Source organism: Isoptericola sp. Y581, assembly GCF_059445475.1.
Genome location: NZ_JCAIUK010000001.1, coordinates 417,104 through 472,581, shown reverse-complemented (window position 1 = coordinate 472,581; position 55,478 = coordinate 417,104). Strand labels below are relative to the sequence as shown.

At 73.6% G+C, this 55,478-nt stretch carries 54 protein-coding genes and 1 tRNA gene (1 of these 55 cut by a window edge); 25 read left to right on the top strand and 30 right to left on the bottom strand.

Annotated elements, in window-relative coordinates; genetic code table 11:
- The first annotated feature begins 18 nt into the window (after positions 1-18).
- Positions 19-699, top strand: coding sequence for a peptide-methionine (S)-S-oxide reductase MsrA (gene msrA / locus AC1C2W_RS02195; protein ID WP_495388004.1), 681 nt, complete (start codon positions 19-21; stop codon positions 697-699).
- Positions 700-738: 39 nt separating this feature from the next.
- On the opposite strand, the gene AC1C2W_RS02190 is transcribed toward msrA, so the two are convergent.
- From AC1C2W_RS02190 to AC1C2W_RS02175, 4 genes are all read right to left on the bottom strand, one after another.
- Positions 739-2,475: a tannase/feruloyl esterase family alpha/beta hydrolase gene (locus AC1C2W_RS02190; RefSeq protein ID WP_495412248.1), complete on the bottom strand. Its 1,737-nt coding sequence runs from the start codon at positions 2,473-2,475 to the stop codon at positions 739-741.
- A 284-nt stretch (positions 2,476-2,759) separates the two neighbouring features.
- Positions 2,760-2,921: a hypothetical protein gene (locus tag AC1C2W_RS02185; protein WP_495388006.1), complete on the bottom strand. Its 162-nt coding sequence runs from the start codon at positions 2,919-2,921 to the stop codon at positions 2,760-2,762.
- A 266-nt stretch (positions 2,922-3,187) separates the two neighbouring features.
- The gene (locus tag AC1C2W_RS02180; protein WP_495412342.1) at positions 3,188-3,826 is read right to left on the bottom strand and encodes a response regulator transcription factor; all 639 of its coding nucleotides are present in this window, start codon (positions 3,824-3,826) and stop codon (positions 3,188-3,190) included.
- Entirely contained in the window at positions 3,826-4,986 is a 1,161-nt protein-coding gene (locus AC1C2W_RS02175; RefSeq protein ID WP_495412247.1) for a sensor histidine kinase, read from the bottom strand. The genes AC1C2W_RS02180 and AC1C2W_RS02175 overlap by 1 nt, the downstream gene beginning before the upstream one ends.
- A gap of 131 nt (positions 4,987-5,117) precedes the next feature.
- Between AC1C2W_RS02175 and AC1C2W_RS02170 the strand changes: the two genes are divergently transcribed.
- Positions 5,118-5,810: a DedA family protein gene (locus AC1C2W_RS02170; protein ID WP_495412246.1), complete on the top strand. Its 693-nt coding sequence runs from the start codon at positions 5,118-5,120 to the stop codon at positions 5,808-5,810.
- 19 nt (positions 5,811-5,829) lie between these two features.
- Here the strand turns inward: AC1C2W_RS02170 and AC1C2W_RS02165 are convergent, their stop codons facing one another.
- A complete protein-coding gene (locus tag AC1C2W_RS02165) occupies positions 5,830-6,714 on the bottom strand; it encodes an aminoglycoside phosphotransferase family protein (RefSeq protein WP_495412245.1) in 885 nt (294 codons plus the stop codon).
- Positions 6,715-6,787: 73 nt separating this feature from the next.
- Between AC1C2W_RS02165 and AC1C2W_RS02160 the strand changes: the two genes are divergently transcribed.
- Complete coding sequence (locus AC1C2W_RS02160; protein WP_495388010.1) at positions 6,788-7,645, top strand: aldo/keto reductase; 858 nt, start codon at positions 6,788-6,790, stop codon at positions 7,643-7,645.
- On the opposite strand, the gene AC1C2W_RS02155 is transcribed toward AC1C2W_RS02160, so the two are convergent.
- The gene (locus AC1C2W_RS02155; protein WP_495412244.1) at positions 7,630-8,472 is read right to left on the bottom strand and encodes a metallophosphoesterase family protein; all 843 of its coding nucleotides are present in this window, start codon (positions 8,470-8,472) and stop codon (positions 7,630-7,632) included. The two genes, AC1C2W_RS02160 and AC1C2W_RS02155, sit on opposite strands and share 16 nt — an antisense overlap.
- A gap of 167 nt (positions 8,473-8,639) precedes the next feature.
- Here AC1C2W_RS02155 and AC1C2W_RS02150 point away from each other — a divergent pair, with 167 nt between their 5' ends.
- Entirely contained in the window at positions 8,640-10,175 is a 1,536-nt protein-coding gene (locus AC1C2W_RS02150) for an ATP-dependent DNA ligase (protein ID WP_495412243.1), read from the top strand.
- Positions 10,176-10,197: 22 nt separating this feature from the next.
- On the opposite strand, the gene AC1C2W_RS02145 is transcribed toward AC1C2W_RS02150, so the two are convergent.
- Positions 10,198-11,160 (bottom strand): LysR substrate-binding domain-containing protein, encoded by a 963-nt coding sequence (locus AC1C2W_RS02145; protein ID WP_495412242.1) that lies wholly within the window; start codon positions 11,158-11,160, stop codon positions 10,198-10,200.
- Between the two features lie 54 nt (positions 11,161-11,214).
- Here AC1C2W_RS02145 and AC1C2W_RS02140 point away from each other — a divergent pair, with 54 nt between their 5' ends.
- Positions 11,215-11,628 (top strand): DUF5997 family protein, encoded by a 414-nt coding sequence (locus AC1C2W_RS02140; RefSeq protein ID WP_495388014.1) that lies wholly within the window; start codon positions 11,215-11,217, stop codon positions 11,626-11,628.
- Positions 11,629-11,715: 87 nt separating this feature from the next.
- Here AC1C2W_RS02140 and AC1C2W_RS02135 read toward each other — a convergent pair whose 3' ends face one another.
- The gene (locus AC1C2W_RS02135; protein WP_495412241.1) at positions 11,716-12,045 is read right to left on the bottom strand and encodes an Rdx family protein; all 330 of its coding nucleotides are present in this window, start codon (positions 12,043-12,045) and stop codon (positions 11,716-11,718) included.
- Between AC1C2W_RS02135 and AC1C2W_RS02130 the strand changes: the two genes are divergently transcribed.
- Complete coding sequence (locus tag AC1C2W_RS02130; protein WP_495388015.1) at positions 12,038-13,282, top strand: class I SAM-dependent methyltransferase; 1,245 nt, start codon at positions 12,038-12,040, stop codon at positions 13,280-13,282. The genes AC1C2W_RS02135 and AC1C2W_RS02130 overlap by 8 nt on opposite strands.
- A gap of 84 nt (positions 13,283-13,366) precedes the next feature.
- Here the strand turns inward: AC1C2W_RS02130 and AC1C2W_RS02125 are convergent, their stop codons facing one another.
- Positions 13,367-13,768, bottom strand: a complete 402-nt coding sequence (locus AC1C2W_RS02125; RefSeq protein ID WP_495412240.1) for an FKBP-type peptidyl-prolyl cis-trans isomerase — start codon at positions 13,766-13,768, stop codon at positions 13,367-13,369.
- Positions 13,769-13,826: 58 nt separating this feature from the next.
- Positions 13,827-14,756 carry a LysR family transcriptional regulator gene (locus AC1C2W_RS02120; RefSeq protein ID WP_495412239.1) on the bottom strand — a complete coding sequence of 310 codons (930 nt, stop codon included), beginning with the start codon at positions 14,754-14,756 and terminating at the stop codon, positions 13,827-13,829.
- 84 nt (positions 14,757-14,840) lie between these two features.
- Here AC1C2W_RS02120 and AC1C2W_RS02115 point away from each other — a divergent pair, with 84 nt between their 5' ends.
- Positions 14,841-15,785 (top strand): DMT family transporter, encoded by a 945-nt coding sequence (locus AC1C2W_RS02115; protein ID WP_495412238.1) that lies wholly within the window; start codon positions 14,841-14,843, stop codon positions 15,783-15,785.
- Between the two features lie 84 nt (positions 15,786-15,869).
- Here the strand turns inward: AC1C2W_RS02115 and AC1C2W_RS02110 are convergent, their stop codons facing one another.
- Entirely contained in the window at positions 15,870-17,222 is a 1,353-nt protein-coding gene (locus AC1C2W_RS02110; RefSeq protein WP_495388019.1) for an RNA polymerase sigma factor, read from the bottom strand.
- Positions 17,189-17,617 carry a YciI family protein gene (locus AC1C2W_RS02105; RefSeq protein WP_495388020.1) on the bottom strand — a complete coding sequence of 143 codons (429 nt, stop codon included), beginning with the start codon at positions 17,615-17,617 and terminating at the stop codon, positions 17,189-17,191. Before AC1C2W_RS02105 ends, AC1C2W_RS02110 begins: the two co-directional genes overlap by 34 nt.
- Before the next feature lie 147 nt (positions 17,618-17,764).
- On the opposite strand from AC1C2W_RS02105, the gene AC1C2W_RS02100 reads away from it, so the two are divergent.
- Genes AC1C2W_RS02100 through AC1C2W_RS02090 form a run of 3 tightly spaced genes read left to right on the top strand, consistent with a single transcriptional unit; the run spans position 17,765 to position 20,011 of the window.
- Positions 17,765-18,661, top strand: coding sequence for an alpha/beta fold hydrolase (locus AC1C2W_RS02100; protein WP_495412237.1), 897 nt, complete (start codon positions 17,765-17,767; stop codon positions 18,659-18,661).
- Positions 18,654-19,268, top strand: a complete 615-nt coding sequence (locus AC1C2W_RS02095) for a TetR/AcrR family transcriptional regulator (RefSeq protein WP_495388022.1) — start codon at positions 18,654-18,656, stop codon at positions 19,266-19,268. Before AC1C2W_RS02100 ends, AC1C2W_RS02095 begins: the two co-directional genes overlap by 8 nt.
- Positions 19,265-20,011 carry a hypothetical protein gene (locus AC1C2W_RS02090; protein ID WP_495388023.1) on the top strand — a complete coding sequence of 249 codons (747 nt, stop codon included), beginning with the start codon at positions 19,265-19,267 and terminating at the stop codon, positions 20,009-20,011. Before AC1C2W_RS02095 ends, AC1C2W_RS02090 begins: the two co-directional genes overlap by 4 nt.
- A gap of 31 nt (positions 20,012-20,042) precedes the next feature.
- Here AC1C2W_RS02090 and AC1C2W_RS02085 read toward each other — a convergent pair whose 3' ends face one another.
- Positions 20,043-20,918 carry a Bax inhibitor-1/YccA family protein gene (locus tag AC1C2W_RS02085; RefSeq protein WP_495412236.1) on the bottom strand — a complete coding sequence of 292 codons (876 nt, stop codon included), beginning with the start codon at positions 20,916-20,918 and terminating at the stop codon, positions 20,043-20,045.
- A 299-nt stretch (positions 20,919-21,217) separates the two neighbouring features.
- Here AC1C2W_RS02085 and AC1C2W_RS02080 point away from each other — a divergent pair, with 299 nt between their 5' ends.
- Together AC1C2W_RS02080 and AC1C2W_RS02075 are read left to right on the top strand one after the other, a co-directional pair.
- Positions 21,218-22,213 carry an ABC transporter ATP-binding protein gene (locus AC1C2W_RS02080; protein ID WP_495412235.1) on the top strand — a complete coding sequence of 332 codons (996 nt, stop codon included), beginning with the start codon at positions 21,218-21,220 and terminating at the stop codon, positions 22,211-22,213.
- Entirely contained in the window at positions 22,210-23,091 is an 882-nt protein-coding gene (locus AC1C2W_RS02075; RefSeq protein ID WP_495388026.1) for a DUF2705 family protein, read from the top strand. Before AC1C2W_RS02080 ends, AC1C2W_RS02075 begins: the two co-directional genes overlap by 4 nt.
- Before the next feature lie 94 nt (positions 23,092-23,185).
- Here the strand turns inward: AC1C2W_RS02075 and AC1C2W_RS02070 are convergent, their stop codons facing one another.
- Entirely contained in the window at positions 23,186-26,494 is a 3,309-nt protein-coding gene (locus AC1C2W_RS02070) for an efflux RND transporter permease subunit (RefSeq protein WP_495412234.1), read from the bottom strand.
- Between the two features lie 161 nt (positions 26,495-26,655).
- Positions 26,656-27,888: an MFS transporter gene (locus tag AC1C2W_RS02065; RefSeq protein ID WP_495412233.1), complete on the bottom strand. Its 1,233-nt coding sequence runs from the start codon at positions 27,886-27,888 to the stop codon at positions 26,656-26,658.
- 87 nt (positions 27,889-27,975) lie between these two features.
- Here AC1C2W_RS02065 and AC1C2W_RS02060 point away from each other — a divergent pair, with 87 nt between their 5' ends.
- From AC1C2W_RS02060 to AC1C2W_RS02035, 6 genes are all read left to right on the top strand, one after another.
- Positions 27,976-28,461 carry a MarR family winged helix-turn-helix transcriptional regulator gene (locus tag AC1C2W_RS02060; protein ID WP_495412232.1) on the top strand — a complete coding sequence of 162 codons (486 nt, stop codon included), beginning with the start codon at positions 27,976-27,978 and terminating at the stop codon, positions 28,459-28,461.
- Positions 28,462-28,625: 164 nt separating this feature from the next.
- Complete coding sequence (locus tag AC1C2W_RS02055) at positions 28,626-31,037, top strand: hypothetical protein (protein ID WP_495412231.1); 2,412 nt, start codon at positions 28,626-28,628, stop codon at positions 31,035-31,037.
- A gap of 102 nt (positions 31,038-31,139) precedes the next feature.
- Entirely contained in the window at positions 31,140-31,751 is a 612-nt protein-coding gene (locus AC1C2W_RS02050; RefSeq protein WP_495388032.1) for a ClpP family protease, read from the top strand.
- An 11-nt stretch (positions 31,752-31,762) separates the two neighbouring features.
- Positions 31,763-32,371: a ClpP family protease gene (locus AC1C2W_RS02045; RefSeq protein ID WP_495388033.1), complete on the top strand. Its 609-nt coding sequence runs from the start codon at positions 31,763-31,765 to the stop codon at positions 32,369-32,371.
- Between the two features lie 95 nt (positions 32,372-32,466).
- Entirely contained in the window at positions 32,467-33,537 is a 1,071-nt protein-coding gene (locus AC1C2W_RS02040) for an ABC transporter ATP-binding protein (RefSeq protein ID WP_495388034.1), read from the top strand.
- Positions 33,534-34,433: a DUF2705 family protein gene (locus AC1C2W_RS02035; protein ID WP_495412230.1), complete on the top strand. Its 900-nt coding sequence runs from the start codon at positions 33,534-33,536 to the stop codon at positions 34,431-34,433. The genes AC1C2W_RS02040 and AC1C2W_RS02035 overlap by 4 nt, the downstream gene beginning before the upstream one ends.
- 159 nt (positions 34,434-34,592) lie before the next feature.
- Here the strand turns inward: AC1C2W_RS02035 and AC1C2W_RS02030 are convergent, their stop codons facing one another.
- Together AC1C2W_RS02030 and AC1C2W_RS02025 are read right to left on the bottom strand one after the other, a co-directional pair.
- On the bottom strand, positions 34,593-34,994 hold the full coding sequence (locus AC1C2W_RS02030) for a helix-turn-helix domain-containing protein (protein WP_495388036.1): 402 nt from the start codon (positions 34,992-34,994) through the stop codon (positions 34,593-34,595).
- A complete protein-coding gene (locus tag AC1C2W_RS02025; protein WP_495388037.1) occupies positions 34,991-35,947 on the bottom strand; it encodes an EamA family transporter in 957 nt (318 codons plus the stop codon). The genes AC1C2W_RS02030 and AC1C2W_RS02025 overlap by 4 nt, the downstream gene beginning before the upstream one ends.
- 71 nt (positions 35,948-36,018) lie before the next feature.
- Here AC1C2W_RS02025 and AC1C2W_RS02020 point away from each other — a divergent pair, with 71 nt between their 5' ends.
- Positions 36,019-36,951 carry a LysR family transcriptional regulator gene (locus AC1C2W_RS02020; RefSeq protein WP_495388038.1) on the top strand — a complete coding sequence of 311 codons (933 nt, stop codon included), beginning with the start codon at positions 36,019-36,021 and terminating at the stop codon, positions 36,949-36,951.
- Positions 36,952-36,971: 20 nt separating this feature from the next.
- Here AC1C2W_RS02020 and AC1C2W_RS02015 read toward each other — a convergent pair whose 3' ends face one another.
- Positions 36,972-37,448, bottom strand: coding sequence for a hypothetical protein (locus tag AC1C2W_RS02015; RefSeq protein WP_495412229.1), 477 nt, complete (start codon positions 37,446-37,448; stop codon positions 36,972-36,974).
- On the bottom strand, positions 37,432-37,875 hold the full coding sequence (locus tag AC1C2W_RS02010) for a VOC family protein (RefSeq protein WP_495388040.1): 444 nt from the start codon (positions 37,873-37,875) through the stop codon (positions 37,432-37,434). Before AC1C2W_RS02010 ends, AC1C2W_RS02015 begins: the two co-directional genes overlap by 17 nt.
- Before the next feature lie 147 nt (positions 37,876-38,022).
- Between AC1C2W_RS02010 and AC1C2W_RS02005 the strand changes: the two genes are divergently transcribed.
- Entirely contained in the window at positions 38,023-38,571 is a 549-nt protein-coding gene (locus AC1C2W_RS02005; protein ID WP_495412341.1) for a CGNR zinc finger domain-containing protein, read from the top strand.
- Between the two features lie 2 nt (positions 38,572-38,573).
- Here AC1C2W_RS02005 and AC1C2W_RS02000 read toward each other — a convergent pair.
- From AC1C2W_RS02000 to AC1C2W_RS01975, 6 genes are all read right to left on the bottom strand, one after another.
- Positions 38,574-38,647, bottom strand: a tRNA-Leu gene (locus AC1C2W_RS02000).
- 76 nt (positions 38,648-38,723) lie between these two features.
- Positions 38,724-40,175: an NAD(P)/FAD-dependent oxidoreductase gene (locus tag AC1C2W_RS01995; protein ID WP_495388041.1), complete on the bottom strand. Its 1,452-nt coding sequence runs from the start codon at positions 40,173-40,175 to the stop codon at positions 38,724-38,726.
- Between the two features lie 81 nt (positions 40,176-40,256).
- A complete protein-coding gene (locus AC1C2W_RS01990) occupies positions 40,257-41,639 on the bottom strand; it encodes a hypothetical protein (RefSeq protein ID WP_495412228.1) in 1,383 nt (460 codons plus the stop codon).
- Entirely contained in the window at positions 41,636-41,968 is a 333-nt protein-coding gene (locus AC1C2W_RS01985) for a PadR family transcriptional regulator (RefSeq protein ID WP_495412227.1), read from the bottom strand. Before AC1C2W_RS01985 ends, AC1C2W_RS01990 begins: the two co-directional genes overlap by 4 nt.
- Before the next feature lie 96 nt (positions 41,969-42,064).
- Positions 42,065-43,039: a Ppx/GppA phosphatase family protein gene (locus tag AC1C2W_RS01980; RefSeq protein ID WP_495388044.1), complete on the bottom strand. Its 975-nt coding sequence runs from the start codon at positions 43,037-43,039 to the stop codon at positions 42,065-42,067.
- 63 nt (positions 43,040-43,102) lie between these two features.
- Positions 43,103-43,618, bottom strand: coding sequence for a DUF501 domain-containing protein (locus AC1C2W_RS01975; RefSeq protein ID WP_495388045.1), 516 nt, complete (start codon positions 43,616-43,618; stop codon positions 43,103-43,105).
- Positions 43,619-43,760: 142 nt separating this feature from the next.
- On the opposite strand from AC1C2W_RS01975, the gene AC1C2W_RS01970 reads away from it, so the two are divergent.
- A complete protein-coding gene (locus tag AC1C2W_RS01970; protein ID WP_495388046.1) occupies positions 43,761-44,840 on the top strand; it encodes a PIG-L deacetylase family protein in 1,080 nt (359 codons plus the stop codon).
- Complete coding sequence (locus AC1C2W_RS01965) at positions 44,837-46,576, top strand: sensor histidine kinase (protein ID WP_495412226.1); 1,740 nt, start codon at positions 44,837-44,839, stop codon at positions 46,574-46,576. The genes AC1C2W_RS01970 and AC1C2W_RS01965 overlap by 4 nt, the downstream gene beginning before the upstream one ends.
- A gap of 63 nt (positions 46,577-46,639) precedes the next feature.
- Here AC1C2W_RS01965 and AC1C2W_RS01960 read toward each other — a convergent pair whose 3' ends face one another.
- The 4 genes from AC1C2W_RS01960 to eno all read right to left on the bottom strand — a co-directional run bounded on the left by AC1C2W_RS01960 (position 46,640) and on the right by eno (position 51,214).
- Positions 46,640-47,914: a glycosyltransferase family 2 protein gene (locus AC1C2W_RS01960; protein WP_495412225.1), complete on the bottom strand. Its 1,275-nt coding sequence runs from the start codon at positions 47,912-47,914 to the stop codon at positions 46,640-46,642.
- Positions 47,915-47,918: 4 nt separating this feature from the next.
- A complete protein-coding gene (locus tag AC1C2W_RS01955; protein ID WP_495412224.1) occupies positions 47,919-48,827 on the bottom strand; it encodes an ATP-grasp domain-containing protein in 909 nt (302 codons plus the stop codon).
- Positions 48,828-48,880: 53 nt separating this feature from the next.
- Complete coding sequence (locus AC1C2W_RS01950; RefSeq protein ID WP_495388050.1) at positions 48,881-49,609, bottom strand: FtsB family cell division protein; 729 nt, start codon at positions 49,607-49,609, stop codon at positions 48,881-48,883.
- A gap of 324 nt (positions 49,610-49,933) precedes the next feature.
- Entirely contained in the window at positions 49,934-51,214 is a 1,281-nt protein-coding gene (gene eno / locus AC1C2W_RS01945) for a phosphopyruvate hydratase (protein WP_495388051.1), read from the bottom strand.
- 174 nt (positions 51,215-51,388) lie between these two features.
- On the opposite strand from eno, the gene AC1C2W_RS01940 reads away from it, so the two are divergent.
- The 3 genes from AC1C2W_RS01940 to AC1C2W_RS01930 all read left to right on the top strand — a co-directional run bounded on the left by AC1C2W_RS01940 (position 51,389) and on the right by AC1C2W_RS01930 (position 54,658).
- On the top strand, positions 51,389-52,105 hold the full coding sequence (locus AC1C2W_RS01940; RefSeq protein ID WP_495388052.1) for a hypothetical protein: 717 nt from the start codon (positions 51,389-51,391) through the stop codon (positions 52,103-52,105).
- Between the two features lie 320 nt (positions 52,106-52,425).
- Positions 52,426-53,934, top strand: coding sequence for an FtsX-like permease family protein (locus AC1C2W_RS01935; protein ID WP_495412223.1), 1,509 nt, complete (start codon positions 52,426-52,428; stop codon positions 53,932-53,934).
- A gap of 58 nt (positions 53,935-53,992) precedes the next feature.
- Positions 53,993-54,658 (top strand): ABC transporter ATP-binding protein, encoded by a 666-nt coding sequence (locus AC1C2W_RS01930; protein ID WP_495412222.1) that lies wholly within the window; start codon positions 53,993-53,995, stop codon positions 54,656-54,658.
- 61 nt (positions 54,659-54,719) lie between these two features.
- Here AC1C2W_RS01930 and AC1C2W_RS01925 read toward each other — a convergent pair whose 3' ends face one another.
- Positions 54,720-55,478, bottom strand: the 3' portion of a protein-coding gene (locus AC1C2W_RS01925) for an HNH endonuclease signature motif containing protein (protein WP_495412221.1). The gene runs 750 nt beyond the window's last position; the window shows 759 of its 1,509 coding nt (coding positions 751-1,509); its start codon lies beyond the right edge, outside the window; it ends in the stop codon at positions 54,720-54,722.

The window sequence follows — 55,478 nt, the reverse complement described above, 5'->3', positions numbered from 1 at the left end:
CGTCAAGGAGGTAACACGATGAACTCGATCTTCGACCAGCTGCTCGGCCGCTCCGGCAAGACCACGATGGTGGCGCCGGAGGAGGCGTTGCCCGGGCGCGAGTCGCCGGTGCTCCCGGCGCCGCGGCCGCATACGGTGCTCGGCACGTCGATCACGGGCCCGTGGCCGGAGGGCACGCGAGTGCTCTACCTGGCGATGGGCTGCTTCTGGGGCGCCGAGGAGATCTACTGGCAGGTGCCCGGCGTCGTGAGCACCGCCGTCGGCTACATGGGCGGCACCACGCCGAACCCCACGTACGAGGAGGTGTGCTCGGCACGCACCGGGCACGCCGAGACGGCGCTCGTGGCGTACGACCCGACCAAGGTCTCCGAGGCCGAGCTGCTCAAGATCTTCTGGGAGCGGCACGACCCGACGCAGGGCTTCCGCCAGGGCAACGACGTGGGCACGCAGTACCGGTCCGCCGTCTACTGGACCACACCGGAGCAGGAGCAGGCGATCCGCGAGACCGCCGAACGGTACGGCGAGGTCCTGGCCGCCAAGGGCTACGACCCCATCACCACCGACCTGCGCCCGGCCGCCGAGGCGGGCCCGTTCTACTACGCGGAGGACTACCACCAGGAGTACCTGTCCGACGCGAAGAACCCGCACGGCTACCGCTGCCACGCGACGACGGGCGTCCCCTACCCCGACGCCGCCTGATCCCCGCCCGGGCCGGGCCGAAGCCGGCCCGGGAGATCGTCACGTGTGCTTGTGGTGTCGCCTGTCCCTGCCGTCCCCGTCCGAGCAGACGAAGCTCGAGGCACTCTCGGGTGCGCCCGACCGGTAGCGCGCGACGGCCGGGTAGACGCAGAGCGGGCGGCTGCGGTCCGCGGACCAGCCGGCCGGAAGGGCCGGGTTCGACGGGTTCACCGTCGCGACCAGGGAGTCGGGGGCGTCGCCACGCTCGACCCAGTCGACCAGGGCGGCCAAGGCGGCATAGCGGTCGGTCGCCGGTCCCCCGCTCACGTGGCCCATGCCGGGCACCTCGAAGTAGCGGGCGAACCTCTCGGCGTGTCCGCGGTTCCCGGCGTCGAGGGCCCGGTACCAGTCGGCGGTGTCGTCGGGCGAGAAGACAGCGTCGGCCGCGCCGTGGATCACCATGAGCTTGCCGCCCCGGTCGCGCAGGGTGTCGAGCTCGGCCGGGTCCGGCGGCGTCATGAACGACATCGCGCTCTCGGCGTAGGCCCCGCTCGTGGCGTCGATCGATGCGGCCGCCGCGTCGATGTCAAGCCCGAGCGCGTACCCCCGCAGGTCGGCCAGGATGCTCGGGTCGGACGGCGGCGTCGAGAACACGAACCCGAACGCGCCCGGGTCGAGCGTCACCGACGCATCGAACTCCCAACCGGCCCAGCCGGGCTGGGTGAGCCCCGGGTCGTACGGGAAGGAGCTGTAGACCTCCTCCCCGTCGCTCGTGGTCGCACCCGCGAAGACGCCGCCCACCACGGCCTTCTGCTCGGTCGTGAGGCAGGTGCCGTCACGACTCTCCGCGCACGTGGGCACGTGGCGGTCGATCGAGAACTTCTGCTGGCACCGCGCGCTCGCCTGCACCATGCCGTCCTCGAGGCCATCGAGACGGTCACAGCGATCGAGGATCGCCTCGGCGACGACGGCGCGCTCGGCGGCCGTGAACGCGGTCGACAGGTCGGTGGTCGTGGTGGCGAGCGTCGCGTACTGCTGGGCGCCCCATAGCTGGGCGACCGCGGCCTGCGGCAGGTTGAAGCCCGGCGCGACGGCAAGGAAGCCGTCGTAGTCCTCGGCGTAGCGCGCCGCGCCGACCATGGTGTGCCGGCCGCCGTTCGAGCCTCCGGTCATGTAGGAGCGGTCGGGGCCGCGCCCGTAGGCGGCGGTGACGAGCGCCTTCGCCATCGGCGTCAGGGTGCCGACGGCCTGGTAGCCGTAGTCGAGCCGGGCCTGCGGGTCGAGGCCGAACGTCGGGTTCTGGCCCGGGCCGTGCCCGGCGTCCGAGCTGATCACCGCCATCCCCTGCTGCAGGCCGCTCTCCCCGCCGCCGACGCCACCGATCGCCGTCGCCACGTTGCCGTCGATGCCGCCGTTGGCCTGGTAGAGGTACCGCCCGCTCCAGTCGGTCGGCAGGCGCATCTCGAAGCCGATCGCGTACGTCTGCCCGTCGACCTCGCTCACCCGCTCATTCATGCGGCCGGTCACGAGGCAGTGCTCGCCGATCGACTCGCCGCCGTTGCTCAGGGTGCCTGCCGCCACCAGCGAGGCCCCGGTGACGACGGTGTCCCCGTACCGGAAGCCCTCGAGCGACTCGCACTCGAGGAGGGTGCCGGGGGTTGCGGCGCTCAGGTGCGGGGGCCTGTGCCGGTCGCCGTGCTGCACCGCCGCGGCCGGCGAGATCGCCGCGCCGACGAGGAGGGCGGCGGTCGCGGCGGTGGACAGCACGGCCGTGAGCCGTCGCGCTGCCGTCCTCATCGGTCAGCTCCCGTCGAGGTGCCTCTCGGCCCGAACGGACACGTTGTCGTGTGCATGTCGATCCCTCCGTGCGCCGTCCGGAGAGTCCACCTCGCCGAACGAGTGCGGGACGGGGTGCGTCGTCGCGCCCCATTGGCCATACGATAGGGGGAATCGTTGATATCTTCAACGATTTTTCGTTGTGAATATCAACGATTCTTGTGGCGCCTGCCGAACGCCCACCGCGTGACACTCCAGCGCAGCACCCTCGGCAGCACCGCGACGACCAGCGCCAGGAGCCGCGACTACCCGAGCAGCAGCACCACGAACCACAGGTGCCCCGACTCGAAGTGCTCGCCCTGCACGACGAACGGCGCCTCGGCCGGCTCGAGCCGCGCGTCGAAGAACCGCGGGTAGAGCTCCGCGTAAGAAAGGTCGGAGCCTCGCGGGTGCGCTCGCGCACCCACACCGGGAACGGGAGCAACAGCACGGTGGCCACGACCAGCGGCACGCCGAGCCGCAGCAGCCGCTCGCCGGCGTAGCGGGCGGGGGTGCGCCGCGTCAGCGAGCGCCGCGACGCCCAGCCCGAGACGGCGAACAGCGCCGGCATCGCCCACACGACGGCGACGGCGTCGCCGGGCACCGCACCGTGCGGGGGCCGCACTCCCCGATCGTCGCACCCGGGGCGCCTCCGGTCGAGGCCGGTGCCCCGCCCCGTGCGGACCGTCCGCTCTCAGCCCTGCAGGAGGTGCAGCACCGCGAGGACGCGGCGGCTGTACCCCCCGGTGGCGTCGAGGCCGAGCTTGGTGAAGATGGCGTTGCCGTGCTTCTCGACGGCGGACAGCGACAGGTGCAGGGCGGACGCGATCCCTGCGTTCGTCCTGCCCTCCGCCATGAGGCCGAGGACGTCCCGCTCGCGCGCGGTGAGACGAGCAAGGGGGTCGGCCCGCCCGGTGCCGGCGAAGAGCTGGCGCACCACCTCGGGATCGACGACGAAGTCGCCGCGCGCGACCCGGTGCAGCGCGTCGAGCAGCTCGGAGACCCGCATGACGCGGTCCTTCAGCAGGTAGCCGACGCCGGACCCGGCCCCCGTGACGAGCTCGCGTGTCGGCCCGGTCTCCACGTACTGGGAGAGCACGAGCACCGCGACCGACGGCCACCGGCGCCGGATCTCGACGGCCGCCCGGATGCCCTCGTCCGTGTGCGTGGGCGGCATGCGCACATCCACGAGCACGACGTCCGGCGGCGTCCGGCGCGCCAGCAGCGCGAGCAGCTCGTCGGCGTCGCCGACGGCGGCGTCCACCGCGACGCCCTCGTCCTCGAGGAGGGCGCGCAGCCCTTCGCGCAGCAGCGCGGAGTCCTCGGCGATCATCACGCGCACGGCAGCACCGCTCGCACGGCCGTCGGCCCGCCGGCCGGGCTGTGCACGCCGAGCGACCCCCCGAGGGCGGCGGCACGGGCGGTGAGCCCGGCGAGGCCACGGCCGGGGTGCACGCCCGCGCCGCCGACACCGTCGTCCTCGACCGTCACGGACACCGCGCCGTCGGCCGGCGCGACGACCACGTCGACGCGCGTCGCCCGGGCGTGCTTCGAGACGTTCGTCAGGGCCTCGGCGACCACGTAGTACACGCAGGCCTCGACCTCGGGCGGCACCCGGCCCGCGAGCCGGAAGTCGAGCCCGGCCGACGGGGTGGCACGCGCCGCCAGCCGACCGAGGACCGGGCGCAGGCCCTGGGTGTCAAGGGCCGCCGGGTGCACACTCCACGCGACGTCGCGCACAGCGGTGAGCAGGCGACCGGTCTCGTCCGCCGCCTGGGCGAGCAGGGCGTCGCGCGTCCCGTCGTCGGCGGCGCGGCGGCTCCGGTCGACGAGCATCCCCAGCGCGACGACGTGCTGCTGGGCGCCGTCGTGCAGGTCCCGCTCGATCCGGCGGCGCTCCGCCTCGACCGCCGCGACGATGTCTGCGCGCGACGCGACGAGCGACTCGATGCGGGAGACCAGCTCAGCACGGTCGTCGGAGCCGAGGTACCGGCCGGCGGTTGCCCGCTCGAGCGCTGCCGCCCCGATCAGCCCCATCACGGCCAGGTAGAGCAGCAGCACGCCCGGGACCGCCGCGGAGAGGATCGTGAGTCCGGTCGTGGGCTCGCCCTCGTCGTTCGAGAGCGCCGGGACCCGCACGTCGAATCCCCAGGACGCGAGCATCAGGGCCGCGGCGAGCACGCCGTAGGCGAGCAACGCCACGACGCCGAGGCCTGTGAGCCCGACCACGAGGCGCACGGCGAGGTAGCGCGCGTGACGGTCCGGCGCGACGGCGACGTCCACCGGCCGCCCGAGCCATCGTTCGAGACGCCGCACGTGGACCTGCACCACGGATGAGAGCACCCGGTCGCGCCAGGCACATGCGCTCGGCAGGACACCGCCGACGGCCGACGCGCCGGCTGCCACGACGAGCGCGGCCCCGTCGAGAGGTGCGAGACATGCCCCCAGCACGACCCCGTACGTCGCCCGGGCGGCGGAACTAGGGATGGCCACCCGCCGACCCTAGCCACGCGGCGCGCGCACCGTACTGCGGTGAACCGCACCCCTGACCTGCGGTTGTCCCGCGAGTTCCATGCGCGAAGCCCCGATGCGGCGCCGACCCCACGGTTCCTAGTGTCGACGGCATGAGCACACCACTCCTCACGACGGCCGCGAGCGCCGCCGCAGACGACCCCGGGATCCTTACCCGCCTCACCGACTGGGCCGTGAGCCTCATGGAGACGCTCGGCGCACCGGGTGCCGGTCTCGCCGTCGCCCTCGAGAACCTCATCCCGCCCATCCCGAGCGAGGTGATCCTGCCGCTCGCCGGGTTCACGGCCAGCCAGGGCACCCTCGGTCTGCTGCCCGTGATCCTGTGGACCACCGCCGGCTCCGTCATCGGTGCGCTCGCCCTCTACCTCGTCGGCGGGGCGATCGGACGGCAACGACTCCGCCGCCTCGTCGAACGCATGCCCCTCGTCCGCGTCGAAGACCTCGACACGGCGGAGGCCTGGTTCGCGCGGCACGGCGAGCGCGCCGTGCTGCTCGGCCGCTTGATCCCGATCGTCCGGAGCCTGATCTCCGTCCCCGCCGGCCTGGAACGGATGCGGCTCGGCCGGTTCCTGGCGCTGACGGCCATCGGCAGCGGCATCTGGAACACCGCCCTCGTGCTGGTCGGGTACGTGCTGGGCGAGCAGTGGCACGCCGTCGAGGACCTCATGGGCCGGTACCAGTCCGTCGTCATCGTCCTGGCCGTCGTGGCACTCGGGTGGTACGTGGTGCACGCCGTCATCACCCGACGCGCGGTGGCCGGTCGCCGGCACGCCCGCTCGCGCTGACCTGCCGGCCGTCCTGGCCTCAGCAGAACGTGTCGAGCAGGCGACGGCAGCGCACCGGGTCCTCGGTGAGCCCGTGCTCGAGCCCCCACAGCAGGTACGACGTCGCGCGCAGCACCACCCAGGCGCGCGCCCGGTCGCGGGGCACCCCGGCCGTGCGGACGAAGGCGTCGAAGGCCGCGAGCACGCCGGCCTCGGTGGGCAGCTCGTCGAGCCGGGTCCACAGCACGCGCGCGAGGTCGGCCTCCGGGTCGCCGCGCCACAACACCGGGTCGACGACGAGCCAGGGCGCGCGCGTGCCGGCCAACACCTGGTCGTGGTGCAGGTCGCCGTCGACGGCCCGGCCCGACGTCGGCGCCGCGGCGCGCTCGGCGGCCAGGGCGAGCGCCACGTCGAGCTGATCCGACGGCACCGGCTCCGCGAGCCGTGCCCAGTCGGCGGCGAACGATCCCGCCATGCCCGCCGCGATCCCGGCGGTGGACGGCACGTCGTCGGGCGCGGGGACGGCGAGCGTGCGCGTGAGCTCGGCGAGCACGTCGATCGCGTCAGCGAGCGGCTCGTCCGCGAGCGACCGCCCGGCGTCGAGGCGCTCCAGCAGCATCGCGCGGTCCGCCTCGTCGGCGTCGACCAGCAGCACGGTGCCGCGCCCCGCCCACACACGCAGGGCGCGGGCCTCCTCGGCCACGTCGTCGCCGGGCGGGGCGAGGCGCAGCGCGAGGCGCTCGTTCCCCCTCCGCACCGGGACGACCAGGGCGTTGGACCCGTGCGCGGGCTCCCCGTCGACGGCGAGCCCCCAAGACGCGCACCGCGCGGCCGCGCGGGCGGGCAGGGCATCCAGCCAGCCCCGCCCGGCGACGTCGTGCCACCATCGCGGCATCGCGCGGAACGAGGGCGGCACGGTGATCACGTGCGCCACGGTAGCCGCCCGCCGCGATGCAGGACCCGAGGCCCGGTGCGCCGACCGGGTGTGGAATAGGAGCATGAGCGAGCAGAGCACCGCCCCCGACGTCCCGACCCTCGCCGCCGCGGACGGCACCGCGATCCCCGCCGTCGGCTTCGGCACCTACCAGCTGAAGGGAGCTGCCGGCGCCGACGCGATCTCACGGGCGATCGACACCGGCTACCGCCTGATCGACTCCGCGTTCAGCTACGAGAACGAGGGCACCGTGGGCCGCGCGGTCCGGGCCTCGTCCGTACCGCGCGAGCAGCTCCTGGTGACGTCCAAGCTGCCCGGCCGCCGCCAGGCCTACGACGACGCCGTGGCCGCCGTCGAGGAGTCGGTGTACCGCACCGGGCTCGACTACCTCGACCTGTACCTCATCCACTGGCCCAACCCGCGGATCGGCACGTACGTCGAGGCGTTCCAGGCGCTCGTCGACTGCCGCGAACGGGGGCTGATCCGCCACGTCGGGGTGTCGAACTTCCTGCCCGAGCACCTGGACGCCGTCACCGAAGCCACCGGCGTGACGCCCGTCGTCAACCAGATCGAGCTGCACCCGTACTTCCCGCAGGCCGAGCAGCGCGCCGCCGACGCCGAGCGCGGCATCGTCACCGAGGCGTGGAGCCCGATCGGCCGCGCCAGCGCGATGCTGGGCGACCCGGTGATCGCGGAGGTGGCCGCCGCCCACGGGGTCTCCCCCGTCCAGGCGATCCTGCGCTGGCACGTGCAGCTCGGCGTCGTGCCCCTGCCCAAGGCGTCCAGCCCCCAGCGGCAGGCGGAGAACCTCGAACTGTTCTCGTTCGAGCTCACCGACGACGAGATGGCGCGCCTCACCGGCCTGGGGCGCCCCGACGGGCGCACCGCCGACCAGGACCCGGCGGTCTACGAGGAGCTCTGAGCCCCGCCCGCGGGACGGGTGGCGCGCCCGTCCCGCGGCCCGAAGGTGCGCAGCGCCTCCGCGTCGCTCGCCGCCGACCGCAGGAAGTACTCCGCCCACTCCGCCGCGTCGGGGTACGCCGACCCGGCGACCACCGCCGCCACCGCGGCGTCGACGTCGACCGGCGTGTGCCGCAGGGCGACCTGCCCGTCGCGCAGCAGCGCCCATGACCCGCCCGGGCGGCCGTAGGGCATCCCGACGCTGCCCGGGTTGACGACGAGGCGCCGGTCGACGAGGCGCACGAACGGCATGTGCGTGTGCCCGCAAAGCACCGTGGTCACGTCGCCGTCGAGGCCGCCCAGCACGTCGGCCCACCGCTCGAGCGAGGAGTCGACGAGCACCACCTCCTCGTCGTCGCGCGGGGTCCCGTGGCACGCCACCACGCGCCCGAACCCCCGCACCCGCAGCTCGACGGGGTGCGGCAGCCCGACCAGGAGCTCCACGTCCGCGGGCCGGAGCTGGGCCGCCGCCCACGGGGTGATCGGGTCGGGCACGACGCCGGAACCGTCGCGGGCGTGCGCGACGAGCTCGCGGTCGGCGTTGCCCCGCACCAGCACGGCCCGGTCGCCGAGCCCACGCAGCCGGTCGAGCACCTCCACCGGCTGCGGGCCCGCGGCGTGGTCGCCGGTCACGACGACGACGTCCGCCGCGCGCACGTCCGGCTCCGCCAGCACGGCGTCCAGTACCGGCAGCACCCCGTGCACGTCGGAGAGCACCGCGACGGTGCCGATCTCGTCCGAGTCCTGACGCATGTCCTGACGAATGTCCTGACGAATGTCCTCGCGCATGGCCCCACGGTCGCAGGCGCGAGGCCGGGCCGCACGGCCTTCTGCTCCTGGCAGCACGACCGCAGCACGACCGCAGCACGACCGCAGCACGACCGCAGCACGACCGCAGCACGACCGCAGCACGACGGCACCGCGACAGCGTCGGGGTCGGGTGGGACGATCGACGCGTGCTGCTCGCCGAGCTGGTCACCACGCACGCCGCCGTCGCCGCGACGCGCTCGCGGCTGCGCAAGCGCGAGCTGCTCGCGGGCGCCCTGCGCGCCGCGGACCCGGGCGACGAGGTCGAGATCGTCGCTGCGTTCCTGTCGGGGCGTCCGCGCCAGCGCCGCACCGGCCTCGGCTGGCGCACGCTCGGGTCGTTGCCGTTGCCGGCCGACGAGCCGTCGCTGAGCCCCCAGGACGTCGACGCCGCCCTCGCGCACCTGGAGCGGCTGGCGGGGGCGGGCTCCCAGGCCGCCCGCCGCGCCGCCGTCGACGAACTGTTCGCGCGCGCCACGGCCGACGAGCAGGACTTCGTCCGCCGCCTCGTGCTGGGCGAGCTGCGCCAGGGGGCGCTCGACTCGCTGCTGCTCGACGCGATCGCCTCCGCGGCGGACGTACCGCTACCGGTCGTACGCCGCGCCGCCATGTTCAGCGCGCTCACCGGCCCGATCGCGCGCGCCGCGCTCTCCGGGGGCGCGCCCGCCCTGGAGGCGTTCCGGCTCGAGCCCGGGCGGCCCGTGCGCCCGATGCTCGCGTCGTCGGCGCCCGACGTCGCCACGGCCCTCGAGCGCTTCGGGGGCGCCGAGGTCGCGGCCGACACCAAGCTCGACGGGATCCGCGTGCAGGTGCACCGCACCGGTGACGAGGTCGTCGTGTTCACGCGCTCCCTCGACGACGTCACGGAGCGGCTGCCGGAGGTCGTCGCCGTCGCCCGCTCCCTCGACGTGCGGACCGTGGTACTCGACGGCGAGGCGATCGCGCTCGACGCCGCCGGCCGCGCGCGCCCGTTCCAGGAGACCGCGGCACGCACGGGCAGCCACGACGCCGAGGCGGGCAGCGCCGCCGTGCCGCTGAGCGTGCGCTTCTTCGACGTGCTGCACCACGACGGCACCGACCTCATCGACGCGCCCGCGGCCGAGCGCCTCGCGGTGCTGGACCGGGTGCTTCCGCCCGAGGTCGTGGTGCCGCGCCTGGTGTCGGCCGACGTCGGCGAGGTCGAGCGGTTCTTCGCCGACACCGTCGCCGCCGGCCAGGAGGGGCTGGTCCTCAAGGCGCTCGACGCGCCGTACGCCGCCGGGCGCCGCGGCGCCGGCTGGGTGAAGGTCAAGCCGCGGCACACGCTCGACCTCGTGGTGCTGGCCGTCGAGTGGGGCTCCGGGCGCCGCGAGGGCCTGCTCTCCAACATCCACCTGGGCGCCCGCGACCCCGCCACCGGCGGGTTCGTCATGCTCGGCAAGACGTTCAAGGGCATGACCGACGCGATGCTCGCCTGGCAGACGCAGCGGTTCACCGAGCTTGCGACGTCCCCCGCGGACGGGTCGTCGTACGTCGTCACGGTGCGGCCCGAGCAGGTGGTAGAGATCGCCTTCGACGGCGTGCAGCGCTCCACGCGCTACCCCGGCGGGATGGCGCTGCGCTTCGCCCGCGTGGTGCGCTATCGCGACGACAAGACGGCCGCGGAGGCCGACACCGTCGAGACGGTGCGCACCCTCGGCACCTAGCCGTCTGTACTAGCTGCCCGTTCTAGCGGCCGCCGCGGCGCCCGGGCCTCCCGCTGCTGCCCGGCCGGCCCGGGCGACCCGCCGGCCGCCCCCCGGGGCGGCCGGCGGCGCGACCGCGGCCGGCGCCATCCGTGCCGCGACCCCCGCCCTCGGACGCCTTGGCCTCCCGCTGCGCCTCGCGCCGCCGGGCCCGGCGGTCCTCGCGGCTGCCGCCGCCATCGTCCGGGGCGCCGCGCCCCCGCGAGCTGTTCGCCGTCCGCCCGCGGACGATGCCCACCATCTCCTCGACCAGGTCAGAGCCCCCGTCGACGGGCCAGGCGAGCCCGACGGGTGCCTCCGGACCGCCGTCGAGCACGCGATAGGTGACGTCCTTGCGGTGGTGCAGCCGCGCCAGCGACATCGGCACGATCGTCACACCGACACCTGAGGCGGCGAGCGCGATCGCGTCCGCGGCCGTGGCCGGCCGCTCGGGCTCCACGAGCCCGCCCGCGCCGTCGTCGTACGCCTCGGGCGCCCGCCCCGGTACCTCGGCGCCACCCTGGTAGAGGACGTCGTCTGCGGGCAGCCAGACCACGTCGTCCTCCAGGTCGGCGGCCGGCACGACCTCCTCCTCGGTGGCCGCCGCGAGCAGGTGGTCACGCGAGACCACCACCACGGGCAGCTCGGCGTAGAGCGGGATCGCGTGCAGCACGTCCTTGTCGACCGGCAGGCGCAGGATCGCCGCGTCGGCCCGCCCGTCGGTGAGCGCGGGGACCGCGTCGCCGGCCTCGACCTGCACCAGCTCCAGCCGGACGTCCGGCAGGCGGTCGCGCCACGTGCGCGCCCACCGGCCGGGGGTCACGCCGGTGACGTACGCGAGGCGGAAGGTCGCGGCGGCGCCAACGTCACCCACGTCGCCAACGCCACCCAGGTCACCCACGTCGCCCGCGTCGTCGGGGGTCGCCTCGGGGGCGTCGTCGGGGCCATCGGCCGGCTGCTCGCTCACGGGACCAGGCTACGTGGGCGTCGCGGGCGGCCCGCCGCGACTACCCTGGTACCCATGGCCGGAACCCCCTTCTCTCAGCAGGTCCTCAAGCCGACGAACGCGGCGAAGAAGCTCGGGGTGTACCTGCCCGCCACGCCGCCCGAGTTCCAGGAGCACGGCGTCACGCGAGCCGAGCTCGAGGAGCTCGAGACCAACCCGCCGGAGTGGCTCGCCGAGCTGCGCCGCAACGGCCCCCACCCGAGGCCCGTGGTCGCGGGGCGCCTGGGCGTCTCTATCGCCGGGCTTGCGCGCGGCGGCGTCAGCGAGGCGCTGACCACCGAGCAGATCAACGAGCTGCGCGACGACCCGCCGCAGTGGCTCCTCGACGAGCGCGCGACGGCGGCGAAGGTGCGCGAGGAAGAGGACCGCGTCAAGGCCCACGCTGCGGAGCAGGCCGAGCGCGAGGCGCGGCGGCGCACCAAGCACTGATCCGCCGACAGGACGCGAGTTCGGTCAGATGGTGCGAGTTCGGTCCGTACGCCGGCCGAACTGGAACCGAGTGACCGAACTCGCACGTCAGTCTCGCGCAGCCACCCGGTCCGTGTGCCCGAGGGCGAGGTCGGGCGCGACGGCGTCGCGGATCGCCTTCTTGAGCGCCGGGATCTCGGGGAACCCGCCCTGGGCGGCCCGGTCCCACAGCGGCACGGCGTCCCGACCGTCGCCCGGGCGGAGCTCTACCCGGAACACCCCGCCGGTGGCGGGCACCAGCGCGACCTCCCCGAGCCGGGTGCGGAAGGCCTGCAGCAACTCCTGCGCCACCCACGCGGCCCGCGTCAGCCACGGGCACTGCGCGCAGCAGGTGATCGCGACGCCGGCGGTCGTCAGGGAGACTGGTCGGGTGCACACCCCCGACCCTGGCCTCACCCCGGACCCCGCCACGCCGTCCGGCGACCTCGACGTCGTCCTCGACGCACTGATCCCGTGGCCGGACGACGGACACCGCGCCGACGGGCCCGTCGCCGTCGACGCCACGGACCGGCTGCTCCTCGACGAGGCCGGCCCCCTGCTCGCCGCAGCCGGGCCCGGCGACGTCGTCGTGCTCGGCGACCGGTTCGGCGCCCTCACCCTCGGTGCCCTCGCGCTGGGCGCGCCGGACGTGCGCACGCACGCGGACCTGGCGACCACGCAGGCCGCGATCGAGCACCAGCTGGCGGACGCCGAACTGCCGGACGTCGTCGACGCCCGGCGAGCCGGCGTCACCGTCAGCGACGCCCTGGGCGAGCAGCTGCTCTCCGGCGCCCGGCTCGTCCTGCTTCAGCTCCCGAAGTCCCTGGCGGAGCTCACGGAGATCGCGGAGCTCGTCGCGCGGTACGCAGCCGACGACGTCGTCGTCCTCGCGGGCGGACGCGTGAAGCACATGACGCGCGGGATGAACGACGTGCTCGCCGCGTCGTTCACCGACGTGCGCGCCACGCTGGCCCGGCAGAAGTCCCGGGCGCTGGTGGCGACGGGCGTGCGGCCCGGGCGACGCGACGCCCCGCTCACCTACCCCGCCACCGCCCGGCTCGCCGACCCCGAGCTCGCCGCCGCGGCGGGCGTGCCGCACCTGGACGTCGTCGCCCACGGCGGGGTCTTCGCCGGCACGGCGCTCGACCTGGGCACCCGCTTCCTGCTCACGACGGCGGACAAGTGGCCCGCCACGGACCGGGTCCGCGACGCCGTCGACCTGGGCTCCGGCTCCGGCCTGCTCGCCGTGGTGCTCGCCCACCGCTACCCGGCCGCCCGGGTGGTCGCCGTCGACAGCTCGGCCGCCGCCGTCGCCTCGACGCTCGCGACGGCGGCAGCGAACCGTGTCGGCGACCGGGTGGTCGCGCTGCGCGACGACGCCGGCGCCTCCCTCCCGGAGACCAGCGCCGACCTGATCCTGCTCAACCCGCCGTTCCACGACCGGGCCGCCGTGCGCTCCGACGCCGCGCACCGGATGTTCCGCGCGGCGGGCCGCGCCCTGCGCCCGGGCGGGGAGCTGTGGTGCGTCTTCAACACGGCCCGGCAGTACCGGCCCGCGCTCGCCCGCTCCGTCGGGCCCACCGTGCAGATCGCCCAGAACCCGAAGTTCACGGTGACCCGGTCCCGCCGGCGCTGAACGCTGGTTGAGCCTGTCGAAACCACGGGCCGGGTCTCGACAGGCTCAACCAGCGGCGGGTTCGACAGGCTCAACCAGCGGGAATCAGCGCACGTCGACGACGTCCACGACGAAGACGAGCGTGGCGCCGCCGGGGATGCCGGCCTGCGGCACGCCGCGCTGGCCGTAGCCGTGCTCGGACGGGATGGACAGCAGCACGCGGTCGCCCACGTTGCGACCCACGAGGCCCTTGTCCCAGCCGCCGATGACGGCGCCCACGCCGATCGGGAAGTCGATCGTCTCGCCACGGTCGTAGGAGTTGTCGAAGACGCCGCCGGCCCAGGTCTGGCCGAGGTAGTTGACGACGATGGTGCGGCCGGAGTCGACCACCGGGCCGGTGCCCTCCTCGAGCACCTGCACCTGCAGGCCGGCGGGCGCGTCGCCCTCCGGGAACGTGATCTCGGGCTTGTCGCCGAAGCTGCCGGTGGCGGCGGGAAGCGTGCTCACAGAGGTACCTCGAATTCGTCGGGAGCCGCCGGAGCTCCCGGCGGAGTGCGCGACAAGCCTACGCGGGCTGCCGAACGGTCTCCCGCACCGACTGCCGCACCGACGCCGCTGCCACGGCCCGCAGCGCCTCGAGCACCGAGACGACCGGCGGCGCGTCGGCGACGGCGTCCTGCACCAGCGCGTAGATCGACCGCACGGGAACGGGGCGCACCACCGGCACCGCGACCGTGCCGGGCGCCGGGTGCGCCGAACCGAGGGCCGGCAGCACCGTGATCCCGATGCCGGCCGCGACGAAGGCCACCGCGGTCCGGTAGTCGTGGGCTTCGACGGCGAACGTCGGCGCGAAGCCCGCTGCACGGCATGCCTCGAGGAGGTTGCGGCGGCACCAGCCGCGGGCGAAGTCGTTGTCGATCCACCGCTCGCCCACCAGCTCGACGAGCTCGATCTCCTCCCGACCTGCCAGCGGGTGCGACTCGGGGATCACGGCGACGTACGGGTCCTCCAGCAGGTGGTGGGCGGTGGTCCCCGCGCCCGGCGTGAAGTTCGGTTGCGCGACCGCCAGCTGCAGGTCGGCGCGACGGGACGGGTCCGTCGGGATCTCCTCGGTCAGCACGAGGTCGAGACGCACCCCGGGATAGAGGGTCGTGAACGTGCTGACCACCGACGGCAGCCAGGCCGCGCCGACGGACGCGAAGTAGGCGATGGAAAGGCTGCCCGAGCGCCCGGAACGCAGATCGGCGACGAACGTCTCCACCTCCCCCAGCCGCGCGAGCAGCCCGTCGGCCTGCGCGGCGAGCGCCTGGCCGGCGGCGGTGGGCCGCACGCCCCGGCCGTGCCGGGCGAGCAGCTGCAGGCCCGTCTCGCGCTGCAGCGCCGAGACGTGCTGGCTCACGGCGGAGGGTGTGTAGCCGAGGTTGGCGGCCGCGGCGGCGACGGAGCCGCTGGCCACGACCGAACGGAAGATGCGGAGGCGGTGGACGTCGAGCATGGACACGACACTACAGTGGGACTGAATGGTTCGGTAGGTATGTGAACTGGTGCTGACGATACCTCTCGGGAGACGATCGTCGTCATGACGACGACCACCCCCCTTGCGCCCGGCCGGCCCCGCAGCACCGGCGGGGCCCTGACCGTGGCCGCGATGGCCGTCACCGTGGTGCTCTGGGCCTCGGCCTTCGTCGGCGTGCGCGCCGTCGGGCACGACTTCGACGCCGGCGCGCTCACCCTCGGCCGCGTCGCGGTCGGCACCGTGGCGCTCACCCTCATGGTCCTGGCGGCGCGGGCCTACCGCCGCACGCCGGTGCGGCTGCCGCGGGGCCGGGTCCTGGTGCTCGTGCTCGTCTGGGGCGTCGCGTGGTTCGGCGGCTACAACCTCACGCTGAACGCCGCCGAGCAGCACCTCGACGCCGGCACCACCGCCCTGATCGTCAACATCTCGCCCATGCTGGTCGCGGTCCTCGCGGGGATCCTGCTCGGCGAGGGCTTCCCGCGCCGGCTGCTCGTGGGGATCGGTGTGGCGTTCACCGGTGTCCTCGTCATCGCGATCGCGACGCCGACCGGCCGCTTCGACGCCGTCGGCGTGGTGCTCGCCCTGGCCTCGGCGGTCCTGTACGCGGGCGCCGCCACCCTGCAGAAGCGCCTGCTGCCGCACCTCGACGCCCTCACCATGACCTGGATCGGCTGCCTCGCCGGCACCGTGGCGGCGCTGCCCTTCCTCCCCGCGCTGGTGACGCAGGTCGCCGTCGCGCCGACGTCGTCGATCCTGGGCATCGTCTACCTCGGGATCTTCCCGACGGCGATCGCCTTCTGCACCTGGGGCTACGCCCTGAGCCGCACGAGCGCCGGCCGCACGGCGTCCGCGACGTACGCCGCCCCGCCGCTCGTGGTCCTCATGTCCTGGGTGCTGCTCGACGAGGTCCCGACCGCGATCGTGCTCCTGGGCGGCGCGCTCGCGCTCGCAGGGGTCGCGGTCGCGACCCTTCCCCGACTTGTCAGGACCAGGACCACGATCCCCTGAACGTGGTCCTGACAACTCTCACCGCCCGCGAGTTGTCAGGTTCTAGAGCATGAATCCATGGTCCTGGTCCTGACAGCTCGCGGGTCAGAGGGCGGCGGCCTTGCGCTCCAGCACCCCGCGCTCGCGGGCGTTCCCGCACAGGCGAGCGGCCAGCTCCAGCTCGGCCCTCGCCTCCGAAGCCCGCCCGAGCCGCGCCAGCAGCTCCCCCCGCACGGACGGCAGCAGGTAGGAGCCGCGCAGCGCGTCGGTGGCGACCAGCTCGTCGACGAGCGGCAGGGCAGCGGCCGGGCCGTGCGCCATCGAGACCGCGACGGCGCGGTTGAGCTCGACGACAGGCGACGGCGCGACCCGGCCGAGCGCCTCGTAGAGCAGCACGATCCGGTCCCAGTCGGTCGCGGGGACGGACGACGCCATGTCGTGCTGCTCGGCGATCGCGGCCTGCAGCCCGTACGGCCCGAGGCCGCGCCCGACGGCGACCGCCCGCGCCAGGGCGGCCCGCCCGCGCGTGATGGCCGACCGGTCCCAGCGCCGGCGGTCCTGGTCCTCGAGAAGCACCGGCTCACCGTCCGGCCCGGTGCGGGCCGGGAAGCGGGCCGCCGTGAGCTCGAGCAGGGCCAACAGCCCCTGCGCCTCAGGCTCGTCGGGCATCAGCCGGCTCAGCACGCGCGCCAGCCGCACGGCCTCGGCCGCGAGGTCGGTGCGCATCCAGTCGTCGCCGCCCGACGCCGACGACCCCTCGGAGAAGATCACATAGAGGACGTTGAGCACGGAGCCGAGCCGCTCGGCCCGGTCCTCTGCCGCCGGCACCTCGAACGGGACGCGCGCGGCGGCGAGCGTCTTCTTGGCCCGCGTGATGCGCGCCTGCACGGTCGGCACCGGGATCAGGAACGCCTGCGCGACCTCCTCGCTCGTCAGGCCGCCCACGACCCGCAGGGTCAGCGCGACGCGCGCCTCCTTCGCCAGGACGGGGTGGCAGGCGACGAACAGCAGCGCGAGCCGGTCGTCGGGGATGCGGTCCGGGTCCCACAGCAGGTCGGGGCGCTCCTCGGCCGCCGCGCCCGAGACTCCCGGCCCGCCGGTGACCACGCCGCCCTCGTCCAGGTCCCGGGCGAGGGCGGCGTACCGCTCGTCGCGCCCGGCCCGGCGCCGGAACGCGTCGATCGCCCGGCGGCGGCCGGTCGCGAGCAGCCACGCGGTGGGGTCGCGCGGGATGCCGTCGCGCGGCCACGCGACCAGGGCCTCCGCGAGCGCCTCGGACGCGACGTCCTCGGCGAGGGCGAAGTCGTTCGTGTAGCGGGCGAGCGCGCCGACGATCCGGCTGGACTCGATGCGCCACACGGCCTCGACGGCACGACGCGAGGCCGCGCCGTCGGCGCGGCCTCCGTCGTCGGGGGTGGACCCGGTCACTCGGCGCGCTGCGCCTGCTGCTCGCGCCATCCCTCTTCCTTCTGGATCCACTCGTTGTCCTGCGGGAAGTCCTCGGCCCCGTGCACGCGGCGCACCTCGAGCTTGGTGCCCGGGCCGCTGAGCGGCGCCCGCTTGGCCCACTCGATGGCCTCCTCCTTGGACGCGACGTCGAGGATCCAGAAGCCGTTGAACAGCTCCTTCGTCTCGCCGTAGGGGCCGTCCGTGACGACCGGGTTCTCGGAGGAGAAGTCGACCACCGACCCCTCGGAGGCGTCCGACAGACCCTCGCCCGCCGCCAGCACGCCGGCGTTCATCATCGACTCGTTGTACTTGCCCATGTCCTCGATGACCTTGGTGAAGTCGATCTGCTCGTAGGCAGCCTGACCCTCGTCGGTGCCTCGCATGATCAGCATGTACTTGGCCATGGTCCTGCTCCTGTCGTGATCGCGGTCACCCTCGTGGTGACTTTCTCATCCCCAGGTCGAACGGGGAACCGCAGGATCGACACCCGTCCCGAACTTTGTTTGCGCCACCCCTTGACGCATCTAGCTAATGGGCTTAGCTTTGCGGCTATGGCTACTCAGCAGAGAACCTCGGTCCAGTACCTCCGCCTACCCGAGGGGCGCATCGCCTACACCGACTCGGGCGCCGGCCCACTCATCGTCGCCGTGCCCGGGATGGGGGATCTCCGCACCACCTTCGACGACCTCGTCCCGGAGCTCACCGGCGCCGGCTACCGCGTGGTCGTCACCGACCTGCGCGGCCACGGTGACTCCGACACCACGTTCTCCACTCACGGCGACGACGTCACGGGCACCGACCTCGTCGCGCTCGTCGAGCACCTGGACTCCGGCCCCGCCGTGCTGATGGGTAGCTCCGTGGGCGGTTCCGCCGCCGTGTGGGCCGCCGCCGAGCGGCCCGACCTGGTGCGCGGACTGGCGCTGCTCGCCCCGCACCTGCGCGAGCCCAACTCCCCCGCCCTGCTGCAGGTCTACCGCCTGCTGTACCGGGCGGCGTTCGCCCGGCCCTGGGGCGGCGCCGTCTGGGCCTGGCTCTACACGTCGATGTTCTCCAAGGGCCGTCGCTCGCCGCGCCACGCGCAACACGTCGCGGAGATCCGCCGCAGCATGGCCGACCCGGCGCACCTGCGCTCGTTCCGCCACCTCGCCGTCTCCCTCGACCATTCCGTCGTCGAACCGCAGGTGCCCCGCGTCCAGGCTCCCGCGCTCGTCGTCGTCGGCGAGCTCGACCCGGACTACAAGGACGCGGGCGCCGAGCTCGAACGCATGCGCGCCGCGCTCGACGCACGCTCCCTCTTCGTGCCCGGCGTCGGGCACTACACGCAGCACCAGGCGCCGGACGTCGTCGCGCCGGCGCTGCTCGACTTCCTCACGGGTCTCGACCCTTCGACAGACTCAGGGCGGCGCGCGCACGAGAACGGCACCGGCGAGGAGGAAACCCGTGCCTAGGGTCGGCCTTTCCCGCGATGCCGTGGTCCGCATCGCGCTGGGCCTGGTGGACGACGGCGGGCCGACCGGGCTCACCGACCTCACGCTCGCGAAGGTCGCCGCCACGGCCGGCGTCGCCACCCCGAGCCTCTACAAGCACGTGGGCTCGCTGGCGGCCCTGCGCCGGCACATCGCGGTGGTCGCCCTCGAGGAGATGGCGACCGCGACCGCCGCCGCGACGATCGGCCGCGCCGGCCCTGACGCCCTGCGCGGCCTCAGCCGGGCCTGGCGCGCCTACGCCCTCGAGCACCCCGGGCGGTACGCCGCCACGCAGATGGCCCCCGACCCGGACGCCCCCGACGAGGCCGAGCACCGCGCTGCCGGAGTCGGCGTGGTCACGCTCGTCGCGGCGACGCTGCGGGGTTTCGGGCTGCCGCAGGAGCGCACGATCGACGCGGTGCGGACCGTCCGCGCCGGCATCCACGGCTTCGTCACGCTCGAGCTCGCCGACGGGTTCCGCCTGCCCGAGGACCTCGACCGCAGCTTCGACGTGCTGGTCGACATGCTCGTCGCCGGTGTCACCGCCCTGGGCAACGCCTCGCCCACTCTCCCCAAGGAGCGACCATGACCGTCCCCATCACGCCGGCCGTCACCACGGCCGGCCCGTCCACTCCCCCCGGACCGGCCGACCTTCGCCGCACCGCCCGCTGGACCGCCGTCGGCGCCGCCGCCGCAGGCGTCCTGCTCCTGCTGTTCCCGGTGCTACGCCCCTGGCCCGACGAGTCCGTCGCGAGCCTCGCGCTCGCCGAAGGGTTCGCGTCCGACCGCTGGGTCCTCGCGCACCTGTGCGGCATCGCCGGGCTCGGGCTGCTCGCACCCACCTTCCTCGGTCTGCGCGCGGTGCTGCGCGGCCGCCCGACGACCCGTGGCCGGGCCGCGACGGCGGCCGTCGTGACCGCCTGGGCGGGCGCGGGCCTGTGCGCCCTCTACTACGGCGCGGAGATCTTCGGCATCCGCACGATCGCACAGGCCGCGCTGCGCACGGGCGACGCCGCCCTGCTCGCCGACGTCGACGTGCTGCGCGAGCAGCCCGCGGCCATGGCGCTGTTCGGCGTCGGGCTGGCCCTCGTCGCCGCATCGGGCGTGCTGATGGCGGTCGCCCTGTGGCGGGCCGGCCCGCTCGGCCGGTGGGCGGGCGTCGTGCTGGCCGCCGGCCTCGTGCTGTACCTGCCGCAGTTCTTCGGCTCCCCGGCCGTCCGCGTCGCGCACGGCGTGCTGGTCGCGGCCGGCCTGCTCCTCGTGGCGTGGACGGTCGCGCGGGTCGTCGCCGCGCCCGGGAGGACGACGACGGCCGGCCACCCCGCAGGATGACCGGCCGTGCGCTCCTGGATCGCCCTGGGCGTTACTCGCCGCCCCGGAGGATCGCCAGCAGGCGCAGGATCTCCAGGTACAGCCAGACGAGCGTGACGATCAGGCCGAAGGCGGCCGACCAGGCGAACTTGGCCGGGACGCCCTGCTCGACGCCGCGCTTGATGGAGTCGAAGTCCATGATCAGCGACATCGCGGCGAGACCGACCGCGACCAGGCCGACGACGATGCCGATCGGGCCGGAGCGCAGCCCCCAGCCATCCAGCACACCGGTCCACGTGAGGACCACGTTGATGAGCGAGAACGCCAGGTAGCCGACCATCGCGACGAGCAGCCAGCGCGTGAACTTCGGCGTGACACGCACCTTGCCGGACTTGAACAGGAACAGCGCGGCGGCGAAGGTCGCCATCGTCGCGACGACGGCCTGCAGCACGATCGGCGCCAGCGGCTCACCCGAGCTGCCGACGGCGATCTGCGCGAACACGATGCTGATCCCGCCGAGGAATACGCCCTCGGCGACGGTGTACGCGACGATGAGCGCCGGGCTCGGGCTCTTCTTGAACGCGTTGACCAGGCCGAGCACGAGGCCGGCGATCATGCCGATCGGCCACAGGGTCGGCGCGAAGTTCCACGTGGCCACCGCGACGACGACGAGCAGCGCGAGCAGCCCGCCGGTCTTGATGATCACGTCGTCGTAGGTGAGGCGCTTGGTGTCGGCCGTCGTGGCCGACGGTGCGCCGTACATGGACTCGAGCGACGTGGCGTCGGCGGCCGGCGCCGCGGTGCCGGCACCGTAAGCGACCTGCCCGTACTGCGGCTGCGGCGGCGCGGTGGCCGCGCTTCCGCGGCGCGCGCCGTTGCGGCGCGGCTCGCCGAAGACGGCGCTGTTCGAGAAGACGGGGTTGCTCATGAACTCCTCCTGGTCGCGGCTGCCGGGTCCCCGCCGACAGGGCGTCGGCGGACAGGGCCGGGTCGCTGGCCGTGCGTGCGATCCATCGTAGGCAACGCACGGCCCCCGCGATACGTTCCCGCGGAGAGCGCCGCCCGCAGCGCCAGGTCGAGGTCGTCGGATCGCATGGCCGCATGATCGTCCTTCCGCACGGATCACCCGCCCAGATCACCCGCCCGCTGCCCGTGACGTGGCCGTGACCGGCACGTAGGCTCGGGAACGACCCGTGCTCCCGCGACGACGGCACCCCGAGGGGCGACATGATCGAAGCACACGGCCTGACCAAGCGATACGGATCCAAGCTCGCGGTGGACGACGTGACGTTCACCGTGCAACCGGGCGTGGTCACGGGCTTCCTCGGCCCCAACGGGGCAGGCAAGTCCACCACCATGCGGATGATCGTGGGCCTCGACCGCCCGACGGCGGGCAGCGTCACCGTCAACGGGCGCCCGTACGCCCGGCACGCGGAGCCGCTGGCCGAGGTGGGCGCCCTGCTCGAGGCGAAGGCGGCGCACCCCGGCCGCACCGCACGCCAGCACCTGCAGGCGCTGGCGGCCACCCACGGCATCGCGACCTCGCGCGTGGACGAGGTCATCGAGCTGACCGGGCTCGCCCCGGTCGCCCGCAAGCGGGTGGGGGGCTTCTCCCTCGGCATGGGGCAGCGCCTCGGCGTCGCGGTCGCGCTGCTCGGCGACCCGCGCACGCTCATCCTCGACGAGCCCGTCAACGGCCTCGACCCCGAGGGCGTGCTGTGGGTGCGCAACCTCGCCCGGTACCTCGCCGGCCAGGGGCGCACCGTGTTCTTGTCCAGCCACCTCATGAGCGAGGTCGCGCTCACCGCCGACCACGTGATCGTCATCGGCCGGGGTCGCATCCTCGCCGACACCTCGGTGCAGGAGCTGCTCGACGGCGCGTCGCGCCGCACGGTGCGCGTGCGCTCGCCGCAGGCGGCCGACCTCGCCGAGGCGCTGCGGCGCGACGGGACGGTCGAGGTGACACCGGGCGACGACGGCGTGCTCGAGGTCGCCGGCCTGGAGGCGGCGCGCGTCGGCGAGGCGGCGGCCGCGGCCGGCATCGTCCTGCACGAGCTCACGCCGCAGGCGTCCACGCTGGAGGAGGCCTACATGGAGCTGACCGCCGACTCCGTCGAGTACCACGCGGAGGACGTCGCGGCCGCGTCGGGGCCGCCGCCGAGCGCCCCGCCGGAGGCCCCGCCGGCGCCGGACGCCGGGGCGAGCCAGGGAGAGGCCCGATGACCGCCGCGACCCGCACGACCTCCGCGCCCGACACCAGGCCGCCGACGGTCACCGTGCACCGGGTGACCTTCGCTCGCGTGCTGCGGTCCGAGTGGATCAAGTTCCGCACCCTGCGCTCCACGGTGTGGACGGTGATCATCACCGTGGTGGTGATGGTCGGGTTCGCTCTGATGATGGCCGCGATCATGCGGGTGTCGGCCGACAACGCCGAGATGTCCGAAGGGATGAACAGCGACCCCGGGTTCCAGTCCCTGGGGATGACCGGCACGACGGTGATCACGCTGGGCTACTCGTTCGGGCAGCTCGCCGTCGCCGTGCTCGCGGCGCTCGTCGTGACGAACGAGTACTCGACCGGGATGATCCGGTCCACCTTCGCCGCCGTCCCGAAGCGGCTGCCCGCGCTGTGGGCCAAGCTCGTCGTCGTCGTGCTGGCCACCGTCGTGGTCGTGGCGGTGGCCCTGGCGGCCGCCTACCTCGTGACGCTGCCGATCCTCGACGCCGCGAACCTGTCGGTGGACCTGTCCGACAGCGAGCAGCTGCGCGCGCTTCTCGGGTGCGTGCTCTACCTCGCGACCGTCGCGGCGTTCTCGCTGGCGGTCGGCACCCTGCTGCGGCACTCCGCCGGGGCGATATTCACCCTGGTCGCGATCTTCTTCGTGCTCCCGATCATCTTCAACATCGTCGTCGCCGCCTCGGATGCCGCCTGGACGGACTGGGTCAACAAGCTGCTGCCCAGCGTCGCCGGCGAGCGGATCATCTCGACGGGCCCGTCGTCCGACACCCTGCTCGACCCCTGGGTCGGCTACGCCGTTCTCGCCGGCTACACGGTCGTGCTGCTCGTGGCGGCGGCGATCACGCTGAAGCGCCGGGACGCCTGAAGCGGTTCGGACCCGCTGGTTGAGCCTGTCGACCGGGTTTCGACAGGCTCGACCAGCGGGTTTCGACAGGCTCGACCAGCGGGTTTCGACAGGCTCAAACCGCCGTGCCCGCCGCCTTCTCCTCGGCGAGCTTCGCCTGGATCGCAGCACGCTCGGCCTTGGCCGCGGCCCGATGGGCCGCCTTCTGCGCCCGGCGCTCGGCACGGATCGCGCGCTTGCCCGAGCGGCGCTCCTTGCGCCCCTCGATGAGCGAGTACAGGACGGGCACCACGAACAGCGTGAGCAGCGTCGAGGAGATGAGCCCGCCGATGACCACGAGCGCCAGCGGCTGGCTGATGAACGACCCGCCGCCCGTCAGGCCGATCGCCATCGGCGTCAGCGCGAAGATCGTCGCCAGCGCCGTCATGACGATGGGGCGCAGGCGCTTGCGGGCGCCCTCGCGCACGGCCTCCTCGAGCGACCGGGGGTGCTCCCTCGACGGGTCCCGGTACTGGTTGATGAGGTCGATGAGCACGATGGCGTTCGACACGACGATGCCGACCAGCATCAGCACGCCGATGAGCGCCGGGACGCCCAGCGGGGTGTTCGTGGCGAGCAGGGCCAGCAGCGCGCCCGTGGCCGAGAACGGCACCGACACCAGCAGGATCAGCGGCTGCACCAGCGACCCGAACGTCGCGACCATCACCAGGAAGACGATGGCGATCGCGGCCACCAGCGCCAGGCCGAGGTCGGCGAAGGCGTCCGCCTGGTCCGCGGCGACACCGCCGATCTCGACCGTGGCGCCCGCGGGCAGGTCCAGGTCGTCGGTCGCGGCGGTGACGTCGGCGCTGAGCGTGCCGACGTCCTGCGTCTCCGGGGTCACGGAGACGGTCGCCGAGCGCTCGCCGTCGGTGCGGGAGATCGACGTGGGCACGTCCACCTTCTCGACCGTCGCCACGTCCGTGAGCGGCACCGTGCCGGCCGCCGTGGGGAGCTCGAGGTCCTCGATCTCGCCCAGCGTGGCCGGGGCGTCGCCGGTCTTCACGACGACGTCGATCGGGCCGTCACCGAGGTCCACCTCGCCGGCGGTCTGCTCCGGGCCCATGGCCCCCGCGACGATGCCGGAGACCTGGGTCTCGGTGAGCCCGGCCGCGGCCGCCTTCTCGCGGTCCACGTCCACCTGCACCGCCTGCTGCGCGGCGGAGAGGTCGTTGGACACCTCGGCCACGCCGTCCAGGTCGGACACCGCGTCGGTGACCTGCTGGGCCGCGGCCTCGAGGTCGTCGCCGTCCTGCGACTGCACCACCAGGTCCACGGTGCTGGAGCCGAAGCCGGAGTCGCCTCCGGAGACGCTGACGTCGGTCGTGACGCCGCCGGTCAGCGGCTCGACCGCGTCGCGGATCTCCTCCTGCGCGGCCGCGCCGTCGGCGTCCGGGTCGAGGGTGATCGCGAACGTCGCCTGCGGCGCGGAGCCGCCGCCCATGAACGCCGCCTGCGCGGCGTCGCCCGTGCCGACGGTGGTCTGGATGCTCTCGACGGCGTCCACCTCGGCCAGGGCGTCCTCGACGTCGGTCGCGGCGGCGTCCTGGGCCTCGAGCGCAGCGCCGGACTCGAAGGTCTGCGTCACGGTGACGGTGTCCTGGCCGGAGTCCCCGATGAAGTTGGTCTCCAGGCGCGGCACCAGCGCGAGCGTGCCACCCAGGACGACGACCGCCACGACGAGCGTCACCCACCGGTGGCGTAGCGACGCCGCGAGGGTGGGCACGTACGCCCGCTGCCACAGGCCGCGGCGCTCCTTGGCCTCGGCGGCCTCGCGGACGCGCTCGGCCTCGGCCGGGTCGGTGGCCACGGCGGGCGCCTTGACGAACCAGTACGCGAGCACGGGCACGATCGTCAGCGCCACGACCAGCGACGCGAGCATCGCGATCGCCACGGTCACCGCGAACGGCCGGAACAGCTCGCCCACCATGCCGCCGACCAGCGCGATCGGGAGGAAGACCGCGACCGTGCTCACGGTCGACGCGGTGATCGCGCCGCCCACCTCGCGCACGGCGGTGAGGATCGCCTCCTTCTTGTCCTCGCCATACGACAGGTGCCTCTTGATGTTCTCGATGACGACGATGGCGTCGTCGACGACGCGGCCGATCGAGATGGTGAGCGCGCCCAGCGTGAGGATGTTCAGCGTGTACCCGGTGGCGTTCATGACCACGAAGGTCACGGCCAGCGACAGCGGGATCGACACGGCCGACACCAACGTGGAGCGCAGGGAGACCAGGAACACGAGGATGACGATCACGGCGAAGAGCAGGCCGAGACCGCCCTCGGTGGCGAGGCCCTCGACCGACTCCTCGATGAACGGCGCCTGGTCGAAGACGACGGCGGTGGTGACGCCGGCGGCGTCGAGCTCCGGCTTCAGTTCGTCCAGCACGTCCTGGACCGCGTGGGAGACGTCGACCGTGTTGCCGTCCGGGGTCTTGGTGATGGCGACGCCGAGCGACGGCTCGCCGTCGAGCCTGGAGTGCGAGGTTGCCTCGACCGGGGCCACCTCGACGCTTGCGACGTCGGCGAGCTCTGTGGGCTCTGCGGGCTCGGGCGGGGCGGCCGTGCCGTCCCCGATCTCGCCGGTGGTGCCGCCGGTGGCGTCGCCACCGCCCGTCGTCACGCCCGCAGCGGGGTCGGCGACCAGCGGGAGCTGCTCGAGCTCCTTGACGCTGTCGATGCTGGACCCGGCCTGCACGGAGTACGTGACGTCGTCGTCGGTGATGGTCCCCGCAGGCAGCACGACGCCGTTGTCCTTCAGCACGGACGTGACGTCGTCGGTGGTCAGGCCTGCCGCCGCGAGCTTCTTCGTGTCGACGTCGACCAGCACCTGGTCCGTCTCGCCGCCCGTCACGGCCACCGAGCGCACGTCGTCGACGTCCTCGAGGGCCGGCACGACGACGTTCTCCACGGTTTCCGCGAGCGCCGCGGCGTCCAGGGAGTCGTCGGCTCCGGCGGCGGCGAGCTGGATGACGGGCAGGTCGTCCAGCGAGCCCGTGATCACCTGCGGCTCCACGTCCTGGGGTAGCTGCGACTGGGCACGGGTGACGGCCGTCTGGAGCCGCTGCGCGGCGGCGTCCATGTCGGTGCCGTACACGAACTGCACGGTGGTGACCGAGCTGCCCGTGGACGCGGTGGAGCCGACGGACTCGATGCCCTCGACGGACTCGGCGGCGGCCTCGAGCGGCTCGGTGACGCGCTGCTCCACCACCTCCGGCGAGGCACCGGGGTACACCGCGACGACGGCGCCGGCCGGGAGCTCCAGCGACGGGATGAGCTCCTGCTTGAGGGAACCCAGGCTCAGCACCCCGAAGACGAAGATCGCAATCGTCGCGAGGGCGACGACGGCACGGTTCGCCAGGGAAATGCGGGCAAGTCGGAACACACTCACTCCAGTCGGGGCGGTCGGCAGGTGGGGCACGACTCCGCTGTCGTGACGCAGGGGCTGAACGGACGATACGCGCCCGGAGTTCCCGCGACATCCTCGGAAGGACGGACGGGCGCCGGGCGGCTTCCCGCCCGGCGCCCGCCTTCGTCCTTGCGGGGTCAGAGCTCCGCGACGGCCTCCTCGGGCGTGCCCTCGACGGCGCGCGCGGCGCGGTTCCACCGCGACCACAGCACGCGCTCGCCGAGCGGGCCGGCCATGCGGTGCGCCGTCACGACGAAGACCACGGCGCCGACGAGCAGCACGGCGGCGCCGACCCAGTAGGGCAGCGCGAGGCCGGCGGGGGCGAGCAGGCCGGCGATGACCGGGGCCGGGGCGGCGAAGCCCCAGCGCACGAGGTTGAAGGCGCCGGTGGTGACGCGGCGGTCGGGGTCGCCCAGCGCCAGCGAAAGGTCGGTGAGGATCGCGTTGGCGATGCCCATGAACACCCCCGCGACGACGAGCACGACGATCGAGGCCGCCGTCGGGAGGCCGAGGGCGAGCAGCACCGTCATGAGGAGGACGCCGCCGACGGCGACGCCCAGCGTCTGCACCGCACCGATGGCGTGCGCGAGCCTGTGGCCCACGACGAGGATGCCGAAGGCGAGGCCCAGGCCCCACGCGGTGAAGACCAGGCCGAGCGGCACGACGTCGAGCCCGAGGAAGATCGGCGTGTAGGCGAGGAGCACGAAGAACACGAAGTTGTAGGCGGCGGTCACGACGGCGAGCGAGAGGAACGCGGGCTTGCGGAAGAGGGAGAAGACCTGGCCGACGCGCAGCTGGGTCGGCTTCTCGGCCGGGTCCTTGAGCTTCGTGATCGACATCGCCAGCGCGACGATCATGAACAGGCCGCACGCGAGGAACGGCACGCGCCAGCTGATGCTGCCGAGCAGGCCGCCGATGAGGGGGCCGACGGCGAACCCGAGGCCCACGCAGGTCTCGAAGATGCCGACCACCCACTCGCGGTCGTTGGCCAGCGAGACGAGCAGCACCATCGCGGTGGCGAAGAACATCGCGTTGCCCAGGCCCCACAGGCCGCGCAGCGCGGCGAGCTGGCCGATGGAGGTGCTCAGCGCCGCGAGGATGGCCGCTATCGCGACGAGCGTGACGCCCGCGCCGAGGATCTTCTTGAACCCGAACTTCCCGGTGGCGAGCACGGCCGGGATCATGCCGATCGCCATCACCGCGATGTAGGCGGTGAAGAGCAGCTCGATCTCCCACGTGCTCGCGCCGATCTCCGCGCCGATGATCGGCAGGATCGGGTCGACGACGGCGATGCCGGCGATCGCGAAGAACGCGGTCAGCGCCGTGGCGTAGATGGCGGTCTTGTTCGGTTCGTTGCGTGTGCCTGCCACGGACTCCTCACTCCTGCCCCACGGCTGCAACCCTCGGGGGCGCTCATTTACCTGCATGATGCAGGTGAATACCTGTAGGATACACCTATGACCGATTCCCCGAGCAACCGTTCTGCGACCGACACCCTCGCGCGCGTCGAGCTCGGCCTCGCCCAGCTGCTGCGCCGGGCGGAGCGCACCAGCGCCGCCACGACCGCCCGCGGGGGGCGTGACGACCTCGACCGCTCCGGGTACCTGCTGCTGCACGCCCTGCGCGACGGCGGGCCGCAGCACGTGCGCGCGCTCGCCGACCGGCTCGGCATCGACGCCTCCACCGTGACCCGCCAGGTGGTGGCCCTCGAACGCGCCGGCCACGTGCAGCGCTCCCGTGACCCGCAGGACGGCCGGGCCGTCGTCGTCGCGGCGACCGACAGCGGCCGGCGCGCGCTCGCCGCCCAGCGCCGGCAGCGCAGCGCCACCTACGCGGCGGTGCTGGACGGCTGGACCGCCGACGACCGCGCCCTGCTCGCCGAGCTCGTCGAGCGCCTCAACGCCGATCTCGACGCCTACAAGCGCGGCGCCTCCGCCGGCTGATTCGCGCCCGCACCTTCGCCCGCTTTCGTTTGCTCTCAGCAACAATTGTCCCGGTCGCGGGACTCGCCGCTCCTGGCTACCGTCGAGGACGTTGCCTGCGGCACGGCCGCCGCCCGGGAACTCACCGACCCGCATGCTGAGCCCCCGCTTCGAAGGAGAGCGTCGTGAGCGTCAACGCCAACGAGGTCGACAAGAACACGCGAGACGGCGGGAGGCGAACCCGCCCGCGACGCGCGCTCGGCGCCGTCACGGCCCTCGCCACGGCGCTCACCGCCGCCGTCATCCCGCTCGCCGCGGCGCCCACGGCGTCCGCCGACCCCGTCTCCGACCTCTGCAAGGAGCTCATCAACCAGGCCAACAGCTACCTCGACGAGCTGCCGGAGGCGGGCGAGGAGGGCGTAGAGACCGAGGGCGAGGACTACACCTGGGACGACGCGTACGCCGAGTCCCTCGCCCAGCTCTCGGGCGTCCACAAGGACCAGTTCGCGAGCTACAAGGACGCCTGGCTCGAGGAGTCGCCCGGCAGCGACGAGCACGCGAAGTGGAGCTTCAAGGACTTCGTCCAGCAGCGCGAGGGCGAGATCGCGGACTGGGAGCAGGGCGGCCAGGTCGGCCCCCGCCCGGCGGACCCCCCGGACTGGAAGACCTACAAGCCGGCGTACCAGGCCTGGTCGACCGGGGTGCAGGAACAGGTCGCGTTCGAGAAGTCGGCGCTACGCAGCCTCCCCGTCAGCACCGACGCCGGCGACTGGGCCTGCCCGTCCCTCGAGCAGAGCCGGAACAACCCCAACCGGCCGACGGCGTCCAGCAAGTCGCTGAAGCAGACCATCCGCGCCGCGGAATCCGGCGGGTCCTGCCCGGCGACGCTCCGGGCCGGCTGCCCGATCGACAAGGAGCTGGAGCGGCGGATCCAGCAGGACCGGCGCGCCGGATACAAGACGCACGTCGTGGCGCGCAAGACGCCGAGCCCCGCCGCCGCACAGCGGTTCCGCTCGCTCGGCGCCAGCCACTCCACGCACCAGGCGCGGGCTGTCCCGACCAACCCCAAGCCCTCGTCCGGCTCGGCGATGAAGCCCGGGGGCACGAAGACGACCAGCGTGGTGGGCGACATGGCCGGCCGGTCCGGCAAGAACCCCGCCCAGGCCGCGATGAACCGCAGCATCACCAACCGGCTCGCGCAGAACTCGGCGCGAGGCGTGGTGCCGCGCTCGCCCGGCGGGATCGACTGGACGTCGCTCGAGCTCAAGTACGTCACCGACGACCCGAAGAACGACGACTACGGGTACGCCTTCTCGGCGGACGAGCTGCCCGACGACGCCGAGGAGCCGGGCTACGGCGGCGAGGTGTCGCTGAACCTGTCCTCCGACGCGCTGTTCACCTGGCTCGCACTGGACCCCAGCCAGTTCTGGGTCAACCTCAACCCCGACACCCCCGACACCGTCGTCGACGAGCAGTTCGGCACCACCGACGCCGGCCGTGTCCTGCTTGAGGCCGACCTCTCGATGAAGAAGACGCTGTCCGACCTCATGGACCCGGCGACCGAGACAGGCAAGACGTTCTGGGACTCGATGGAGCGGTCAGAGGACGGCGTCCTCTGCTACGGCGGGATGCGTGCCTGGATCGAACCACAGCCCGCCAAGGTCAGAGCGGACGGCGATCAGCTGTACATCCTCGACGCCCCACTACGGGTGCAGATCGAGCCGATGGAGTTCGACTGGGACCCGCCGGGCGGCGACTCGTGCGATGGCGTCCCGGAGGAGATCGAGGAGGCGAACACGAAGCTCTACATCGACACCTTCGCCCCTCTGCTCGAGGAGCACGTCAACGCCGACCCGGAGTACGCGGACATGCGACGCGTGTACACCGCGCGGGTCGCTGCGGAGTGGATCAAGGACCGCGACGCGAGGCGGCCCGGCGCCTTCCACGACATCATCGGCTCGGGCGACGTCTCGGCATGGCCCGCCCGCACCGACTGGGACTTCGACGAGACCTTCGACGAGTTCATGAAGCTGCTGCAGACCGTCCAGTACACCTACGAGTACGAGTACGGCGAGCAGGAGCTATACATCGAGGTGATGGGCGGCATCGAGCTCCCCGACGCACCGCGCGACCAGACGCCGAAGGAGGAGTTCGAGCGCGACCATCCGACGCTGTCGCGCAGCGTCCAGGACGCCCGCTTCGACACCGTGAGCGAGCCGCCCGCGATCGCCGCCGAGGACGACGTCGCCACGCTCGACGACCCGGCGACGGGCACGGCGTGGCTCGGCGGCGGCACGTTCGAGGAGGCGGCCGTGCCCGACCCGCCCGACGAGCCGGAGCCGTCCGACCCCCCGGTGGACGATGGCGGTGGCGGTGACGACGGTGGGGCCGCCCCGGGCGACGGCCGCGACGACGACGCCGGGCGCGGCGACCACCAGCCGCAGCCCCCGCGCGCCGACCCGCCGCACCAGACCGCTCTCCTGCCCGGCGAGCTCGCGGCCACGGGCTTCGACGCCCTCTGGCCGGTGACGGCGATCGCGCTGGTCCTCGCGGGCCTCGCCCTGGTGCTGCTGCGCCGGCGCTTCCACCGGCCCTGACCTGCCGCGGGAGGGTTGCGGCCCGGGCGCGTCTGCCATGAGCAGATGCGCTGGGGGCAGAGAACCCTCCCGCGGCGGGGCCGCGCGGCGGACCGTGGAGGCATGAGCACACCAGCACCGACCATCCCGTCCACCTTCGACGACCAGCTCTCCGCCCGGCTGCTGCACCAGCGCATCGTGGTGGTGGGCAGCGAGATCGACGACGCCGTCGCGAACCGCGTCAGCGCCCAGCTCCTGCTGCTGTCCGCCGAGGACACCGGCTCCGACGTCGCCCTGTACGTGAACTCCCCCGGCGGCTCCGTCACGGCGGGCCTCGCCGTCTACGACACGATGCGCCTGCTGCCGAACGACGTCGTCACGGTGGGCTTCGGCTTCGCCGCGAGCATGGGCCAGTTCCTGCTGACCGCGGGCACCAAGGGTAAGCGGTACGTGCTGCCCCACACCCGCGTGATGATGCACCAGCCCTCCGCCGGCATCGGCGGCAACGCCGTCGACATCGCGATCCAGGCCGAGAACCTGGAGCACACCAAGCGCGTGATGCACGAGCTCACCGCCCAGCACACCGGCCGCACGGTGGAGCAGATCACCGCCGACGCCGACCGCGACCGCTGGTTCACCGCCCCCGAGGCGCTGGAGTACGGGCTGGTCGACCGCATCGTGGAGTCCGTCGAGGACGTGCGGCCCTCGGCCACCGGCCGGAAGGCGGGGCTGTGATGAACAAGATCATGAGCAGCTACACGATCCCGAACGTCGTCGAGCGCACCCCCATGGGCGAGCGCTACTCCGACGTCTTCAGCCGGCTGCTCCGCGACCGCATCATCTTTCTCGGCACCGAGATCGACGACGGCGTGGCGAACGTGGTGATGGCCCAGCTGCTGCACCTGGAGTCGGAGGCCCCCGAGCAGGAGATCGGCCTGTACATCAACTCCCCCGGCGGCTCCGCGACGGCCATGACCGCGATCTACGACACGATGCAGTACGTGCGCGCCGACGTCGCGACCACCTGCATGGGCCAGGCCGCGTCCGCGGCCGCCGTGCTGCTCGCCGCGGGCACGCCCGGCAAGCGGACCGTGCTGGAGCACTCCCGGGTGCTGCTGCACCAGCCGTCCGGCCAGGGCCAGGGCACGGTGTCCGATCTGGCCATCCAGGCCCGCGAGGTGCTGCGGCTGCGCGCGGAGACCGAGCAGCTGCTCGCCCGGCACACCGGCCAGACGGTCGACCGCCTGCGCACCGACACGGACCGCGACCTCATCCTGTCCGCGCACGACGCCGTCGAGTACGGCGTCGCGGATGCCGTCGTCAGCTCGCGCAAGCTGTCCGCCCAGGCGGCCTGATATTCACCCCCCTGAATCTCGCCCCGCGCGACCAGGGTGAGGTTCAGGGGCATCCCCGTTCTGCCGGACCCTGGTCGTTGCCTACGTTCGACACCATGATCGAGGCACACGGACTGTCCAAGATCTACCGCGACAAGACGGCCGTCGACGGCGTCACCTTCACGGTGCGCCCCGGCGTCGTCACCGGATTCCTGGGGCCCAACGGCGCCGGGAAATCCACCACCATGCGCATGATCATGGGTCTGGACCGGCCCTCCGCCGGGTCGGTCGTCGTCAACGGCCGGCCGTACGCGGAGCACCGCTCACCGCTCACCCAGGTGGGCGCCCTGCTCGAGGCGAAGGCCGTGCACCCCGGGCGCACGGCCGAGCAGCACCTGCGGGTGCTCGCCGCCACGCACGGCATCCCGGACCGGCGGGTCGCGGAGGTCGTCGAGCTCACCGGGCTCACCGCCGTCGCCCGCAAGCGCGTGGGCGGGTTCTCGCTCGGGATGGGCCAGCGCCTGGGGATCGCCGCCGCCCTCGTCGGCGACCCGCGCACGCTCATCCTCGACGAGCCCGTCAACGGCCTCGACCCCGAGGGCGTGCTGTGGGTGCGCAACCTCGCCCGCCGGCTCGCGGGCGAGGGCCGCACCGTGTTCCTGTCCAGCCACCTCATGAGCGAGGTCGCGCTCACCGCCGACCACGTGATCGTCATCGGCCGGGGCCGCATCCTCGCCGACGCCCCGGTCCGGGAGATCGTCGACGGCGCCTCCCGGCGCGTGGTGCGGGTGCGTGCACCCGGGGATCCGGGCGCGGCCGAGCTGCGCGGCGCGCTGGAGCGCGCCGGCGCCGACGTCACCGTGCCCGAGAACATGCCCGGCAACCCGCCCGACGGCGCGACCGACGACCAGCTCGGCGACGGCGCACCGGCCGGGCTCCTGGAGGTAACCGGCCTGGACGCCGGCGCGATCGGGGAGATCGCCCTCACCGCCGGCGTCGCGCTGCACGAGCTCACCCCCGTGGCCTCGACCCTCGAGGACGCCTATCTCGAGCTGACCGCCGACGCGGTCGAGTACCGCACGGCGGCCGAGCACCACAGCGCCGAGCACCGCACCGCCGACCTGGCGACCACCGGCACCACGAGCACCACGAGCACCGGCACGACGAGCACAGGAGACCCGCGATGAGCTCCGTGACCAGTTCCCTGACCACGCCCGGCACGCCCGACGCCGACCGGCGCAGCGCGATCGCCACGCCCCTGGCCGGGACGTACGTGACCTTCGGCCGGATCCTGCGTGCGGAGTGGCTCAAGCTCTGGAGCCTGCGCTCCACGTGGTGGACCGTCGGGCTGACGGTGCTGCTTATGGCGGGCTTCGCGCTGCTCATGGCCACCACGCTCGGGGCGTCGACCGAGTCCCCGGAGATGCAACAGACCATGGGCACCGACCCCCGCCTGGCCGACCCGAACGGTGCCGTCGCCGTCACCTTCGGCTACGGGTTCGCGCAGCTCACCGTGGCCGTGCTCGGGGTGCTGTGCTTCACGAACGAGTACTCCTCGGGCATGATCCGCTCGACCTTCGCCGCCGCGCCCCGGCGCCTGGCCGTGCTGGCGGCCAAGCTCGTGGTGCTGACGCTCACGACGGCGGCGCTCACGGTGATCGGGCTGGGCCTGGCCTGGCTCGTGACCGCGCCGACGCTGGCGGCCGACGGCCTCGCGGTGGACTTCTCGGACGGTGAGCAGCTGCGCGCTCTCGCGGGCACGGTGCTGTACCTCGTCGCGGTCGCGGCGTTCGCCCTCGGCCTCGGCGCCGTGCTGCGCAGCACCGCCGGGGCGATCGCCACGGCCGCCGCAGTGCTGCTCGTGCTGCCGATCGTGTTCCAGGTCGTCACCGGCTCGCCCGGCGCCGACTGGGCGGCGGACGTCTACCGGCTCCTGCCCACCGTGGCCGGCGAGCGTGTGATCGCCACCGGCGCCACCCCGGACGAGCTGCTGACGCCCGGGGTCGGCTACGCCGTGCTGGTGGCGTACGCGGCGCTCGTCCTCTCGGCTGCTGCGGTCAGCCTGCGCCGCCGCGATGCCTGAACCGTTGTGGGGGGGGGGTTGGGGGGGGGGGGGGGGAGGGGGGGGAAAAGAGGAGGGGGAAAAGAGGGGGAGGGGGGGGAGGGGGGGGGGGGNCGTTGTGGGCGCGATTTCGGGGACTATCCGCGGCCGGATAGTCCCCGAAATCGCGCCCACAACGGTTCAGGCGGCAAGGGTGACCGTGTCGGCGGTCGCCGGGGCCCGGACGTGGTGCGCCGCCGGCCCGTCGCCGACGGCGGTGAGCACGCGCACGGGCCGGCCCTCGGCGTGCTGCTGGTCGAGGCGGGCGGCGAGAGCGTCGTGGGCCTGGGCGACGAGGTCGACGAGGCGGATGCCGAGCGCCGCGCATACCGCGGCCAGCACCTCCGACGACGCCTCCTTACGCCCCCGCTCGACCTCCGAGAGGTAGGCCGTCGACATCCGGGCCGTCGACGCGACCTCCTGCAGCGTACGGCCCTGCCGCAGCCGGGCACGGCGCAGGATGGCGCCCACCAGGTGCCGCAGGAGCGGCTCGCGCACGTGCTCGGTCCTCGTCCGCGTGCCCGCTCCTGTGCCCACCGTCATGCCGACGACGCTACCCCGCGCTCCGCGCCCGGCGGCGGGGTGGCGGGCGGGCTCTGCTGTCGTTCTGCTACGGGCAGAAGCCGGGAGCGTCCCGCGCGGCTGCTGCCGAACAGCACGCCGCCGACGACGAGCACGGCGCCGACGCCCTCGGGCACGGTGACGCGCTCGCCGAGCATCAGCCACGCCGCCGTCATCCCGACCACCGGCACCAGCATGGAGAACGGTGCGACGACGCCGGCCGGGTGCCGGGCCATGAGCCACGTCCAGATCCCGGAGCCCAGCACCGTGGCCACGACCACCGTGTAGGCCAGGCCGACGAGGGCTCCGACCGCTCCGGGCTCGTCCCACACCGTGAGGGAGCGGGTGATCTCGCCCGGCCCCTCGACCAGCAGGGACAGGGCGAGCATCGGCAGCGGTGGCACCACGGACATCCACAGCGTGAGGCGCAGCGGGCTCTCGGGCCGCGCCTGCCGGTTGCAGACGTTACCGATCGCCCAGCCGAAGGCGCCGGCCAGGGTCAGAAGGAACGGGACGACGCTCGCGCTCGCGGCCTGCTGCCACGCCACCAGGGTCAGGCCGCCGACCGCCACGAGGATGCCCAGCATCTGGCGCCCGCTCACCCGCTCGCGCAGGAACGTCGCACCGAGCAGCACCGTGAACGGCCCGGACATCTGCAGCACCAGCGACGCAAGGCCGGCGGGCATCCCGGCGGCCATGCCCCAGTAGAGGAACAGGAACTGCAGGGCGCCGAACCCCATCCCGTACCCGACCACCCACCGCACGGGCACCTGCGGCCATGGCACGAGGAAGACGGTGGGGATCGCGATGAGCGCGAAGCGGAGCGCCACGAGGAACATCGGCGGGAAGTGGGCGAGCGACGCGTCGATGGCGATGAAGTTCAGCCCCCACAGGAGGGCGACAAGGGCGGCGAGCAGGCGGTGGCGAGCGGGCATGCGTCCAGCGTCGCGGCACACACGGTGAAGGACAAGCGAAACTTCCTTCACTCTGTCTGTAGCCTGCCTTCATGGACGCGCGACACCTGGAGCTGCTCCGCGAGCTCGCCGACCGCGGCAGCATCACGGCGGTGGCCCGTGCCACCCACCGGACGCCGTCGGCCGTCTCCCAGCAGCTCAGGACGGCGCAGCGCGAGCTGCGCGTCCCGCTGGTGGAGCCGGCCGGGCGCGGGCTCCGGCTCACCGAGGCGGGCCGGCTCCTTGCCGAGGGCGGCGCGGACGTCGCGGCCGCCCTCGCACAGGTGCAGGCACGCTGGGACGCGTTCCAGGGCGAGCCCTCGGGCACGGTCACCGTGGCCGCGCTGGCCAGCGCGGCCACCTTCCTGCTGCCCGGCGTCATGCGCGACCTCGCCGGCACGGCGATCTCTCTGCACGTGGTCGACGTTGACATCGCGGAGGCCGAGTACGGCGCGCTCACGGCGGACCACGACGTGGTGGTCGCGCACAGCCTCACCAGCGTGCGGCCCGACGGGGCCGACGGGCTCACCGTCGCGCCGCTGGCCCGCGAGCCCCTCGACATCGCGATGGCCGCCGGCCATCCGCTCACGCGGCTACCGGTGGTCCGCCCGCGCGACCTCGTCGAGTACGACTGGATCGGTGTGCCCGTCGGCTACCCGTTCGACACCGTGCTCCAGACGATCGCGCGCGCCACCGGCGCCGAGCTGCGGGTGGCGCAACGGCTGCGGGACAACCGCCTCATCGAGGCCCTTGTCGCCACCAGCGACCGGATCGCCGTGCTCCCCCGGTTCACCACGCCCACCGGCACCTCCACCGGCACCGACCTGGAGCTGCGCGAGCTGGCCGACGTCGCGTCCGCCCGGCATATCTCCGCCGTGCTGCGGCCCGACCGCGCGGAGCGGCTGGCCGTGCGGCGCGTCGTCGACGCCTTCCAACGCGCCGGCGCCGACGTCACCGCCGTGATGGCCGGCGGCCCGGCGGTCTGACTCGGGACGGACGGCGACGATCAGAAGTCGCCGTACAGGTCCCAGTACAGGAGCTGGCTCTGGTCGAGCGCGTCCGGATCCACGGTCTGGGTCGACGTCGCCATCGGCGCGTCGTCACCCGTCGGGCTGCCCAGGAGGATGCCGGCGGCGGCGAGGCCGACGCTCACGACCGTCGCGACGCCGACGGTGAGGAGCGCGCGCGCGAGGTCGCCCAGCCGGCGCTTCGTGCGGGCAGGCGCGATGCGGGCAGGCTCCGTGCGGGCAGGCTCCGTGCGGGCGGGTGCCGGGCCGGCCGGCGCCGGGCCGGCCGGCGCCGGCTCGGCGTCGACGAGCCCGGCGACGAGCACGTCGAGCTGGGCCGGGGTGAGTCCTTCGAACGCCTCCGCGAGCCCGGTGTCCAGCCGCGGCCCGGCCCTGCGGACCGTCGTGAGGTAGCGCTCGATCGCATCCCGGTCGCCACGACCGAGGCGCCCGCCCATGTCAACGCCCCGGCGCACGGCGGACCACCTGCTGGAGGACCCAGCCGTTCCCGTCGGGGTCGGCGAACGAGGCGAACGTGCCGTAGCTGTCCTCGTCGGGGTGCGGCCCGGCGACCCGGTTGGCCTCGCCCGCCCAGTGGAAGACGCCCTCGGCGTCGTGCCAGAGCTCGCTGACGTCGGCGCCGCGCTCGAGCAGCTCCGCACGCGCCGCGGCGATGTCGGCGGTGACGAGATGGAGCCCCTGGAGGGAGCCCGGCTCGGAGGCGGTGAGCTTCTCGCCCACGATGATGGATGCCTCGGACCCGGGCGGTGTCAGCTGCACCACCCGCAGCCCCTTGTCGGTGCGGAAGTCGGCGTCGAGCCGGAAGCCGAGCCCCTCGTAGAAGGCCTTCGAGCGGTCGACGTCCGCGACGGGGACGACGACGATCTCGAGCTTGAGCTCCATGGTGTTCCTCCGATGATCTCAGCGACCGGTACGTCACCGGTTCAACTGGTGACGACCATGCCACCGCCCGCGTCACCCGTCAAGCAGGTGACTTATACGTCACAGAGCCTTGTCGCGCCCTCGGTTACCTGTCAGGATGGTGACGTGATGCATGCCTTCCCCTGCGGGACCCTCGCCCTCGACTTCGTCGGCACGCTGCGCGCACGGCGCAACGAGGAGCCGACGGAGATGCTCGCCTCGCCGCCGGACCTCGACGCCTGGTTCGTCGAGTCCGGGCTCCTGCCCTCCGGAACCACCTGCGACGAGGACGACCTCGAGGCCGCGCTCGAGCTGCGGGAGGCGATCTACGCGCTGGTCTGGGCCCGCCTGCACGACCTGCCGCTCCCGGCGGACGCGGTCGGCGTCGTCAACCGGGTCGCGGCGACCGCGCCGCTGACTCCCGTGCTGGGCGCGCAGGGCTGGTCGCGGGACGGCGGTCCCGCGCAGGCGCTCTCGCAGGTGGCGCGCGAGGCCGTCGAGATCGTCGGGGGCGGGCAGGCACGGACGCTCCGGGAGTGCGGGCGGCCCGAGTGCACGCAGGTCTACCTCGACCACTCCCGCGGGCACCGTCGCGAGTGGTGCTCGATGGCGACCTGCGGGAGCCGCATGAAGGCCGCGGCCTACCGGGCCAGGAAGAAGGCGGACGCCGCCTCCTGAGGTGCCCCCGCCCGGGATCGAACCGGGACTGGGCCGGGTTTAAGCCGGCTGCCTCTGCCAGTTGGGCTACGGGGGCGAATACGCCGAGAGCGGGCGCCCGGCCGACCTCGCAGGAGGTCGACCCGGCGCCCGCTCACGGTACCGGTGCGGTGTCAGCCCTTCTCGGCGCGCTCGGCCGACGACTCGGCCTTCTGCTCCACCTTCTCGCCCGGCTTCTTCGGCGGCACGGACGCCTTGCGGAACTCGTCGCGCGGGTCGTGCAGCGAGCCGAGCGAGACGATCTCGCGGCCCATGATGGCCTGGCCGATCCAGCCGATGAGGATCCGGACCTTGCGGTTGCCGGTCGGCATCGCCATCACGTGGTAGCCGCGGTGCGCGAGCCAGGCGAGCGGGCCGCGCAGCTTGAGGAAGCCGAACAGCTCCGCGACGCCCTTGTACATGCCGAGCGAGGCGACGACGCCCACGCTCTTGTGGGAGTACTCCTCGGGCTGCTGCCCGCGGCTGATCGCGATGATGTTGTCCGCGAGCTTGGTCGCCTCGCGGATCGCATGCTGCGCGTTCGGGGGGCAGAAGCTGCCCGGGTTGAGCACGTCGGGCACCGCGGCGCAGTCGCCGGCGGCCCAGGCGTCGGGGACGATCTCGCCGTCGTCGGTCGCGACCTGGAGGGTCGGCTTCACGATGACGCGGCCGAGCTTGTCGACCGGCAGGTCCGAGTCCTCCTTGATGACCGGGTTCGCCTTGACGCCCGCGGTCCACACGATGGTCTCCGTGTCGAACTCCACGCCCGTGGAGGTCACGACGTGCCCGTCCACGCAGGAGCTGAGGAACGTGTTGAGGTGGAACTCGATGCCGCGCTTCTTCATCTCCTCCAGCGCCCACAGCCCCATGGGCTCGGACACCTCCGGGAGGATGCGGCCGGAGCCCTCGATCATCACGAAGCGCAGGTCGTCCGCGTCGATCGTCGGGTAGTTGCGCGTGGCGTACCGCGCCATGTCCTCGATCTCGGCCAGCGCCTCGACGCCGGCGAAGCCGCCCCCGACGAACGTGAACGTGAGCATGCGCTTGCGCAGGTCGGCGTCCCAGGTGGAGGACGCCACGTCCATGCGGTTGAGCACGTGGTTGCGGACGGCGATGGCCTCCTCCACGTTCTTGAAGCCGATCGCGTTCTCCGCGAGGCCCGGGATCGGCAGCGTGCGCGACACGGAGCCGAGGCCGACGACGAGCTGGTCGTAGGAGACCTCGTAGTCCGGCCCCTCCTCGGGACGGATCGTCACCCGCTTGTCACCGTGGGCGATGTGCACGGCCTTGCCCTGCAGCACGTCCACGCCCTTGAGCGCCTTGCGGTGCGGGGCGACGACGTCGCGGGCGTCGATGGAGCCCGCGCCCGCCTCCGGCAGGAACGGTGCGTACGTCATGTACGGCCGCGGGTCGACGACGACGATCGCCGCCTCACGCTTGCCGAGCTTGCGGCGCAGCCGGCGCGCCACGTAGAGGCCGACGGACCCACCGCCGAGGACGATGATTCGAGGCACCTTGCGGGGCCGCGGGGCCGCTGCGGGCGCGGCCTGGGCATGGGTGTCCGACGACAGAACGTTCTGAGGCATGGACACCATTCTACGACCGCTCCGGCGGCCCGCAGTCGGGCGTCCACGGTGCGACCCCCCGGGGCCCCCGATCGCCCCGGATCAGCCGGCCGCACCCTCCGTCGCCGCCGTCGTCTGCGCTGCCGAGCCGCCCTTTCCGGGCGGTGGCGTGGTGCTCCGCGACGACGGGGACTTCTCGGGCTCGGGCGTGCTCGAGGGCTCAGGCGACGACCCGTCCGACGGGTCGCTCGACGCGCCCGACCCCGCGCCGCCGACCGACGTCGGCGCCTTGAGGAACGGCCATGGCATCTCCTCGGGCTGCACGCCGACCTGGGGCTGGAAGCTGCCGCCGTCGTCGGACCACTCCATCCCGTCCTCCGGCACCGCGCGCATCGGGTAGACGTTCCACCGCTCGCGCCCGTCGTCCGCCGTCCTCGGGCTGAAGTACCACGCGCCCTCGACGTCGGGCACGGTCCACGCCTGCTCGTCGCCGACGGTCGTCACCGTCCGCACGGGGCGGCCACGGTCGTCGAAGAGCTGCACGTCCTTGATCGGGTCGCCATTCGCGTCGTAGGCGAAGAGGTTCGACACCTGCATGCCGTCCACCCACACGCCGTCGCCGTCGGAGGCCTCGCCGTACCCGACGTTGAGGGCGTCGTCCTGCCCCGCCGAGTACCCGGCGCCGTACGAGCCACCGCCCGAGTTCGCGGCCGTGCCCCACACGGACTCGTCGTGCGTCGCGTTGGCCACCGCGGGCACCAGCAGCACTGCCGCGACCGACGCCGCGACCGTGACACGCGGCTGCCACCGCCGGGGCAGCCACCGGCCGCGAGCCCACTGCACGCTCACGAGGGCGCAGCCGCCCATGACGAGCAGCTCCCCCATTCCCTCCGGGACGAGGGACGGCTGGCCATCGGTGTTCCAGGTGGACCAGGCGACGAGCAGCGCGCCCCCGATCCAGCCGCGCGCCACCCACCAGACCGGGCGGACGTCGGCCCCGAGGCGGCGCAGCCGCGCCCACTGGGGCGTGCTCGTGACCGGGCTCCAGGCGCGGCGCCAGCGCTCGACGAGTAGCGCCCGCCGGGCGGCGAACGTGCGGCGGCCGCGGCGCCGCCGCCCGCCGCCCGGCACCGCCGCGGGCAGCCCCGCCGCGGCGCGCAGCTCCGCCGCGTACGACTCGGCGGGCCCGAAGTGCGCGACGAGGTCGAGCGCGACGTCGTCGGCCGGGCCGTGCCCGGCGGTCCAGGTCCCGCCCGCGCGCGCCGTCCCGGCCGACGCCGACGAGAGCGGTGCCACGGCGTCCGTGAGCGCCTCGGCGAGATCGGCCTCGAGCCCGTCGGTCAGCTCGTCGACGACCTCCGGGCCGAGGTCCTCGAGCTGCAGCCGGACCGCCTGGGCGTACCCCCGGGCGTGCGCCTCGAGGACGGTGCCGAGGGTGGGGTGGGCGCCGCCGGGGGTCCCGGCGCTGTCGTCGGTGATCATCATGCGGCCTCGTTCCTGCTTCCGAGGAGGCCGCCGACGGTTCCGGCGAACTCCTGCCACTCCTTGCGCTGGATCGCGAGCATCTCGCGCCCGTGCGCGGTGATGCCGTAGTACTTGCGGTGCGGGCCGGTCTCCGACGGCACGACGTAGCTGGTCAGCGCCCCCGCCGCATACAGCCGGCGGAGCGTGCCGTAGACGGAGGCGTCGCCCACGTCGTCAAGGCCCCGGGAGCGCAGGCGGCGCACCACGTCGTACCCATACCCGTCGTCCTCCTCGACGACGGCGAGCACCGCCGCGTCGAGGACCCCCTTGAGCAACTGCGTCGTATCCATCCGGCTCTCCTCCTGAGTGCTTCGCCACAGACAGTAGTGCGCGATGCGGAATAGTGGAGGGACGCGCCGGAACGATGCCGGTCGGGCTTGCGTCGCTCAGGCGAGCGAGAGCGCGATGCCGTCGAGGATGTCGCTCTCGCTGGTGACGACGTGCGTCAGCGCGCCGCCCGCGGCCGCGACATCGTCGCGCACCCGCGTCACAACCTCCGACCAGACCAGGGCCCCCGCGCCGATGACGTCCGCGCGGCCGGGGTGCATGAAGCCGAGCGCGACGCGCTGCTCCCGGGTGCGGTGCAGCAGGTCGTCGCACGCGGCGAGCACGTCGTCGGTGGCGAGGACCGCGCCGTGCACCCGGTCGCGCCGGTACTCCGGCAGCGCCAGCGCGTGCGCCGTCACCGACGTCACGGAACCGGCGAGCCCGACGAGCGTCGCGGTCCGGCAGAACGGCACCTCCAGCGCTGCCTTGTCCAGGGCGGCGCGCACGTCGGCGCGCGCGGCCTGCTCCTCGGCGGCGGTGGGCGGGTCGGAGTGCAGGTGGCGCTCCGTCATGCGCACGGACCCGATGTCGAGCGAGAGCGCCGCCTCCGGCGTCGTCGTGCCGAGCACCAGCTCCGTGGAGCCACCGCCCAGGTCGACCACCAGGTACGGCCCCGCGTGCTGCGCGGCCACTCCGACGGTCGCGCCGCGGAACGACAGCTCGGCCTCCTCGCGCCCGGAGACGACCTCCGGGTCGACGCCGACGGCCGCCCGGACGCCGTCCGCGAAGGCCTGCCGGTTGCGCGCGTCGCGCGTGGCCGACGTCGCGACGAAGCGAACGCGCGTGGCGCCGGCCTCCTCGATCACCCGCGCGTAGTCGCGCGACGCCGCGAACGTGCGCGCGAGCGCCTCCGGGGCGAGCTCGCCGGTGCGGTCCACGCCCTGCCCGAGGCGGACGATGCGCAGCTGCCGGTCCACCTCCGTCAGCGTGCCGTCGGGGCCGATGTCGGCCACCAGGAGGCGGATGGAGTTGGTGCCGCAGTCGATCGCCGCGACCCGCGCACCGGCGGAGGAGAAGGTGGGGCGTTCAGTCACGCGGAAACCTTCTCACCCGCCACCGACCTCTCGCTGGTCGAGAGGCGATGCCGGCCGACGCCGTCAGCAGGTGCAGCGGTCGGGCCGCCACTGGTCGCGGACCATGGCGAGGGCCTCGTCGCCGAGCGGGTTCACGCCCGGCCCAGTCGCCAGCGCGTGCCCCATGAGCACGTGGATGCACTTGACCCGCGTGGGCATGCCGCCCGCGGAGATCCCGTCGATCTCGTCGACATGACCCAGCTCCTCGCGCCGCGCCAGGTAGTGCTCGTGCGCCCGCCGGTACGCGGACGCGAGCTCCTCGTCCTGCCCGAGCCGCTCCGTCAGCTCCTTCATCACGCCCCGCGCCTCGAGCCGCGAGGCCGCGGCGACCGCGCCCGGGTGCGTCAGGTAGTACGTGGTCGGGAACGGCGTGCCGTCGGGCAGACGCGGCGCGGTGCGCACCACCAGCGGGCGGCCGCACACGCAGCGTGCGGCGATGCCGACGACGCCGCGCGGCTCGCGCCCCAGCTGCTCGGCGAGCACCTCGAGGTCGCGGTCGGTGACGACCGACGAGTCGGTGGGGGGCTGCTGGTCGGTCACGGGTACCTCGGAGGGCGGTCGGCGGGCGGGACGGCGCCCATTCTCCCCCGGCTGCGCCGCGCGGCGCGCACGGGCCGCGCGTACGGTCGCGTACGGTACCGCTTAGGCGTGCCGTCCCCCGCCCCGTCCCGAGAGGTCCACCGTGGCCGACGACCAGCTCCGGGCCATCGTCCTCGAGGACGATGCCGACACCGCGGCCTTCCTACGCATCGCCCTCGAACGGTACGGCGGGATGCACGTCGACACGGCCGGCACCGCAGAGGGGCTCCTGGCCGCCCTGCGGCAGCACTCCTACGACGTCCTCGTGAGCGACATCCAGCTCCCCGGGCGGTCCGGTCTGGAGATCCTGCCCGAGGTGAAGCAGCTCGACCCCACGTTGCCCGTGATGATCGTGACGGCGTACCCGACGGTCAGCCGTGCGGTGGAGGCGATCCGTGGGCAGGTCGACGATTTCCTGGTCAAGCCCGTCACCGCGTCGCAGGTGGTCGAGCGCGCCACCGAGCTCGCGCGGCAGGCGCGGGAGCGGCGCAGGTCCTCCCGGCAGCGGGTGCTCGCCGTCGGCGCGCATCCCGACGACGTCGAGATCGGCGTGGGTGCGACCCTCGCCGCCCACGCCGCCGCCGGCGACGAGCTCGTGATCCTCACCCTGTCCGGCGGCGCGGTCGGCGGCGAGTCCGCCGCACGCCGCGCGGAGGCACGCGCGGCCGCCGACGTCGTCGGCGCGCGGCTCGTGCACCTGGACTTCCCCGACACCCGCCTCGACCCCGCCGACGGGTTGATCGCCGCCGTCGAGGAGGTGGTGCGCGACCTGGACCCCCAGCGCATCTACACGCACGACGTGCACGACCGGCACCAGGACCACCGGGCAGCCCACCGGGCGGTGGAGATCGCGGCCCGCACCGTGCCGAGCGTCTGGTGTTTCCAGAGCCCGTCGTCCACGGTGGCATTCGCGCCGAACCAGTTCGTGGACATCGAGGGGTTCGTGGAGACCAAGCTGCGGATGCTCGCCGCCTACGCCTCGCAGGCGCACCGGGAGTACATGCAGCCGGACGTGGTGCGTGCGACGGCCCGCTACTGGTCCCGGTACAGCCGCGCGCGGGAGGTGGAGCCGCTCGAGACGCTCCGCGCGAGCGAGACGGTCGCGGCCGCGTCCGCGGTGCGCGCCGACCTGGCCGTCGACGGCCAGGGTTCCGAGCTCCTCCACAGTGCGGAGGGACGATGACGCGCCGGTCGGCGGGGCGCGACGGCTCGGCCCACCCCCTCGACGCATGGTTCGCCGACGACGCGGTGGGCCTTCGACAGCTCCCCGGCACGATCTCCGTCGGCGTCGTCCTCGCCGTCCTCCTCTTCCTGGCCCCCGGCATCGAGATCAGCAGCCCTGCGCAGGTCACGACGGGGGCCCTGACGATCGCCCTCGTCCAGGTCGTGGGGTTTGCGGGCCGCTGGGACAGGTGGCCGCACGCCTGGCAGCTCGTGCTCCCCCTGGCCCAGATGGTCGCCATCGGGCTGATGGGGGACGGGTTCGGTCACGCCGTCACCGCGCTCGACACGCTGTTGTTCCTCCCGGTGGTCAGCCTCGCGCTGCAGCCTGGTCGAGCCGGCCTGGTGCTGGCGATCCTCGGCTCCGCCACGGTGCTCCTCGCGCCGACGATCTGGCAGGACGTCCTCCCCCGATGGGTCCCCTCACCGACCCACGCGCTCGTAGACCTGATCATCATGGGTTTCGTGGCGGTGGGGGCGCACGGCATCGTCGACCTGTCCCGGCGGCAGGCCCGCCAGCTCGAACGTGCCCGGGACGAGCTCGCCGCGAGCGCGCACCAGCTGCGAGACTCCCGCGACACCGTGCGCAGCATCCTCGAGGCTGCCACCGCGCAGGCCTTCCTCGCGACCGACTCCGAGGGCACGATCGCCTCCGTCAACACGGGAGCCGTCCGGCTCTTCGGTCGGCCGGCGCAGGATCTGGTCGGTCTCGTCGTGACGGATCTCCTGGTCGGTCGGCCGCCCTTGGCCGAGATCCTGGGCGCCGCCGCTGCCGGGGGCACGCAGGTCGACGAATGGGACTACCAGCTCCCCGACGGGTCGCGCCGCGAACTCGAGCTGGTCGTGACCCCCCGCCCGGCCCTCGCCGGCCCCGAACCCGAGCTGCCCACGGGTTACCTGGCGGTCGCGACCGACATCACGGCGCGCCGCGAGGAGCAGCGCAACCAGGACGCGTTCATCGGACTGGTGAGCCACGAGCTGCGCACGCCTCTGTCCGCGATCCTCGGGTACGTCGATCTGCTACGGCTCGGCGGGGACCGCCTCGACGCCGAGGCGCGCGAGTACGTGGACGTCGTGGAGCGCAACGCCCACCGCCTGCTGGGCCTCGTGGACGACCTCCTGACGAGCGCGCAGATCGTCTCCGGCACGTTCATGCTGACGGCCGCGGAGGTCGACGTGGTCCAGGTGGTCCGGCAGACGGTCGAGAGCGAGCTGCCCACCACCCGTTCTGCCGGGGTGCGTGTCACGGTCGACGGGGATCCGTCGGTGCCACTCGTCTCCGACGCCGCGCGATTGGCGCAGATAGTCCACAACCTGCTCTCCAACGCGGCGAAGTACACCCGCAGCGAGCACGGCGGCCACGTCCGGGTCGCGGTCACGTCGGGGACGGCGCCCGACGGGACCCGCCTGGCCCGGCTGCAGGTCACCGACGACGGCATCGGCATCCCACCCGACGAGCTCGACCACGTGACGGAACGCTTCTACCGCACGCGCGACACGCGGCGCCGCCAGGTCCGCGGCGTCGGCCTGGGACTCGCACTGGTGGACCAGATCGTGCACGACCACGGCGGGGAGATGGCGATCCGCAGCACGCCCGGCGAGGGCACCCAGGTCGAGGTCGCCCTCCCAGACCTCACGGCAGCCAGCCCTCCGCCAGCGCCGCCCAGTGTGCGCCGGTCAGATGGAACAACGGGGTGACGTCGAGGTCTCGGACGCTCCTTCGTCTCGGCGGCCTCCACCGCGCGAGGCGGGGGGCGATCCTCAGTCCCCAGGCTCGCCCTGGTCGACGAGCCCGTGCACAGACACCGTCCCGCTCCGGTCCAGCTTGTCCCATCGGTTCTCCGCGTTCCCGAGCTCGCGCCGAACGGCCTCGAGCACGACGAACGTCATCATCAGGGAGTAGAGGGGCCACAGGACGACAGTCCACAGCTGCCGCAGGTCGCCCGGGGAGCGGTCCAGGAGCAGCGCGAGCAGCAGCAGCCCCAGCGACAGCGGCAGGCCCACCAGGAGGATCCACGCCCACCACGACGTCGGCAGCCACCCGGGCCCGTCGACGGCGACGAGCACCGCGAGGGCGGCCATGCCGAGCACCTGGAGGAACGGGGCGACGATCTGCGCGAACGAGTTGTACGCGAGGTAGATCCCGAACGCCCCGTACCGCGGACGGCCGATCATCGAACGGTGCAGCTCGGTCGCCTGCAGCAGCCCGCGCGCCCACCGCACCCGCTGCCGCCACAGCCCCCGGAGGGTGGACGGCGACTCCGCGTACACGAGGGCGTCCGGCGCGAACGTGACGTGGTACCCCTCGCGGTGCACCCGCCACGTGAGCTCAAGGTCCTCGCCGAGGGTGTCGGTGCGCAGCGGCCCGGTCTGCTCCAGGACGTCGCGCCGGAACGCGCCGATGTTGCCGGACACGACGGGAAGGCAGCCCAGCACGTCCAGGGCGCGGCGCATCAGCCCGGTGCCCACATGGCTGATGAGCGCCAGCAGCCGCGTCTGCACGCGGTCCAGGTTCACCGGCCGGTCGCTGCCGCACACCGCGCCCACCTGGGGCTCCCGGAACCCGCGCAGCATCCGCGTGATCGTGTCGGGTCGGAAGAGCCCATCCGCGTCGACCAGCAGGAGCACCTCTCCGGTGGTCGCCGCGATCCCCGTGTTGAGGGCGGCGCCCTTGCCGGCGTTCTCCTGGCGGATCGCGGTGACCGCCGGGTGCGCGGCGGCCAGTGCCTGCATGCGTGCGTACGTGTCGTCCGACGACCCGTCGTCGACGCACACGACCTCGTACCGCGGGTAGTCGCTGCGCAGGATCGACCGCACGCAGTTCTCGATCACCACCGACTCGTCGTAGGCGGGGACGATCACGCTCACCTGCGGCGGCTCGAGGAAGAGCGGCCCGTACCCGGCCGGTCCGGTGCCCGCGCGCCGTTGCCGCACCTCGAAGACGAGCGCCCACGGCACCAGCACGAGCCGCCCCACGCCCACGACCAGCAACGACAGGCCGAGCACCAGCACGAGCGCCGTCAGCACCGTGACCATGCCCTCACCCCGGCCAGTCGGTGAGGACCGCGTCGATCAGCTCGGGCGCGTCGGCCGACACCGCGCCGAAGCGGGAGTTCACCTCGAGGATCACCGGGGTGCCGTCGTCGAGCCGGCGCACGTCCATGTCCAGCGGGCCGACCAGGCCCAGCTTCTGCGCGGTGCGCGCTGCCAGCTCGGCAACGTCGGCCGCCGCACCGTCGGGCAACCGCTCGACGGAGGCGGCGTTCCCGACGCGTCCCTCCTTGAGCGCGGTCTTCGCCAGGACCACGACCGTGCACCGGCCCGTGGCCGGCGACCGGTACACCTGCGGGCTGTACTCGTCGCCCGGCGCGAAGGCCTGCACGATCCACGACCCGTCGACGGCGGCCCAGACGGGATCGTCCGGCGACTCGACGACGTGGACGCCCCGACCGCCGCGAGCGACGCGCGGCTTGACCACGACGGGGCCGCCGGCCCTCGCCAGCGCGTCCGCGGCCGACGTCGGCTCGTCGGCGGCCACGAACCACGGCACGGCGACGTCCTCGCGGGCCAGCGCCCACATGGTCAGGAGCTTGTCCGCCGCCACGGCCGTGGGGCCGGGGGCCGACAACACCACACCGTCCCCCAAGCCCGCAGCCTCGGCGAGCACGGCGAGCCGGGGCAGCTCCTCGGAGACGGTCGGCACCACGACGTCGGGGCGATGGCGCTCGAGCAGCTCGAGGGTCGCCCGGTCGTACGCGGGATCGAGTGCCCCGGGGACCGGTTCGACGACGTCGAACCCCGCGACGGCGACCGGGTCCAGGTCGACCCCGACGACGCGCCGTCCGGCGGCGTCCGCGCGGCGCGCGAGCTGCGCTCCCAACGTGCGGCCCGCCGGTCCGGCCGCGCCCGTCACGAGGAGCGTCCGCACCCTGGGACCAGCAGTCGTCATGCTCGGATCGTAGGGTCGCGCACCCCGAACCGCAGGGGGACGGACCGTCGCTGTCAGTCTGAGGCGCCGTCCGCGACCTGCACCGACTCCCACACGGACTGATACCAGGGCACGCCGGGACCTGTCGCCGTTCCCACCGGGCCGTCGTCGACGGCCTCGCCCGTCACGGGGTCGACGTCGTCCGGGCCGGCCGCGTCGGGGTCGACGACACGCCACACCTTGTCGGACGGCATGACGAAGCTGAGGCGCGAGCGCGCCTGCTCCTCGACGTACGACCGGTCCTCCCAGCGCCCGAGCTCCACGTCCAGGCGGTCCCGCTCCGACTCGTGCTGCGCCAGCTCCGCGCGCAGCCGGTCGAGCTCGCCCGCCTGCTGCACCGCGCCGCGCACCGTGGGCAGCAGCAGCACCACGGCCAGCAGCACCACCACCGACAGCACGATGAGGCGGACGGTGAGCACCTCCGGCAGCACCAGTCCGTAGCGGCTGCGCCGGCGGTCCTCGCGGGCCGGTCCGACCGGGCGGCGCGTCCCGCGCCGACCGCTCGACGCCATCCGGCCCGAACCGCCCTTGCCCGCCCCCTTGGCCTTGCCGGCCGCGCCGGCCGCCTTCGTGCCGGACTTTGCTCCAGCCGACTTCGTGCCGGACGCCTTCGGGCGGGGCGACGACGACGCGCCGACCGACCTGTTCGCCGTCGTCGTGGGCCGTGCCGAGCCGCCGCGCGCGCCCGAGGGCCGCGACGCGGGACGACGCGCGGCGGGCGAGGACGGTCGGCGGGCAGGCACGCCCCGATTCTGCCGATCCGCGACGCCCCGGCCGGGGACCGTCGTCGGCGCGCCTGCGAGGTAGTCCGAAACTCCGCGAGGTAGTACGAGGCGTGGTCTGCGCAAGACGAACGCAGCGACGAGACCTCCCACACCACCGAGCCCGCAACCCGAACTACCTCGCGCAGATCAGGACTACCTCGCCAAGTTTCGAACTACCTCGCCGAGTTTCGAACTACCTCGCCGAGTTTCGAACTACCTCGCCGAGTTTCGACACGACCTCGCGGGACGACGACGGCCGGCCGCCCTCGCGGGGCGACCGGCCGTCGTCGAGGCTCCGGGGTGTCAGACCTGGAAGCGCGGGAAGGCCGAACGGCCGGCGTAACGACCGGCGTCGTCCAGCGCCTCCTCGATGCGCAGGAGCTGGTTGTACTTGTTGATGCGCTCGCCACGGGCGGTGGCGCCGGTCTTGATCTGGCCGGCGTTGGTGGCCACGGACAGGTCCGCGATGGTGGTGTCCTCGGTCTCGCCGGAGCGGTGCGAGGTCATCGTGGTGAAGCCGTTGCGCTGCGCGAGCGTGACGGCGTCGAGCGTCTCGGTGAGCGTGCCGATCTGGTTGAGCTTGACCAGCAGCGAGTTGGCGGCCTTGAGCTCGATGCCCTTGGCCAGGCGCTCCGGGTTGGTGACGAACAGGTCGTCGCCCACGATCTGCACCTTGTCGCCGATGCGCTGCATGAGGGCGCTCCAGCCCTCCCAGTCGTCCTCGTCCAGCGGGTCCTCGATGGAGACCAGCGGGTAGTCCTCCACGAGCTGCTCGTAGTACTCGATCATCTCGGCGGCCTGCAGGCTCTTGCCCTCGAACGCGTACTTGTCGTCGGAGAAGAACTCGGAGGAGGCGACATCGAGCGCGAGCGCGACGTCCGTGCCGGGCGTGAAGCCGGCCTTCTCGATGGCGGTGATGATGAGGTCGAGCGCGGCGCGGTTGCTCGACAGGTTCGGCGCGAAGCCGCCCTCGTCGCCCAGGCCGGTGGACAGGCCCTCGGACTTCAGGACGGACTTGAGGGAGTGGTAGACCTCGGTGCCGGTGCGCAGGGCCTCCTTGAAGGAGGAGGCGCCGATCGGCGCGACCATGAACTCCTGGACGTCCACGTTCGAGTCCGCGTGGGACCCGCCGTTGAGGATGTTCATCATCGGCACGGGCAGGACGTGCGCGTTGGGGCCGCCGATGTAGCGGAACAGGTCGAGGCCGGACGACTTCGCGGCGGCCTTCGCGACGGCGAGCGAGACGCCGAGGATCGCGTTGGCGCCGAGCTTGCCCTTGTTCGGGGTGCCGTCCAGCTCGATCAGGGTCTGGTCGATGATGCGCTGCTCCTCGGCGTCGTAGCCGATGAGCTCGGGGGCGATGTCGTCGATGACGGCGTTGACCGCGCCCTCGACGCCCTTGCCCAGGTAGCGGGCCTTGTCGCCGTCGCGACGCTCGACCGCCTCGAAGGCGCCCGTCGAGGCGCCCGACGGGACGGCCGCACGCGCGAACGTGCCGTCGTCCAGCGCGATCTCCACCTCGACGGTGGGGTTGCCGCGCGAGTCGAGGATCTCGCGTGCTCCAACGGCTTCGATGCTTGCCACGGGTGCTCCTTCAGACGGGGACCGCGGGCGACCCTGCGGCATCGCCCGAGCGAGTGTGCCCGGGGCCGCTGACGCCCGCGACGGTGCTGGGTTGACGTGCCCCAGCGTAGACCGGCACCGGGTCGCCGGCGCCCGCGACCACGGAGCGGGCACCGCGCCCGCTAGCGTGGACACGTGAACGGTTTCTGGGACTTCGTCGGTTCCTACTGGTGGCTCGTCTTCCCGCTGAGCGGCATCATCGGCGGCTGGGTCCGCGGCGCCCAGGTGTGGGACGAGCGCCGGCGCCGGGACAAGATCGAGATGTACCGGATCAAACACGCCCAGGACCGCGCCACCCTGGAGGCGGACGAGGCGCTCACCGGCGAGATCGAGCGGACGATCGCGGCGCACGACGAGACCGAGCGCCGCTGGCTCGACTACGAGCTCGACGCCGTCAAGGTGCTCGAGTACCCCGTCATGACGGACATGCGCGAGCAGGTGACCGTCGACTTCCACCGGGCCCGGCGCGACGCCGAGAGCCTGCGGCCGCAGGACCCGGAGGAGCTCCGCGACCGCCGTCGCCTCGACCGGTACCGCGAGGCCGTCCGCGAGTACCAGGTGCGCTTCGACATCGCCGAGGCCGAGGCGCGGCGACGGCGCGCGTCCGACTTCTCCCCCGCAGAGCGCCAGTCGCTGGACCGGGCGAAGAAGCTGCTCGCGCTGGCCGACGACGAGGGCTCCACCCAGGCCGAGCGGCAGTCGGCCTACCGGCGGGCCACCAAGGAGCTCGAGGGCATTCTTGTGCTGCCCGACGCCGCCACCGACGCGATCGAGCAGCGCATCGCGGGCCTGCTGGAGCGGGCCCCCGAGCACGAGGCCGACGAGCCCGGGAGCGAGCCGCACCGGCACTGACGCCGGGCGCCCTCGCTCGGGGGCACCTCGTTCGGGGCGGCACCGGCCGCCTTGATCTTCGGGTTCACAGGATGGTCACAGGCGCACGGCAGGACCGCCCCAGGCACCGGGCCTACGTTCCGGGCGTCCGGTGGCAGTGCAGCCACCCCCGCCGTTCGTGCTTCCTCCCGAGGAGTCCCATGTTCATCACCTACCTGCGCCGCGAGCTGCGGCACCGGCGCAAGCAGACCGTGGTGGTCGCGATCGGCCTGGCCGTCGCGATCGCGCTGGTCATGGTCGTGTAGTCCGTCTCCGCCGGGGTCCGCGACGCCCAGGCGTCCGTGCTGGAGTCCGTCTACGGCGTCGGCACCGACGTCACCGTGACCCAGGCGGGCGAGCCCGGCGAGGGCGGCGGGCCCGGCCGGTTCGAGTTCGACGCGGACGACGGCGAGACCGACGGCGAGACGGACGGCGAGACGGACGGCGAGCCGGACGGCGAGGGCACGCGCTCGCTCGATCAGGACCGGCTGAGCGTGGTGCGCGGGTCCGCCTCCTTCGACGCCACCGCCCTCGCCACCGTGACCGGCGTCGACCACGTGACCGGCGCGGCCGCGACGCTCACGCTCGAGAACATGTCGTTCTCCGGCGAGGTGCCGGACCTCGACGCGATGCGCGAGCAGCAGGGCGACGGCGGCGGGCAGGGTGGGCCGAGCGGGTCGACGGGCGGCTCCGACGACGCGCAGGAGCCGCCGACCGGCGGCGCGGACGGCACCGGCGGCAGCGCCTTCCAGGTCGACTCCACCACCGTGACCGGGGTGGACCCGACCACGGACGCCGTCGGCCCGCTCACCACCGTCGAGGTCGCGGACGGGCGAGGCCTGGAGCCCGACGACGGCGACGCGGCCGAGGGCGGCGACGCGGCCGAGGGCGGCGACGCGGCCGAGGGCGGCGACGCGGCCGAGCCCGCGAAGGTGGCCGTGCTCGACGCGACCTACGCGGAGCAGCAGGAGCTCGCCGTCGGCGACACGGTCACCGTGGGCGGCACCGACCTCGAGGTGGTCGGCACGGTCACGTCCACCGCCGGCGAGGGGGTCGCGACCGCCTCCGACGTGTACGTGCCGCTGGCGCTCGCGCAGTCGCTCGCGGACCTCGACGGACAGGTCACCGACGTGTACGTGTCGGTCGACTCGGCCGACCACGTGGACGCCGTGGCCGACGCCGTCGCGGCCGCGCTGCCCGACGTGTCCGTGAGCACCCAGTCCGACCTCGCGGGCGACGTCACCGGCTCGCTCTCCACCGCGTCGTCGCTGGTCTCGACCCTCGGCACCTGGCTCAGCGCCGTGGTGCTGGTGGCCGCGTTCGGCCTCGCGATCCTGTTCACCGTCTCGGGTGTCAACCGCCGCACCCGCGAGCTCGGCACGCTCAAGGCGATCGGCTGGTCACGGCGGCGCGTCGTGGGTCAGGTCGCGGGCGAGTCCGTGGTCCAGGGTCTCATCGGCGGCGTCGCGGGCGTCGTGCTCGGCGGCGTCGCCGTGCTGGCGATCAACCTGGCGGGCATCACGCTCTCCGGCGCGTCCGGCGGGGGTGGCTTCACGTTCGGCGGCCCCGGCGGCGCACGGGCGCCCGACGGCGGCGCGATGCCGGGCGGCGGCGGTGGTGGTGGTCCGTTCGGCGGGATGGCCGACGCCGGGAGCAGCGCGGTCGACGTGGTGCTCCACGCCCCGGTGTTCCTGTGGGTGGTGCTGGCCGCCGTGGGGCTCGCCGTCCTCGGCGGCCTGCTCGCCGGCGTCGTCGGCGGCGGCCGTGCCACCCGCCTGCGCCCCGCCGAGGCGCTGCGCTCGCTCGCCTGAGGTTTCGACAGGCTCAACCAGCGGTCTCGGCCGGCTCAACCAGCGAAGAAGGACTCCCATGTACCAGCTCGAGAACGTCACGAAGACCTACACCGGCAAGCGCACCGTGCACGCGCTGACCGACGTCTCCCTGGAGATCGGCGACGGCGAGCTCGTCGCGATCCAGGGCCCCACCGGCGGCGGCAAGTCCACCCTGCTGCAGATGCTCGGCGGCCTCGACCGCCCGACGTCGGGCAGCGTGAAGCTGGCCGGGGAGGACCTGGCCGCCCTGGACGACCGGGGCCTGACCCGCGCCCGCGCCGAGCGGCTGGGGTTCGTGTTCCAGCACTTCAACCTCATCCCCACGCTCACCGCGGCGGAGAACGTCGAGACCGCGCTGGTGCCGGCGAAGACCACCACGGCGGAGCGCCGGCACCGGGCGCTCGAGGCCCTCGGGCAGGTGGGGCTCGGCGAGCGCGCCGACCACCTGCCCGGGGAGCTGTCCGGGGGGCAGCAGCGCGTGGCGATCGCCCGCGCGCTGGTCAAGAACCCCACCGTGCTCCTCGCCGACGAGCCCACCGGCAACCTCGACGAGGCCACCCGCGACGAGATCGTCGAGCTGCTCGAGGGGTTGTGGAAAGAACAGGGCCTGACCGTCGTGCTGGTCACGCACGACTCCGTCGTCGCGCGCCGCGCGCAGCGCCGGCTGCGCATCGCGGGCGGCAAGGTCACCGAGGCGGCCTGACAGCTGCTCGACTACCCCAGGTCCGCCGACCCGGCGTGTGCGGCCAACTTCTGCCGGCGCGTCAGAACGGTGGCGGTCCGGGATCGAGCTGGGAGGCGCGGGGTGCGTCGTGGGACGGTGATTCGAGTGGCGGGGGTTCGAGCGTCGAGCTGTTCCGGTCCTGGTGGGTGCGTCCTGTGGGTGAGGTCCACATCAGGGCGCCGTCGCCTCCGGCCTCGCTGCGCCATCGGGACTGGTGCTTCAACACGTGGTGCCGCCTGCAAAGATGCGCGAGATTGTCCGCGGTCGTGCGGCCGCCGTCAGCCCAAGCGACGACGTGGTCGATGTCGCAGCGGGCGGCGGTGCGGGTGCAGCCAGGGAACCGGCAGGTGGTGTCGCGGGCCTGTAGCAGCGCGCGCAGCGCGGCCGGGATCGTGTAGGTGCCGGGATCGGTGGTCAGCACGCGCCCGTCGGCCGGGTCGACCAGCAGGCGCCGCAGGGACGGCGCGTGCGCGGTCAGACGGGCGGCAGTGTCCGCGTCGACGGGCCCGTGCCCGTCAAGCTCGGCTGGGGCGCCGCCACCGAGCAGCGCCGTGACGGGGACCGTGACCCGCACGCTCGGGGTGATGTGGAGCGCGAGGTCGGCCAGGTCGGGTACGGCGGGCTCGTCATCGACATGGGTTCGGGCATCATCTGCGTCGCGCCGGGCCGGGGCAGCGGTGCCGGGCGTCGCGGTGCCGGTCGACCTGGTGGTCGCGAGCAGGAGGCCGGCAAGCGCGTCGGCGCGCAGCTGGTCCAGCGTGCGGCAGTCGCCGGCGTCCTTGGCCCGTCGGCCCTTGCC

What these genes read in the sequence shown, in the direction of transcription:
- msrA (WP_495388004.1), top strand. Translation starts at nt 19, where the DNA reads ATGAACTCGATCTTCGACCAGCTGCTCGGCCGCTCCGGCAAGACCACG.
- AC1C2W_RS02190 (WP_495412248.1), bottom strand. Translation starts at nt 2,475, where the DNA reads ATGAGGACGGCAGCGCGACGGCTCACGGCCGTGCTGTCCACCGCCGCG.
- AC1C2W_RS02180 (WP_495412342.1), bottom strand. Translation starts at nt 3,826, where the DNA reads ATGATCGCCGAGGACTCCGCGCTGCTGCGCGAAGGGCTGCGCGCCCTC.
- AC1C2W_RS02170 (WP_495412246.1), top strand. Translation starts at nt 5,118, where the DNA reads ATGAGCACACCACTCCTCACGACGGCCGCGAGCGCCGCCGCAGACGAC.
- AC1C2W_RS02160 (WP_495388010.1), top strand. Translation starts at nt 6,788, where the DNA reads ATGAGCGAGCAGAGCACCGCCCCCGACGTCCCGACCCTCGCCGCCGCG.
- AC1C2W_RS02155 (WP_495412244.1), bottom strand. Translation starts at nt 8,472, where the DNA reads ATGCGCGAGGACATTCGTCAGGACATTCGTCAGGACATGCGTCAGGAC.
- AC1C2W_RS02140 (WP_495388014.1), top strand. Translation starts at nt 11,215, where the DNA reads ATGGCCGGAACCCCCTTCTCTCAGCAGGTCCTCAAGCCGACGAACGCG.
- AC1C2W_RS02120 (WP_495412239.1), bottom strand. Translation starts at nt 14,756, where the DNA reads ATGCTCGACGTCCACCGCCTCCGCATCTTCCGTTCGGTCGTGGCCAGC.
- AC1C2W_RS02115 (WP_495412238.1), top strand. Translation starts at nt 14,841, where the DNA reads ATGACGACGACCACCCCCCTTGCGCCCGGCCGGCCCCGCAGCACCGGC.
- AC1C2W_RS02110 (WP_495388019.1), bottom strand. Translation starts at nt 17,222, where the DNA reads ATGGCGCGAGCAGCAGGCGCAGCGCGCCGAGTGACCGGGTCCACCCCC.
- AC1C2W_RS02105 (WP_495388020.1), bottom strand. Translation starts at nt 17,617, where the DNA reads ATGGCCAAGTACATGCTGATCATGCGAGGCACCGACGAGGGTCAGGCT.
- AC1C2W_RS02100 (WP_495412237.1), top strand. Translation starts at nt 17,765, where the DNA reads ATGGCTACTCAGCAGAGAACCTCGGTCCAGTACCTCCGCCTACCCGAG.
- AC1C2W_RS02090 (WP_495388023.1), top strand. Translation starts at nt 19,265, where the DNA reads ATGACCGTCCCCATCACGCCGGCCGTCACCACGGCCGGCCCGTCCACT.
- AC1C2W_RS02085 (WP_495412236.1), bottom strand. Translation starts at nt 20,918, where the DNA reads ATGAGCAACCCCGTCTTCTCGAACAGCGCCGTCTTCGGCGAGCCGCGC.
- AC1C2W_RS02080 (WP_495412235.1), top strand. Translation starts at nt 21,218, where the DNA reads ATGATCGAAGCACACGGCCTGACCAAGCGATACGGATCCAAGCTCGCG.
- AC1C2W_RS02075 (WP_495388026.1), top strand. Translation starts at nt 22,210, where the DNA reads ATGACCGCCGCGACCCGCACGACCTCCGCGCCCGACACCAGGCCGCCG.
- AC1C2W_RS02060 (WP_495412232.1), top strand. Translation starts at nt 27,976, where the DNA reads ATGACCGATTCCCCGAGCAACCGTTCTGCGACCGACACCCTCGCGCGC.
- AC1C2W_RS02050 (WP_495388032.1), top strand. Translation starts at nt 31,140, where the DNA reads ATGAGCACACCAGCACCGACCATCCCGTCCACCTTCGACGACCAGCTC.
- AC1C2W_RS02045 (WP_495388033.1), top strand. Translation starts at nt 31,763, where the DNA reads ATGAGCAGCTACACGATCCCGAACGTCGTCGAGCGCACCCCCATGGGC.
- AC1C2W_RS02040 (WP_495388034.1), top strand. Translation starts at nt 32,467, where the DNA reads ATGATCGAGGCACACGGACTGTCCAAGATCTACCGCGACAAGACGGCC.
- AC1C2W_RS02035 (WP_495412230.1), top strand. Translation starts at nt 33,534, where the DNA reads ATGAGCTCCGTGACCAGTTCCCTGACCACGCCCGGCACGCCCGACGCC.
- AC1C2W_RS02030 (WP_495388036.1), bottom strand. Translation starts at nt 34,994, where the DNA reads ATGACGGTGGGCACAGGAGCGGGCACGCGGACGAGGACCGAGCACGTG.
- AC1C2W_RS02025 (WP_495388037.1), bottom strand. Translation starts at nt 35,947, where the DNA reads ATGCCCGCTCGCCACCGCCTGCTCGCCGCCCTTGTCGCCCTCCTGTGG.
- AC1C2W_RS02020 (WP_495388038.1), top strand. Translation starts at nt 36,019, where the DNA reads ATGGACGCGCGACACCTGGAGCTGCTCCGCGAGCTCGCCGACCGCGGC.
- AC1C2W_RS02010 (WP_495388040.1), bottom strand. Translation starts at nt 37,875, where the DNA reads ATGGAGCTCAAGCTCGAGATCGTCGTCGTCCCCGTCGCGGACGTCGAC.
- AC1C2W_RS02005 (WP_495412341.1), top strand. Translation starts at nt 38,023, where the DNA reads ATGCATGCCTTCCCCTGCGGGACCCTCGCCCTCGACTTCGTCGGCACG.
- AC1C2W_RS01995 (WP_495388041.1), bottom strand. Translation starts at nt 40,175, where the DNA reads ATGCCTCAGAACGTTCTGTCGTCGGACACCCATGCCCAGGCCGCGCCC.
- AC1C2W_RS01990 (WP_495412228.1), bottom strand. Translation starts at nt 41,639, where the DNA reads ATGATGATCACCGACGACAGCGCCGGGACCCCCGGCGGCGCCCACCCC.
- AC1C2W_RS01985 (WP_495412227.1), bottom strand. Translation starts at nt 41,968, where the DNA reads ATGGATACGACGCAGTTGCTCAAGGGGGTCCTCGACGCGGCGGTGCTC.
- AC1C2W_RS01965 (WP_495412226.1), top strand. Translation starts at nt 44,837, where the DNA reads ATGACGCGCCGGTCGGCGGGGCGCGACGGCTCGGCCCACCCCCTCGAC.
- AC1C2W_RS01960 (WP_495412225.1), bottom strand. Translation starts at nt 47,914, where the DNA reads ATGGTCACGGTGCTGACGGCGCTCGTGCTGGTGCTCGGCCTGTCGTTG.
- AC1C2W_RS01955 (WP_495412224.1), bottom strand. Translation starts at nt 48,827, where the DNA reads ATGACGACTGCTGGTCCCAGGGTGCGGACGCTCCTCGTGACGGGCGCG.
- AC1C2W_RS01930 (WP_495412222.1), top strand. Translation starts at nt 53,993, where the DNA reads ATGTACCAGCTCGAGAACGTCACGAAGACCTACACCGGCAAGCGCACC.